At 72.1% G+C, this 57,671-nt stretch carries 47 protein-coding genes and 3 tRNA genes (2 of these 50 only partly in view); 28 read left to right on the forward strand and 22 right to left on the reverse strand.

Going from position 1 to position 57,671, the window contains the following annotated elements; genetic code table 11:
• From BKI49_RS32285 to BKI49_RS32300, 4 genes are all read right to left on the reverse strand, one after another.
• Positions 1-1,202 carry the 5' portion of an FAD-dependent oxidoreductase gene (locus BKI49_RS32285; RefSeq protein WP_095937835.1) on the reverse strand. Its footprint begins 196 nt before the window's first position, so 1,202 of the gene's 1,398 nt are visible here — the first part of the coding sequence; it begins with the start codon at positions 1,200-1,202; the stop codon falls past the left edge of the window.
• Positions 1,203-1,697: 495 nt separating this feature from the next.
• Positions 1,698-3,095 (reverse strand): FAD-dependent monooxygenase, encoded by a 1,398-nt coding sequence (locus BKI49_RS32290; RefSeq protein WP_257005044.1) that lies wholly within the window; start codon positions 3,093-3,095, stop codon positions 1,698-1,700.
• Between the two features lie 312 nt (positions 3,096-3,407).
• On the reverse strand, positions 3,408-4,610 hold the full coding sequence (locus tag BKI49_RS32295; protein ID WP_095937837.1) for an MAB_1171c family putative transporter: 1,203 nt from the start codon (positions 4,608-4,610) through the stop codon (positions 3,408-3,410).
• A gap of 3 nt (positions 4,611-4,613) precedes the next feature.
• On the reverse strand, positions 4,614-5,153 hold the full coding sequence (locus BKI49_RS32300; protein ID WP_095937936.1) for a toxin-antitoxin system, toxin component: 540 nt from the start codon (positions 5,151-5,153) through the stop codon (positions 4,614-4,616).
• Between the two features lie 509 nt (positions 5,154-5,662).
• Here BKI49_RS32300 and BKI49_RS32305 point away from each other — a divergent pair.
• The 3 genes from BKI49_RS32305 to BKI49_RS32315 all read left to right on the forward strand — a co-directional run bounded on the left by BKI49_RS32305 (position 5,663) and on the right by BKI49_RS32315 (position 7,259).
• A tRNA-Ala gene (locus BKI49_RS32305) sits at positions 5,663-5,734 on the forward strand.
• An 87-nt stretch (positions 5,735-5,821) separates the two neighbouring features.
• Positions 5,822-5,893: transfer RNA gene (locus BKI49_RS32310), tRNA-Gly, on the forward strand.
• A gap of 34 nt (positions 5,894-5,927) precedes the next feature.
• Positions 5,928-7,259 carry an SDR family NAD(P)-dependent oxidoreductase gene (locus BKI49_RS32315; RefSeq protein ID WP_095937838.1) on the forward strand — a complete coding sequence of 444 codons (1,332 nt, stop codon included), beginning with the start codon at positions 5,928-5,930 and terminating at the stop codon, positions 7,257-7,259.
• Between the two features lie 19 nt (positions 7,260-7,278).
• On the opposite strand, the gene BKI49_RS32320 is transcribed toward BKI49_RS32315, so the two are convergent.
• Positions 7,279-9,165: an AAA family ATPase gene (locus BKI49_RS32320; RefSeq protein ID WP_373557624.1), complete on the reverse strand. Its 1,887-nt coding sequence runs from the start codon at positions 9,163-9,165 to the stop codon at positions 7,279-7,281.
• Positions 9,166-9,189: 24 nt separating this feature from the next.
• Positions 9,190-10,587: a DUF2201 family putative metallopeptidase gene (locus BKI49_RS32325; RefSeq protein WP_095937839.1), complete on the reverse strand. Its 1,398-nt coding sequence runs from the start codon at positions 10,585-10,587 to the stop codon at positions 9,190-9,192.
• A gap of 88 nt (positions 10,588-10,675) precedes the next feature.
• On the opposite strand from BKI49_RS32325, the gene BKI49_RS32330 reads away from it, so the two are divergent.
• Positions 10,676-10,751 (forward strand) — tRNA-Trp (locus tag BKI49_RS32330).
• A gap of 98 nt (positions 10,752-10,849) precedes the next feature.
• Here BKI49_RS32330 and BKI49_RS32335 read toward each other — a convergent pair.
• From BKI49_RS32335 to BKI49_RS32350, 4 genes are all read right to left on the reverse strand, one after another.
• Entirely contained in the window at positions 10,850-11,713 is an 864-nt protein-coding gene (locus BKI49_RS32335; protein WP_095937840.1) for a hypothetical protein, read from the reverse strand.
• Positions 11,714-11,819: 106 nt separating this feature from the next.
• Positions 11,820-12,797: an acyl-ACP desaturase gene (locus BKI49_RS32340; protein WP_095937841.1), complete on the reverse strand. Its 978-nt coding sequence runs from the start codon at positions 12,795-12,797 to the stop codon at positions 11,820-11,822.
• Positions 12,798-13,006: 209 nt separating this feature from the next.
• Positions 13,007-13,783 carry a dimethylargininase gene (ddaH, locus tag BKI49_RS32345; protein ID WP_095937842.1) on the reverse strand — a complete coding sequence of 259 codons (777 nt, stop codon included), beginning with the start codon at positions 13,781-13,783 and terminating at the stop codon, positions 13,007-13,009.
• Positions 13,784-14,053: 270 nt separating this feature from the next.
• Entirely contained in the window at positions 14,054-15,721 is a 1,668-nt protein-coding gene (locus BKI49_RS32350; protein ID WP_095937843.1) for an ABC-F family ATP-binding cassette domain-containing protein, read from the reverse strand.
• Positions 15,722-16,036: 315 nt separating this feature from the next.
• Here BKI49_RS32350 and BKI49_RS32355 point away from each other — a divergent pair, with 315 nt between their 5' ends.
• Positions 16,037-16,696, forward strand: coding sequence for a GOLPH3/VPS74 family protein (locus BKI49_RS32355; protein ID WP_095937844.1), 660 nt, complete (start codon positions 16,037-16,039; stop codon positions 16,694-16,696).
• Positions 16,697-16,792: 96 nt separating this feature from the next.
• Positions 16,793-17,647, forward strand: a complete 855-nt coding sequence (locus BKI49_RS32360; RefSeq protein WP_095937845.1) for an isocitrate lyase/PEP mutase family protein — start codon at positions 16,793-16,795, stop codon at positions 17,645-17,647.
• 48 nt (positions 17,648-17,695) lie between these two features.
• Here BKI49_RS32360 and BKI49_RS32365 read toward each other — a convergent pair whose 3' ends face one another.
• A complete protein-coding gene (locus tag BKI49_RS32365) occupies positions 17,696-18,112 on the reverse strand; it encodes a spore wall synthesis regulator SsgD (protein WP_095937846.1) in 417 nt (138 codons plus the stop codon).
• A gap of 281 nt (positions 18,113-18,393) precedes the next feature.
• Here BKI49_RS32365 and BKI49_RS32370 point away from each other — a divergent pair, with 281 nt between their 5' ends.
• The 3 genes from BKI49_RS32370 (at position 18,394) to mmpA (ending at position 20,629) form a co-directional block, all read left to right on the forward strand.
• A complete protein-coding gene (locus BKI49_RS32370; RefSeq protein WP_095937847.1) occupies positions 18,394-19,485 on the forward strand; it encodes a WD40/YVTN/BNR-like repeat-containing protein in 1,092 nt (363 codons plus the stop codon).
• Positions 19,486-19,638: 153 nt separating this feature from the next.
• On the forward strand, positions 19,639-20,340 hold the full coding sequence (locus BKI49_RS32375; protein WP_095937938.1) for an endonuclease V: 702 nt from the start codon (positions 19,639-19,641) through the stop codon (positions 20,338-20,340).
• Between the two features lie 142 nt (positions 20,341-20,482).
• Positions 20,483-20,629, forward strand: a complete 147-nt coding sequence (gene mmpA, locus BKI49_RS35485) for a morphogenic membrane protein MmpA (protein ID WP_179332655.1) — start codon at positions 20,483-20,485, stop codon at positions 20,627-20,629.
• 292 nt (positions 20,630-20,921) lie between these two features.
• Here the strand turns inward: mmpA and BKI49_RS32385 are convergent, their stop codons facing one another.
• Positions 20,922-22,094 carry a saccharopine dehydrogenase family protein gene (locus BKI49_RS32385; protein WP_095937849.1) on the reverse strand — a complete coding sequence of 391 codons (1,173 nt, stop codon included), beginning with the start codon at positions 22,092-22,094 and terminating at the stop codon, positions 20,922-20,924.
• Between the two features lie 138 nt (positions 22,095-22,232).
• On the opposite strand from BKI49_RS32385, the gene BKI49_RS32390 reads away from it, so the two are divergent.
• The 7 genes from BKI49_RS32390 (at position 22,233) to BKI49_RS35570 (ending at position 30,563) form a co-directional block, all read left to right on the forward strand.
• Positions 22,233-22,613 (forward strand): MmcQ/YjbR family DNA-binding protein, encoded by a 381-nt coding sequence (locus BKI49_RS32390; protein WP_095937939.1) that lies wholly within the window; start codon positions 22,233-22,235, stop codon positions 22,611-22,613.
• Between the two features lie 228 nt (positions 22,614-22,841).
• Positions 22,842-23,978: a CaiB/BaiF CoA transferase family protein gene (locus tag BKI49_RS32395; RefSeq protein WP_095937850.1), complete on the forward strand. Its 1,137-nt coding sequence runs from the start codon at positions 22,842-22,844 to the stop codon at positions 23,976-23,978.
• Positions 23,978-24,991 carry an LLM class F420-dependent oxidoreductase gene (locus BKI49_RS32400; protein ID WP_095937851.1) on the forward strand — a complete coding sequence of 338 codons (1,014 nt, stop codon included), beginning with the start codon at positions 23,978-23,980 and terminating at the stop codon, positions 24,989-24,991. Before BKI49_RS32395 ends, BKI49_RS32400 begins: the two co-directional genes overlap by 1 nt.
• A gap of 15 nt (positions 24,992-25,006) precedes the next feature.
• Positions 25,007-26,149, forward strand: coding sequence for an acyl-CoA dehydrogenase family protein (locus BKI49_RS32405; protein WP_095937852.1), 1,143 nt, complete (start codon positions 25,007-25,009; stop codon positions 26,147-26,149).
• A gap of 21 nt (positions 26,150-26,170) precedes the next feature.
• Positions 26,171-27,385 carry an acetyl-CoA C-acetyltransferase gene (locus BKI49_RS32410; protein WP_095937853.1) on the forward strand — a complete coding sequence of 405 codons (1,215 nt, stop codon included), beginning with the start codon at positions 26,171-26,173 and terminating at the stop codon, positions 27,383-27,385.
• Positions 27,386-27,432: 47 nt separating this feature from the next.
• Complete coding sequence (locus BKI49_RS32415) at positions 27,433-29,607, forward strand: 3-hydroxyacyl-CoA dehydrogenase NAD-binding domain-containing protein (RefSeq protein WP_095937854.1); 2,175 nt, start codon at positions 27,433-27,435, stop codon at positions 29,605-29,607.
• Between the two features lie 125 nt (positions 29,608-29,732).
• Entirely contained in the window at positions 29,733-30,563 is an 831-nt protein-coding gene (locus BKI49_RS35570) for an SDR family oxidoreductase (RefSeq protein ID WP_095937855.1), read from the forward strand.
• A gap of 25 nt (positions 30,564-30,588) precedes the next feature.
• Here BKI49_RS35570 and BKI49_RS32425 read toward each other — a convergent pair whose 3' ends face one another.
• The gene (locus tag BKI49_RS32425; RefSeq protein WP_107469452.1) at positions 30,589-31,287 is read right to left on the reverse strand and encodes a MerR family transcriptional regulator; all 699 of its coding nucleotides are present in this window, start codon (positions 31,285-31,287) and stop codon (positions 30,589-30,591) included.
• A 308-nt stretch (positions 31,288-31,595) separates the two neighbouring features.
• Here BKI49_RS32425 and BKI49_RS32430 point away from each other — a divergent pair, with 308 nt between their 5' ends.
• Together BKI49_RS32430 and BKI49_RS32435 are read left to right on the forward strand one after the other, a co-directional pair.
• Positions 31,596-33,062 (forward strand): amino acid permease, encoded by a 1,467-nt coding sequence (locus tag BKI49_RS32430; RefSeq protein ID WP_095937856.1) that lies wholly within the window; start codon positions 31,596-31,598, stop codon positions 33,060-33,062.
• Between the two features lie 247 nt (positions 33,063-33,309).
• Positions 33,310-34,260: an adenosine kinase gene (locus BKI49_RS32435; protein WP_095937857.1), complete on the forward strand. Its 951-nt coding sequence runs from the start codon at positions 33,310-33,312 to the stop codon at positions 34,258-34,260.
• A gap of 549 nt (positions 34,261-34,809) precedes the next feature.
• Here the strand turns inward: BKI49_RS32435 and BKI49_RS32440 are convergent.
• The gene (locus BKI49_RS32440; RefSeq protein ID WP_095937858.1) at positions 34,810-36,300 is read right to left on the reverse strand and encodes a M1 family metallopeptidase; all 1,491 of its coding nucleotides are present in this window, start codon (positions 36,298-36,300) and stop codon (positions 34,810-34,812) included.
• Positions 36,301-36,481: 181 nt separating this feature from the next.
• On the opposite strand from BKI49_RS32440, the gene BKI49_RS32445 reads away from it, so the two are divergent.
• Both BKI49_RS32445 and BKI49_RS32450 read left to right on the forward strand, forming a co-directional pair.
• Positions 36,482-38,446, forward strand: coding sequence for a Xaa-Pro dipeptidyl-peptidase (locus BKI49_RS32445; RefSeq protein WP_095937859.1), 1,965 nt, complete (start codon positions 36,482-36,484; stop codon positions 38,444-38,446).
• Positions 38,443-39,717: a M14 family metallopeptidase gene (locus BKI49_RS32450; protein WP_179332656.1), complete on the forward strand. Its 1,275-nt coding sequence runs from the start codon at positions 38,443-38,445 to the stop codon at positions 39,715-39,717. Before BKI49_RS32445 ends, BKI49_RS32450 begins: the two co-directional genes overlap by 4 nt.
• Positions 39,718-39,894: 177 nt before the next feature.
• Here the strand turns inward: BKI49_RS32450 and BKI49_RS32455 are convergent, their stop codons facing one another.
• Complete coding sequence (locus BKI49_RS32455) at positions 39,895-40,860, reverse strand: FAD-dependent oxidoreductase (RefSeq protein ID WP_095937860.1); 966 nt, start codon at positions 40,858-40,860, stop codon at positions 39,895-39,897.
• Between the two features lie 66 nt (positions 40,861-40,926).
• Between BKI49_RS32455 and BKI49_RS32460 the strand changes: the two genes are divergently transcribed.
• Together BKI49_RS32460 and BKI49_RS32465 are read left to right on the forward strand one after the other, a co-directional pair.
• Positions 40,927-41,946 (forward strand): oxidoreductase, encoded by a 1,020-nt coding sequence (locus tag BKI49_RS32460; protein ID WP_095937861.1) that lies wholly within the window; start codon positions 40,927-40,929, stop codon positions 41,944-41,946.
• 48 nt (positions 41,947-41,994) lie between these two features.
• Positions 41,995-43,641, forward strand: coding sequence for an ABC-F family ATP-binding cassette domain-containing protein (locus BKI49_RS32465; RefSeq protein ID WP_095937862.1), 1,647 nt, complete (start codon positions 41,995-41,997; stop codon positions 43,639-43,641).
• 855 nt (positions 43,642-44,496) lie between these two features.
• Here BKI49_RS32465 and BKI49_RS32470 read toward each other — a convergent pair.
• Positions 44,497-46,875: a Tex family protein gene (locus BKI49_RS32470; protein ID WP_095937863.1), complete on the reverse strand. Its 2,379-nt coding sequence runs from the start codon at positions 46,873-46,875 to the stop codon at positions 44,497-44,499.
• 167 nt (positions 46,876-47,042) lie between these two features.
• Positions 47,043-47,909 (reverse strand): SCO6745 family protein, encoded by an 867-nt coding sequence (locus BKI49_RS32475; protein ID WP_095937864.1) that lies wholly within the window; start codon positions 47,907-47,909, stop codon positions 47,043-47,045.
• A gap of 112 nt (positions 47,910-48,021) precedes the next feature.
• On the opposite strand from BKI49_RS32475, the gene BKI49_RS32480 reads away from it, so the two are divergent.
• Positions 48,022-48,975: a GlxA family transcriptional regulator gene (locus BKI49_RS32480; RefSeq protein WP_095937865.1), complete on the forward strand. Its 954-nt coding sequence runs from the start codon at positions 48,022-48,024 to the stop codon at positions 48,973-48,975.
• A 28-nt stretch (positions 48,976-49,003) separates the two neighbouring features.
• Positions 49,004-49,639, forward strand: a complete 636-nt coding sequence (locus tag BKI49_RS32485; RefSeq protein WP_095937866.1) for a DJ-1/PfpI family protein — start codon at positions 49,004-49,006, stop codon at positions 49,637-49,639.
• Between the two features lie 32 nt (positions 49,640-49,671).
• Here BKI49_RS32485 and BKI49_RS32490 read toward each other — a convergent pair whose 3' ends face one another.
• Positions 49,672-50,421 (reverse strand): enoyl-CoA hydratase/isomerase family protein, encoded by a 750-nt coding sequence (locus BKI49_RS32490; RefSeq protein WP_095937867.1) that lies wholly within the window; start codon positions 50,419-50,421, stop codon positions 49,672-49,674.
• 303 nt (positions 50,422-50,724) lie between these two features.
• Here BKI49_RS32490 and BKI49_RS32495 point away from each other — a divergent pair, with 303 nt between their 5' ends.
• Positions 50,725-51,231, forward strand: a complete 507-nt coding sequence (locus tag BKI49_RS32495) for an ATP-binding protein (protein ID WP_095937941.1) — start codon at positions 50,725-50,727, stop codon at positions 51,229-51,231.
• Between the two features lie 54 nt (positions 51,232-51,285).
• Here the strand turns inward: BKI49_RS32495 and idi are convergent, their stop codons facing one another.
• From idi to galE, 4 genes are all read right to left on the reverse strand, one after another.
• Entirely contained in the window at positions 51,286-51,879 is a 594-nt protein-coding gene (gene idi / locus BKI49_RS32500; protein ID WP_095937868.1) for an isopentenyl-diphosphate Delta-isomerase, read from the reverse strand.
• Between the two features lie 123 nt (positions 51,880-52,002).
• On the reverse strand, positions 52,003-52,530 hold the full coding sequence (locus BKI49_RS32505; protein WP_257005045.1) for a GNAT family N-acetyltransferase: 528 nt from the start codon (positions 52,528-52,530) through the stop codon (positions 52,003-52,005).
• A complete protein-coding gene (locus BKI49_RS32510; RefSeq protein ID WP_095937870.1) occupies positions 52,527-53,465 on the reverse strand; it encodes a cation diffusion facilitator family transporter in 939 nt (312 codons plus the stop codon). The genes BKI49_RS32505 and BKI49_RS32510 overlap by 4 nt, the downstream gene beginning before the upstream one ends.
• A 133-nt stretch (positions 53,466-53,598) precedes the next feature.
• On the reverse strand, positions 53,599-54,579 hold the full coding sequence (gene galE / locus BKI49_RS32515; protein WP_095937871.1) for a UDP-glucose 4-epimerase GalE: 981 nt from the start codon (positions 54,577-54,579) through the stop codon (positions 53,599-53,601).
• Positions 54,580-54,920: 341 nt separating this feature from the next.
• Between galE and BKI49_RS32520 the strand changes: the two genes are divergently transcribed.
• The 3 genes in view from BKI49_RS32520 to BKI49_RS32530 are tightly spaced (each overlapping or abutting the next) and all read left to right on the forward strand, a layout consistent with a single transcriptional unit that may run on beyond the window.
• Positions 54,921-56,717 carry a DUF5941 domain-containing protein gene (locus BKI49_RS32520; RefSeq protein ID WP_095937942.1) on the forward strand — a complete coding sequence of 599 codons (1,797 nt, stop codon included), beginning with the start codon at positions 54,921-54,923 and terminating at the stop codon, positions 56,715-56,717.
• On the forward strand, positions 56,714-57,466 hold the full coding sequence (locus tag BKI49_RS32525; RefSeq protein WP_095937872.1) for a phosphocholine cytidylyltransferase family protein: 753 nt from the start codon (positions 56,714-56,716) through the stop codon (positions 57,464-57,466). The genes BKI49_RS32520 and BKI49_RS32525 overlap by 4 nt, the downstream gene beginning before the upstream one ends.
• On the forward strand, positions 57,454-57,671 hold the beginning of the coding sequence (locus BKI49_RS32530; RefSeq protein WP_095937873.1) for an iron-containing alcohol dehydrogenase family protein. The gene runs 844 nt beyond the window's last position; 218 of the gene's 1,062 nt are visible here — the first part of the coding sequence; its start codon is at positions 57,454-57,456; its stop codon lies beyond the right edge, outside the window. Before BKI49_RS32525 ends, BKI49_RS32530 begins: the two co-directional genes overlap by 13 nt.

A 57,671-nucleotide genomic window follows, 5' to 3' on the forward strand; every position in this document is an offset into this window, starting at 1 on the left:
AACGCGGCGGCCAAGCGCTCGGCCCTGCTGGGCGGCTCGTCGGTGGCACCCGGGTAGAAGGCGTCCTGGCCCACGGCCAGATCCCAGGCCTGACCCACGGGGCGCGCGGCACTGCGTTGAATCCGTCTCGCCGTCGCGGCGGAGGCCAGGTCGTGGTCCGCCAGCACCTGCCGGAGCGCGACGACGCTCTGCGCCGCGGCCGTCAGACCGTGACCGTAGACGGGGTTGTACCCGGCGACGGCGTCCCCGAGCACGGCGAACCCGGCCGGCCAGAGCGGCATCTTCTCGAAGTAGCGCCGCTTGTTGGCCGTGCTCCGTGTGGTGACCACATCGGAGAGGGGCTCGGCCTTCGCGAGGAGATCGCCGATGACGGGATGCGCCAGCAACTGGGCGAAGGCGACGAACTCCCCGGCGTCACGGCTGGGTTGGCCTCCCCTGGTGCCCGCCAGGGTGACGAGCCACTGGCCGTCCTCGATGGGCAGGATGATGCCGCCACGGCCCGGCGGCCGCGTGGGGTCGGCCTGGACGTTGACGATGGGGAAGTCGTCCCCGGCGGCGGCCGGAGCCCGGTAGATCCGGCTCGCGTAGCCGACTCCGGCGTCGACGACCTTCTCCCGTACGGGCGGGAGACCGAGTTCCGTGAGCCAGACCGGCGCGCGGCTTCCCCTGCCGCTCGCGTCGACGACCAGATCCGCCGTGAGGGTCTCCTCGTGTTCGGGACCCCGTACGCGTGCCCCGGTCACGCGGTCGGCGCTGCCTTCGAGGCCGACGAGTTCGGTCCGTTCGCGCACCGTGAGCCCGGGCCGTCTCAGCACGGCGGCGCGGATCGTGGCGTCGAGCAGGTCCCGGCTGCACACGATGTTGACGTGGTGGGAGTTGCTGAACCGCCGGAACCACTGGCCGGAGGGCGCCTTGCTGACCATGCCGGACATGATCGGTACGCGGCGGGCGCCGCGGGCGATCAGCTCCTCGGTGACGCCGGGCAGGAGATCCTCCAGGGCCCGCACGCCGCCGGACCACAGCACATGGGCGTGCCGGGCCTGCGGAAGTCCCTTGCGCGGAGCGGGCTGTTCGGGCAGGACGTCGGTCTCGACGACCGTGACGTGCGCGAGGTCGGAGAGCACGGCGGCCGCGAGCATGCCGGTCGTCCCTCCTCCGATCACGAGCGCGGACGGCCGTGGACCGGACGTTCTCTCAGGCATTGGCGGAAGCACCCTCTCTGTCGGCCGTTCGGCCGTGAAGGCCCCTGGAAGGCAGTAAACGCCAGCAGGGGCGCAGGAGTTCGGAATGGTGCGGATGATGTCCGTCACGGTGACGGCCGTCGGGGGCCGGAGGCGGGCGGACATCGCGCCGGCGGCAGGAGAACCCGGGAGTCGCGGGCGGGGGAGGGGGTGCCGTCTCCGTGCCGTGCCGTCTCTCGCACGGCCGGGCCCGGGCACGGGAGGGCGTCGGATGTGCCGCCTCCTGCTCGGGCCATCGTCACCAGTCCCTTCGGTCCGTACACGGCTCATGATCAGGCCGGAAAGGCCGTGTGCACATCGGGATGACCCACACCACGCGCACTTGTGGCTTTCCCGTGGGGCGCCATCGGGGTATTCGGTGAGGAACCGGTCAAGTCCCCCTGGAGTTACGTCGAGTCGGCCGCGGGACCTGGCGCTCCCGCCGGACGCACCAGGTATCCCGCCCGCCCCGCGCGGTCAGTCGGCGCGGGCGGGGCCGACCGGTTCGAGGAGCCGGCTCTCCGCCGCCGTCAGAGGCGGGCCCGCCAGGGGCCGTCGCAGCGGTCCGCAGGCGAGGGCGAGCAGCATGTCGGGCCACAGCAGACGCGTCGTGCCGGCCTCCATGGTCGTCACCTGCGTGAGCGCGTTCGCGACGTACGAGGAGGCCGCGGCCGTCCTGGCCAGGCGCCCGGAGAGCCGCCTGATCATCCGGTCCGTCGGTGTGGGGGCCTGCTCGGAGGCCCCCGGGTAGAAGACGTCGAGTGCCGTGGCGCTCGCCCAGGCCGCGTCGGCCGGGCGTGCGACGGCCCGCTGCACACGCCGTCCCAGCCTGGTGCCGAAGACCCCGGCCCGTCGCACGTCGTCGCGCAGCAGGCACGCCGCCAGTGCGGCGACGGACATCCCCTGCCCGTACACCGGGTTGTGGGTGGCGACGGCGTCGCCGAGGACGACCAGGCCCTCGGGCCACTGCCGAGCCTGTTCGAAGTAGCGGCGGCCGTTGGCGGTGCTGCGGCTCGTGGACACCTCCGTGAGCGCTGCGGCCCGCTCGATCAGCCGGCCGACCAGAGGGTGGCGCAGTCGCACCGTGAAGGGGACGAAGTCCTGGGCCCGGGAGGTGGGTTCACCGCCCCGTGTACCGCTGAGGCTGACGAGCCGGCGTCCGTCCTCGATGGGGATGAGCGCGGCAGCCTGTCCCGGGGCCGTGCCGTGGGCCGCCTGCACATTGACGACCGGGAAGCCGTCGGCGTGGTCGGGTGCCCGGAAGACGCGGCTGGCGTAGGCGAGTGCGGAGTCGACGCTCCGCTCGCGGATGCCCGTGATGCCGAGCGAGGCGAGCCAGTGCAGGGCTCGTGAGCCGCGTCCGCCGGCGTCGACCACGAGGTCGGCCCGCACGCCCTGCGAGGACCCCCCTGGGCTTCGGGTCCGCACCCCGGTGATCCTGCGGGCGGCGCCGGTGAGACCGACCGCCTCGGTGCCTTCGAGGAGCCGGATCCGGTGGTCCCGCAGGACCAGGTCGCGGACGTGCCAGTCCAGGAGGTCCCGGCCGCAGGCGATCAGATGGTGCGGGGTGGGCCCCTGCCGGCGCCGGAACCAACCGTGCGGCGTGTAGGCCACCATGCCCGAGGTGAGCGGGACCCTGACGGCGCCCGCCGCCGGCCAGCGCTCGGTGACGCCGGGGACGAGCCGCTCGATCGCCTTCGCCCCGCCGGACCACAGCACGTGCCCGTGCCGGGCCTGCGGCAGACCCTTGCGCGGGTGCGGGCCGTGCGGCAGGACGTCGCGTTCGACGAGGGTCACGCGGTCGCAGAACGGGGCCAGTGCGGCTGCCGCGAGCATGCCGGCCGGCCCTCCGCCGATCACAGTGGCACGACGCACATCGTTCACTTCCTTGGCCGGGTCGGTCATGGGCTGTGCCGGGCCGTGCGGCGCGACGGGCCGGCCACCTCTCCTTCACCGAGGGCACCTTGAGGGCCACGACCACGAAGAGCGGCATGCCGGGGACGTGGAACAGCACGCTGCTGTCCACCGCCTACCGGCCCTCCGGAGCGAAGGCCGGGCGGTCCGGGCCCAGGACGCCGGGCGTCGACGGGACGCCCGGCACCGATGAGTCGCCCGGCTCGGACGGGACGGAGCGGGGCGGGTCGGACAGGACACCGGCGTCGGATGGGGTCGTGCCGACTCGTGAGCTCAAGTGGGGGACTTCTCGCCATCCTTGACGGACAGGGGCGACGACTTCGCGGCGTCGGAACGCACCGCCGCGACGACGGGTGAGGTGCGCAGCGTGCGCGCGACGCCCACCAGGGACGCACGCACGGCCGCGACGGCGGAGTCGCCGGGGACGAGCGGGGTCTCCGCTCGGTCGAGGCGGGTGGCCTGGGCCGCCGCCGAGACCATGGCGGCGAGGCCCACGAGATCGGCTTCCGCCCGGCTGCTCCCCGCGGCCTCGGCGGCCGACCGCGCGCACGCGCGGACCGCGTCGTCGAGGTGGGGCCGTACGAGACTCAGCCCGTCTTGGATGCCCGCCTCACGCCGTGTCAGGTGCACGTGCGGAGAGGCGTACCAGGGGATGGGCGCGGCAAGCGAGGAGCGGGGTGACGCGCTGCTGAGTTCGCTCCACAGCGGCCCGAGCCGGCGGTACGCGGCGAGGGCACGTCCGGCCGCGGCCGTCCTGGGTCCGATCAGCGGCAGCAGGAACCCGATGGTGGCGCAGGGCGCGGCCAGGGCCGAGAAGAGCGGGGAGAGGGTGGTGCTGAGCATGTCCCAGTCCTGGCCGCTCCAGTGGGCGGCCACCGCCGCGAGCTTGAGGGAGCTGAACGAGAGATTCAGCAGCCAGCCGAGGCACAGGGTCCACAGGCCCGCGCGCAGCCACCCGTGGACCTGGAGGGCCCAGCGCCAGCACAGCACGGTGGTGACGAGCGCGGCGGTCATGTGCGCCAGCAGATACAGCAGGATCATCTCGCCGATGAACGGTGCCGACGCGTAGTACGTGTCGAAGTCGGTACGGCGTTCCACCGGGGCGTCGCCGAGCAGGAACAGGGCGACCAGGGCGGTGACGACCAGCATGTAGCCGATCCGCCAGCGCCGGGAGACGCGTTGGACGTACTCGGGCGGGCCACCGCGCCAGTGGACGATGAGCAGCAGGCAGGAGGCGCTGAACGCGCTGATGATGACGTACACCAGCAGGCTGGAGGCGTTCGGTACACCGCTGATGCGGTTCACGGCGGCGATGGTCGGGGGAGCCGCGAAGACGAAACCGGCACCTCCCAGGGCGATGACCAGGCAGACGGTCCGTACGAGCGGGTCGCGCCAGGCCTTCAGCAGCGCCGGGAGCTTGACGGCCAGGCACAGCCACAGAGCGGCGGCCGGTATGTAGTAGTCCGAGGAGTCCACGGCTCAGACCTTCCGGCGCCGGTTGCCCAGTGATGCGCTGATACGCCCGGCGATCTCGCCGCGGTCCGGAGGCGTGCCGTCGGGCTCCCCCTCCAGCCAGACGCGGAACCGGGTGACGGCCAGCAGCCCGAACTTCTCCGCGGCGGCTTCCTCGCGGTGGTCGAACTCGGTGCGCGCCGCCACCCTGCGCACCGTCTCGTCGAGACGGGGCAGGTCGGCGCGCGCCGAGAGGAGCCCGCCGGCCACGGTCCGGCCCGGGGCGTGATGGCCGCAGGCGCCGTCCAGCATGTGCCAGACCTCGTGGAAGAAGATGGCCAGCTTGTGCAGCGGGGTGGCCCGTTTGTCGACCACGATGACGTCCCGGTCGGGCAGGTCGAGCCACAGGCCGCTGGCCGTGCGGTACGGGAACTCCTCCTGGAGGAGCACGAGTTCCCGGCCCGTCCGCCTGCTCACCAGATCGACCAGGGCCACGAACAGATCATCCGGCTCCGCCGGCACCGGCAGACCGAGGTCGCCGACGAGCTCGTCGATGAGGCGACGCATGACCTTCGCTTTGCGCACTGTTCTCCCCAAGAACCTCACGTGCGGGGACTCCTCGGCGACGTGCCGGAGTTCCTCGCGCTGTGCCTGCCGACGTCCGCAGAACTGTGCACACCGATGACGGACCCACCCCTGCAACCCGTCGCGTCAGCTTATGGCCGACGCCCACGGCCGGCGGGCCTGAGGGCGGTCAGCCAGCAGGCTATGCCAAATCCGACCTCACTCTGCAGGGGAATTGGCCCGAAGGGAACATCCTGGGGGGCGCCGTGATGCTGATCAAAACTGACAAAAGCTGACTCATGCGACGAGGGAACGGGTGGCCCGCTGGCTGAATCCTGTCGTGCCGCCCCGGTTCACGGGACAGCGGCGGGAAGGCGGCCGGCGCCTGTGCGGCCGCACCACCCCGGACGCGTTCGGAGGGCCCGGCACGACGCCGGGGCCCGCCGGGCGGGCAAGCCCGCTCATCGGTGCGCTGTCCGGGCGCCGCTGTGGTTAGGATCCGGAGGGCGCGCCCGGACGTCGAGCAGAGGCAGACTCGCCGCCTTGGCAAGGCGGATACGCCGGTTCGAATCCGGTCGTCCGGGTGGCGTCCTCCGTCATGGGCCGCGGCGCCAGGCCTGCGGACACGACCGGGGACGGGGTGGTCCCCGGAAGGGGACGAGCGCACACGGGGTCCTGTAGAGCAGAGGCAGACTCGCCGCCTTGCCAAGGCGGATACGCCGGTTCGAATCCGGCCGGGACCACACGGAACACGCAGGACACGCGGGGCGGGAACACATGGACGGCGGCGGGATCACCGACGAGGAACTGGCGGCGTTCCACCGCACGGTCGGGCGGCTGCGCGCGCTGCCCGTCGACGATCCGGTGCGGCTGCGGGCCGAACAGGTCGCCGCCTCCTTCGCACGTGACGGCCGGACCCGGCGACGGAAGGCGCGCGGCGCCGAACTGTCCGCCGCCGACGCCGCCGCGATGGCCGCCACCGCGACGGGCGCGCTCGACCGCAGGGAGGACGCGCCGCTCACCTCCGACGGCTCGGCCGGTGTCTTCGTCCGGCCCCGTGCCTGCTACGTCTGCAAGGCGCCCTATCGACAGGTCGACTCCTTCTACCACCGGCTCTGCCCGGACTGCGCCCTCGACAACACCGCCCGGCGCGCGCTCGGCACCGACCTGAGCGGGCGCCGTGCCCTGCTCACCGGAGGCAGGGTGAAGATCGGCTTCCAGTTGGCCCTGATGATGCTGCGCGACGGCGCCGAACTCCTGGTCACCAGCCGCTTTCCGTATGACACGGTGCGCCGCTTCCGGGCCGAACCGGGCAGCGCCACATGGCTCGACCGGCTCACCGTGCTGGCCGTCGACCTGCGTGACCCACGACAGGTCCTCGGCCTGTGCGAACAGCTCAGGCAGGAGGGCGAGCCGCTCGACATCCTGGTGAACAACGCCGCGCAGACGGTACGCCGTCCCCCCGAGTCCTACGCGCTGCTGGCGGCCGGGGAGCACCCCGGGCTGCCCGAGGGCGTCCGCGCGGCACCGGGCTTCACACCGATGGCGGCCCTGGAGGGCGGCCCGTCGGCCCTGCCGGTGATCCTGCGCGAGGCCGACGAGGCCGGGCTCCTTCCCGATCCCTCGCCCGACAACTCCTGGTCCGCGCGGCTGGGCGAACTCGACCCGGCCGAGGTCCTGGAGACGCAACTGGTCAACGCGCTCGCCCCGGCACTGCTCTGCGACCGGCTGCTGCCCCTGCTGCTCGCCTCGCCGCACCCCCGCCGCTACGTCGTCAACGTGACCGCCGTCGAGGGCCGCTTCGCCGTCCGCAACAAGACGGCGGGCCATCCGCACACGAACATGGCGAAGGCGGCCCTGAACATGCTCACCCGCACCAGCGCCGTCGAACTGGCCGAGCAGGGCGTGCACATGTGCGCCGTCGACACCGGCTGGATCACCGACGAGAACCCCGCCCCCAAGAAGGAACGCATCGCGGGGGCCGGGTTCCGTACACCGCTGGACATCGTGGACGGCGCGGCCCGGGTGTACGACCCGATCGTGCGCGGTGAGGCCGGCGCGCCCGTGTCCGGGGTGTTCCTGAAGGACTACCGGGAGGCGGAGTGGTGAGCACCGGCCGGACCGGTGCTCAGCGGCTCATCGACATGAATATCTCCGTCCAGAAACGCTGTTGATCCGCCGTCGCCCCGACCAGATAGGTGGCGCGCAGCTTCGGCGGCAGGTGCGGCACCAGCCGGGTCACCACCGCGCGGTGCTTATTCAACTGCGACAGCTCGGCGTTGGCGAGGATCTGGTGGACGACGTCGCTGTCGTCGGCCCCCTCGTCCGAGCGGTCCGCCGCGCGGCGCAGCCGGGCCTCCCAGGCGTCCGCCTCGCGCGCGAGCTCCCGCAGACCGGTCACCGGACGGCCGCGCAGCCGGTCCACGAGTGCCGTCAGCGGCACGGGCGCGTACTCGCCGTCGCCGAGGTAGACCGTCGCCATCTCCAACGGCAGTCCGTGCCGGTGCAGTTTGACGAGCCGCTCCAGGGTCCGCTTGGTGATCCAGGCGCGGCCGTCGTCGTCGATGTCGTGCTTCCACCACTCCAGGACGGTCTCGGCGTCGGCGCCGTAGCGGGCGAGCAGCCACTCGTTGGCCGGGATGTCCTCGGGCTCCACCGTCAGCGAGACCGTGAACCGGCTCGCCTGCGCGATGTTGTTGCGGGAGACCAGGAGTTTGCGGCCCAGGTGGTACGGCGGATTCTGGACCGCGATCTGGGCCCGAAGATTCTCGATCCGGCGCCCCGCGAGCGACCACTCCTGGGTGATCTCCATCAGCTTGGCGAACGCGGCCTTGTCCTTGGGGCGGTTGTACTCGTCCCAGACGATGGCCTTCGGCTCGGGACCGGTGAAGTTCGCGGCGAGGAGGTTGTCCAGGGTGCCGTCCGCGGACGGCACCGGCGCGCACAGGTCCTCGACATTGGTCACGGGCAGCGAGAAGTACAGCGGCTCCCGGCCGAGCCCCTCGCGCACCGTCTCCCGGACGAGCTCCGTCTTGCCGCAGCCGGGCGGGCCCTGGAGCAGGACGGTCCAGCGGTTGCGCAGCGCCGCCCGCACCACTTGACGCACGGGGTCGGGGAGTGTGGCCGGGTTGGACACACCGACGTACTCGGCGATCCGGTTCAGGATCTCCGCCGTGCGGTTCTGGCCGGGAGTGCCGTCGGCGCGCGGCTCGACGAGGCGCAGCCGCTCGCCGCCCACCAGCGGCAGGGCCCAGCGGAGCGGGAACCCCTCCTCGGCACAGGCCAGGACGTGGTCCAGGGTGCGCGGCGACAGCGATTCACGCAGTGCGGGGGACAGGGACGCCCAGAGGGAGAAGACCGGAGCCAGGTCCCATGCCCGGTACTTGGCCGCGAGATGGCGCCGCCACGACGTGTCGTTCGCGGTGATCCGCATGGTGACCATGCGGTCCAGCAGCGCGAGGTCGCTGCGCCGCGCCGAGGTCTCCGCCAGCGATTCGTTGTCCGTGAGGAAGACGCCCACGCAGCCCAGGGCGCGCAGATCGTGCTCGCCGAGCGTCCAGTTGCAGGCGATCTGCATCAGCTGCGACTGGATCGTCTCACCGGCCTGGAGCGAGTCGTCGATGAGCAGCACGAAGGGTGTGCCGGGCTTGAGCTGGCTCATCACCAGCTGCCGCAGCACCAGTTCGCCGGTGTGCGGGTCCCGCACCGGCGCGTTGACGAGGAGGTCGTCCGGGGTGAGGTTCGCCGCGGGCACGTAGACCAGCGTCGCGTCCGGGTGGGCGCGCGCGACGTGCGAGAAGAACGTCGCCGTCTTCCCGATGCCGTGCTCGCCGAAGATCTGGCCCGTCTGCCCCATGTCGATCATCGCGTCGATGAACGACTCCAGGCGCGAGGGCGAGGGCGAGGGTGAAGGTGAAGGCGCGGGCACGCCGGAGTCCGCGGGAGTCGGCGCGGCCGAGCGCGCGGGCACGGTGCGGTCGGCGGAGCCGGGGTCGGGATTGGTGGCGGTCGTCATCAGTCCTGGTCCTGTGCTGGTGGGTTACCACGATCCGGTCGTGACGCGATGGCAGGCCATCGCGGGGGTGTGGCTGTCCGGCCACTCGCTGCCGCCCTCGGTGATCAGCCAGATCCACTTGTCGGGCTCGGCGGGCGTGATCGGCGGCGCGTACCCGTCGGTGAGCATCACCACGGCGTCCGGGCGGACCTCGAACCGCCGGCCGCCGACCTCGGTGCGGCCCTCCACGTAGTCCATGACGGCCCGGAAGCTGGTACCGCCTCCGCCGAGCACGCGGCCGCCCGGCTCGAAGGGCATGACCACCGCGTCGAAGGACAGCCAGTGCGCCTCGACCCCGTCGATCCTGCCGACGAGGTCGGTGAGCCACTCGACCACGCGGTCGGGCATGGAACCCGACGTGTCGTAGGCGATGACGAGGACCTTGTCGCGGACCGGGCCGCGCCGCGACAGCATCGGGTCCTGACCGAGCGCTGCGAGCAGCGCACCGCGCTTCTTCGGGTACACCAGCCGCTCGCCGTCGCGGAGTCTGGAGCCGAGCACGTCGACCAGCCAGCGCTGCCACCAGTCGATCTTTCGCGTCGCGACGCTCTCGCCGCGCAGCATACCGGCGCCGAGTTGCCCCCAGATCTTCGCGGTCCGCGCCGAGCCGTCCTCGGTGCGGCCCATCAGGTCCAGCAGTTCCTGCTCGGCGCCCGCATGACCGCGGCGCGCCGCGAGCAGCGCGTTGAGCAGCGCCGACGAGGCCACTTCGTCGACGGTCTCCTGGTCGGCGGGCACCGCGCACTCCAGGTGGATGCACAACGACGGTGCCAGGACGGGCGGTTGCCGCATGCGTTTCAGCTCGCCGTACACCGTCATGTCGGTCCGGGTGAAGTCCTCGTACGGGACGGGCTCCAGCTCCTGCGCGAGCAGGTCCGCACGGTACGACTCGTGCACCGCGCGCGGGTCGACGCCGGTCGGCCGGCCGTCCAGGAGGGGCAGACCGGGGCTGCCGAGCCGCATCAACGCCACATGGTTGACCGACACCTCGGTGGCCACCTCGAACACGGGGTCGGCCCGCAGCTCGGGATCGGCGAAGAGATGGCGCTGCATCAGATGGCGGGCCTCGTGGAAGAGGACGAACTTCACGCCGTCCAGGCCGAGCCGGACGAAGAAGTCAGGGTTGTACAGCAGCAGGCACGAGCCGTCCCCGGAGGCCACCACGGCCGCGGTGTCCACCGCCGTCGTCGCCAGCTGGTGGTGGCATTTCGCGTACAGCCACGAGGCGACCGCCGACTCCGTCAGTCCGAAGTCCAGCAGGGCGGCCTCCTTGAGCCGCCGTGCCTCCGCGACGGTCTCGGCGTCGGCCGGCCGGAACCGCTCCAGTGCCCTGCGGTCGGCCAGGTCGACGACCGGCCGCCGCCCGCGCTCTCCGTACGCCATGCCCGCCCCCGTGTCCGATCTTCCCCCGTGCCTCCTTGGTACCAGGCCCCACTGACACAGGGCCAAGGCATTAAGCTCGGCGCCAAGGGCGGGGCCGTAGCGCAGAGGCAGGCGCACTGGTCTCCAGAACCGGAACACGCCGGTTCGAATCCGGCCGCCCCGCCCCCCTTTTTTTTGGCCGGCAGCCACTCGCGGCCCACCGCCTCGCCATGCCGGTCCGCCTGCGTGTCAGGTCCGCCAGACCCGCCCGGCCGGGCCCGGTTCAGGCGATGGCGCCGGCCGTGACGACCAGCTCGGGAACGGTCCCGTGGTAGTTCCCCGCCAGCTGCGCCACGACCGCCCAGGCGTCCTCGCGGCCGCCCAAATGGTCCCGCACGAGCGGCCGGAGGGCGTCCTCGGCCTCACGAAGGCGCGTCGGGAACAGCGTCCGGCCCAGGGAGAGCACCCGCAGGACCCGTTCCGCCGGGCGCCACTCGGTCGCGTACCGCGCCGGTCCGTCGATGACACCGGACTGCCTGAGCCGGTGGGTGAACTTGGCGTGCGAACCGAACCGGGCACGCAGCTCCGGCGGGCAGTCGGGACGTACGGAGAGGGCCCAGCGCGTGTAGCCCGGCAGCGGGCGCTCCGCGTCCGCCCCGGCGACCGCCTGCCAGCCGGGGGTACCGAGGACCATGGAGGCGGCCTGCCTGGCCGGCTTCATCGAGGTGGCCGCGCGCAGCGCGCCGACGAGACCGAACAGGCTGAAGGATTGTGGCACCGGAGGTTCGTCGTTCCGGCTCAACGGCTCGGCCACGCCTACGGCGCGGGTGCGACCGGGGCCGTGCGGTATCCCGTGCACGATCGCCCGGCGCATCGCGTCGTCCGCCGATACGTGCCGCCACACGAGGGCGTTGAGCTCCGGGTCGTCCTCCTGGAGGACCCACAGCAGCACGGAGGAGGGGACGGGTGTCTGCGTCCACCAGGAGTTGTGGGCGCGCAGCGCGCTGCGGGACCCCCAGCCCGGCGTGGCCTGGGGGCCGGCCGGCTGCGGGCGGCCGATCCGTCGCCGCACCCGTGCGGCGTCCTCGACCCCGATCAGCCCCAGCAGGAACCCGACCGGCCCGTCCGGCGCGCTGTCGTCATGCATGGCCGCATGATGCCCGAGGCACGCGCGCGTCCGCACCGGAAAAAGTACGGCTCACGGCCGTGCCGGGGCACGACCGTGAGCCGGGAGTCCGCGGGCGCGGAAGGCGTCAGCCCGCCGCCCGGGCCGCCATGCGGGCCTTGCGGGCGGCGAGCTTCTCGTCGAACTTCGCGGCCTCGGCGTCCAGACCGCCCATGAAGAAGCCGAGTTCCTCCTGCGCCTGCAGGCCCTCGGGGCCGAGGCCGTCGATCTCCAGGACCTTCAGGTGGCGCAGCACGGGCTGGAGCACGTCGTCGTGGTGGATGCGCAGGTTGTAGACCTCGCCGATCGCCATCTGGGCGGCGGCGCGCTCGAAGCCGGGCATGCCGTGACCGGGCATCCGGAAGTCGACGACGACGTCGCGCACGGCCTGCATGGTCAGGTCGGGGGCCAGCTGGAACGCGGCCTTCAGCAGGTTGCGATAGAAGACCATGTGCAGGTTCTCGTCCGTCGCGATGCGCGCGAGCATGCGGTCGCAGACGGGGTCGCCCGACTGGTGACCGGTGTTGCGGTGCGAGATGCGGGTCGCCAGCTCCTGGAAGGCGACGTAGGCGACGGAGTGCAGCATCGAGTGGCGGTTGTCCGACTCGAAGCCCTCGCTCATGTGCGCCATGCGGAACGCCTCGAGCTTGTCGGGGTCGACGGCGCGCGAGGCGAGCAGGTAGTCGCGCATCACGATGCCGTGCCGGCCCTCCTCGGCCGTCCAGCGGTGCACCCAGGTGCCCCAGGCGCCGTCGCGGCCGAAGAGCGATGCGATCTCGTGGTGGTAGCTCGGCAGGTTGTCCTCGGTGAGGAGGTTGACGACGAGGGCGATCCGGCCGATCTCGGTGACCTTGGACTGCTCCTTGTCCCAGGCCTCGCCGTCCTCGAAGATGCCGGGGAAGTTGCGGGCGTCGCTGAAGGGCACGTACTCGTGCGGCATCCAGTCCTTGGCCACCTTGAGGTGGCGGTTGAGCTCGGTTTCGACCACTTCTTCCAGCGCGTACAGCAGGCGGGCGTCGGTCCAGGCGGCCGACGGGCTTGCGAGGTGGGGAGAAGTGATCGTCACGGGTGCTCCAGGGGGACGTGTACAGCGAGCGGGGACGGAACCTACGGCATCGTAGGCTACGACTCCGTAGGTTACGAAGCCGTAGGTTAAGTTCGTCGTAAAGACCGCTGATCAGCGGGGGTACCCCGAGGGGAGCGCGCTCCCCGGCGTATGCCCTAACCGTTCCGGATGCCCAGGTCTTGGCGGCGTCAGGGTGTTCTGTTCACCCGTCAGGCGTACAGCCCCCGAAGCCGCACCGAGAGACATGTCACACAGCCTTCGAGCTTCTCGAACTCGCTGATGTCGACGAGGACCGGTTCGTGGCCGAGGTCGGCGAACAGCTCCGCCGTCTTCGGGGCGCTCGCCGCCATGAGCAGTTTGCCGCCGCCCAGGAGTACGACGTGCGCGCCGGACTCCTCCGGCACCGGCATGAAGCGGGGGAAAAGTGACGGTGTGTCCACCAGGGGCTCGTACCCGATCACCGTCCCGTCCGGCAGTGCGGTGACCGCCGACTTCAGGTGCAGCACCTTGCTCACGGGTACGGCGACCACGCGCGCGCCGAGCGGTTCGAAGGCCGCCCGCAGCTGCTGGAGTCCGGCCGCGTTGGTGCGCCCGCCGCGGCCCACGTACACCGTGTCGCCGACTTTGAGGACGTCACCGCCGTCGAGGGTGCCCGGCTCCCAGATCCAGTTCACCGAGCAGCCCAGGCGGGCCACGGCCTCCTCGACCCCGCCGGTCTCGCCGCGCCGGGACTCGGCGCCCGGACGGGAGATCAGGGCGACGTTGCGACAGGCGACCACGGTGTCCTCGACGAACACGGAGTCCGGGCAGTCGTCGGCCGGGTCCACCTCGACGGTCTCCCAGCCGTGCGTGCGCAGGGCCTCCGCGTACGCCTCCCACTGCTCGACCGCGAGATCGACGTCCACCTCCGTGCGCTCGACGTGCGTCACCAGGCCCTCGGCAAGGCGAGGGCTGGGTCGGCGGATCAGAGCTTTCTGGCTCGGCACGTGGGGTCTCCGAATCGGCAGGGGGTGTCGGCGCACATCATGCAGCGCCGGTCCGGCGGCACGAAACCCCTTGACATCGGGCCGGTCCGCCCCCATGCCCGGCCCGGTGGGCTCCGTCGCCGGTCCGGGGACACCGTGAGCCCGGCTCCGGTCCGTCCCGCTGCCCGCCACGGCGACCGGACGGCGCAGGGTCGCGGTGACCGTGCCGGGCCAGGTCGCGCCCGCCGGGTAGGCGGTGCCGCTCCACCTGCCCGGCCCCCGCGGGCGCCGTCAGTGGGTGTCGCTCCGCTCGTCCGGTTCCGCCCCGACGGAGTACCCGACGGAATCCGGTGCGATCTCCTTCAGTTCGCCTCCCTCCAGCAGCAGCCGGCGGGTGATCCCGACCGACTCCAGGAACGGCATGTCGTGGCTCGCCACGATCAGGGCGCCCTCGTAGGACTCCAGGGCTGTCGTGAGCTGCCGGACGCTCGCCATGTCGAGGTTGTTCGTCGGTTCGTCGAGCATCAGGAGCTGCGGGGCCGGCTCGGCCAGCATCAGGGCCGCGAGCGCGGCCCGGAAACGCTCGCCGCCGGAGAGCGTCGACGCGAGCTGGTCGGCCTTCGCCCCGCGGAACAGGAACCGGGCCAGCCGCGCCCGGATCCGGTTGTTGGTCGCGGCCGGTGCGTAGCGGGCCACGTTCTCGGCGACCGTCCGCTCGTCGTCGAGCACGTCCAGGCGCTGGGGCAGGAACCGCAGCGGCACATGGGCCCGTGCCTCCCCGGACACCGCCTCCAGCTCCCCGGCGATCGTGCGCAGCAGCGTCGTCTTGCCCGAGCCGTTCCGTCCGATCAGCGCGATCCGCTCCGGCCCGCGCAGGTCGAGCCCGCCGACGACCCGTGCGCCGTACCGCATCTCCAGGTCCTGGAGGGTCAGTACGTCGCGGCCCGGTGGCACGGCCGTGTACGGCAGGTCGACGCGGATCTCGTCGTCGTCCCGTACGGCCTCCACCGCCTCGTCGAGACGCTCCTTCGCCTCGGTGAGCCGCTCCTCGTGCATGATGCGGTGCTTGCCCGCGGACTCCTGCGCCGCCCGCCTGCGCGCACCCATCACGATCTTCGGCTCGCGCTTCTCCTCGAACATCTTCTGGCCGTACCGCTTACGGCGGGCCAACTTGACCTGCGCGTCGACGAGTTCACGCTTCTGCTTCTTCACATCGGCCTCGGCGACGCGCACCATGCGCTCCGCCGCCTCCTGTTCGCCGGCGAGCACCGCCTCGTAGGCGGAGTAGTTCCCGCCGTACCAGGTGACCTCTCCGGACCGCAGATCGGCGATCTGGTCGACCAGTTCGAGGAGTTCGCGGTCGTGGCTGACCACCACCATCACCCCCGACCAGGCCTCGACGGCCGCGTAGAGCCGCCGTCGCGCGTACAGGTCGAGATTGTTGGTGGGCTCGTCGAGCAGCAGGACGTCGGGGCGGCGCAGCAGCAGCGCGGCCAGTCGCAGCAGCACCGACTCGCCGCCCGAGACCTCGCCGATCGTGCGGTCCAACCCGATGTGGCCGAGCCCGAGTTCACCGAGGGTCGCGCGGGCGCGCTCCTCGACGTCCCAGTCGTCGCCCACGGTCTCGAAGTGCTCCTCGGCCACGTCGCCCGCCTCGATGGCGTGCAGCGCGGCGCGGATCTCGGCGATACCGAGCGCCTCGTCCACCCGCAGGCCGGTGTCGAGGGTGACGTTCTGCGGCAGATGGCCCACCTCGCCCGCGATCCGGACGGTGCCGTCCGTGGGGGAGAGCTGCTGGGCGATCAGCTTCAACAGGGTCGACTTCCCTGACCCGTTGACACCGACGAGTCCCGTCCTGCCCGGGCCGAAGGCGACCTGGAGGCCGTCGAAGACGGTGGTGCCGTCGGGCCAGACGAAGGAGAGGGAGGTACAGGTGATGGAAGCGGGGAAGGTAGACATGAGGGCCTCGCGGTTGCTGGATGCGGTCGTGGGTACGCGTGGGGACACCGCGAGGTGACGACGATCCGGTTCGGAGGGAGCCCCGCTCAGAAGAGATCAGGGAAGGTCCCGTACCGGGGGACGGCTCGTACGCCGAGGTCGCACGCTGCGCACACGGATGCCGGCAGAAAGCGGCTGTGTGTGACGCGGTGTCTCAGACCTCAGACGAGCAACGTCCTTCTCCAATCGACGGCAACAGAACCGCTGTACACCGTAGGGGCGGCCGCGGACGCTGTCAAAGGATTAACGTCGCCCCGACGACCCCAGGGAGATTCCGTGCGAAACGGCCCCCTCTCGCTGCCCGCCCGGCTCTACCTGCTCGCCCAGGACCCGGGGGAACCGGGCCTCGGCGACGCGCCCGGCCTCGACCGCCTGGTGCGCGCCGGCGCCCTCGCCGACCTCGCGGGGCGGGGACTGCTGGTCGACGACGACGGCATCGTCACCCCCGCCGACGCCGACTCCCGCACCGGGGACACCGTCCTCGACGAGCTCCTCGAACTCGTCGCGGAGTCCCGCCCGCGGACATGGCCCGAGTGGGTGTCGTCGCGGGCACGCCTCACCCTGGACGCCGTACGCGCGCAGCTCGCGTCCGAGGGATATCTGCGGGCCGAGCGAAGACGGGTCCTCGGCCTCTTCTCCTCGGTGGACTACGGGCTGGAGCGGGTGCCCGCCGTGGAGGCGCTGCACGCCCGGGCCCGGCAGGTGCTGGCGGGCCCGCTGCCCGCGGCCGAGGTGCCCGGCCGCGACGCGGCGCTCGTCGTCCTCGCCGCAGCGGCCGGGTTGCGCACGCCGGCACCGCCGGACGGCCGGCAGGTCCCCTCGGGCCGCTTGGACGAACTGGCCGGCCGCGCCGGCGCCGAGACACCGGCCCTGATGAAGGCCGTCCGGGAGACCCGTGACGCGCTGGCCGTCGCGGCGCCGGCGCCGGGACGCTGAGGCGGCCTTATGCTTCCGCCGCCCGTCCTCCGGCCCTCACGTACATGTCGAATTTCTGCCAGCTCCCTTGTCGCGCCCCGTGTTTGAGTTGCCGTCATGACGAACACGAACCTCACCGGTGCGCAGCTCGGTTCCCTGCGCGAGACCGCCGCGGCCTTCCGCGCCCTGCACGTGCCCGGCCGCCCGCTCGTCCTGCCGAACGCCTGGGACGCGGCGAGTGCCCGGATCGTCGAGGAGGCGGGCGCACCGGCGGTCGCGACGACCAGCGCGGGGCTCGCCTGGGGGCTGGGCAGGCCGGACGGGGACCGGCTGGACAGGGACGCCGCGCTCGGCGCCGTCGCACGGGTCTCCGCCGCGGTCCGGGTACCGGTCAGCGCCGATGTCGAGAGCGGCTACGCGCGGGACGCGCACGGCGTCGGGGACACGGTCCGCGCCGTGCTCGCGGCGGGTGCCGTGGGCGTGAACATCGAGGACGCGCTGTACGAGGGCGGCGCCCCGCTCCGCCCGGTCGGCGACCAGACGGAACGCATCGCGGCGGCCCGCGCGGCCGCCGACGCGGCGGACGTCCCCTTGTACGTCAACGCCCGCATCGACACGTATCTGAGGGGCGCGGGCGGCATCGACGAGACCCTGGAGCGGGCCGCGGCCTACCTCGCCGCCGGGGCCGACGGTGTCTTCGTACCGGGAGCCGTCGACCCGGTGACCGTCAAGGCGCTCGTCGACGGCGTCGACGGCCCGCTGAACATCCTGGTGGGGCCCGGGGCACCCACGGTCCCCGAGCTGGCCGCGCTCGGCGTGGCGCGGGTCAGCGCGGGTTCGAGCATCGCGCAGGCGGCACATGCCGTGGTCCTCCGGGCCGCGCGGGAGCTGCTGGGCGCGGGGACCTACGACTCGCTGACCGGCGGTTTCGACTACGCGGAGCTCAATGCCCTGATGAGCGGGGGCCGCTGAGGGCGGCACATCGTCCTGCGGGCGGCACCCCGATGCGGGGTGCCGGTCTCAGCAGGTGCCCCGCATCAGCTCCGCCAGATCGTGGTCCAGGTTCACCTGGAGGTGTTCGAGACCGAGCGGCACCAGCTCCATGGTGCTCTGCAGGAAGCGCCGCACCTCGCCGGAGCGCACGTGCACCACGGCGGTGCCCTCGGGGGCGTGGAACTCCAGGACGGTGCGGTCGTAGCCGTACGGCCGCACCCGCACGTCGCCGTGGCCCACCGAGTCCTCGAGCCCGGAGACGAGCAGCTCGCGCGCGAACATCCAGCACACGTCCACGCCCTCCAGCGTGGCGGGGGCGGGGAAGGACATGCGCACGGCGAAGGGGTCGCTCCGGTCGTAGTGGAGCGTGGCGGGAATGCTCGGCATCCGCGGCGCGGCGGCGACGAGGCGGGCCTCTACGGGCTGCTCGATGAGGGTGGACAACGCCTTGCTCCCTTGTGACGACTGGACGGACTGCGGGCGAATGAGGCCGGTCATTGAAAGAGACGAAGAAATGAGCCACTGCGTGCACCTGGGACCCGAGTGACCTCTGTCACCGAATCCATGTGCTGTGGCGGCCCACCCCGTGATCCCCCCGTCGCCCCGGCCCCCCGGGCTCCGGCACGCGCTCACCGGACAATCGAGAGGACACTCGGTCCGGGCCCCGAGGTTCCCGCGGAAGGCCATCTGGACGGCACCGGGGGAGTGGGCTAGCTTCGCCCGCCATGAGGGGCTTGGGGAAGTCGAGGCGTACGAGTCGGACGGTCACCGTGGGACTGTGCGCGGCGGCACTCGCCGCCGCGCTCGCGGGGGCGGTGCCCGCTCAGGCACAGGGCGACGCGAAGATGCCGCACTGGGAACTCAAGGACAGCGGCACCGACGTGCGGCTGCGCGGGCTCTCGGCCGTCAGCCGGGACACGGCCTGGGTGGCCGGTTCCAAGGGCACCGTGCTGCGCACCACCGACGGCGGCACCCACTGGCGGAACGTGTCGCCGCCCGGCGCGGCGGACCTGGAGTTCCGGGACATCGAGGCGTTCGACTCGCGCCGTGCGGTGGTGCTCGCCATCGGCGAGGGCGAGGCCTCCCGGGTGCTGCGCACCGACGACGGCGGCGCGACCTGGACGGAGTCCTTCCGCAACACCGACGCGAAGGCCTTCTACGACTGCGTCACCTTCCTCGACCGGCGCCACGGCCTGGCGATGAGTGACCCGGTGGACGGCCGCTTCCGCATTCTGTCGACGAGCGACGGCGGCCGTTCCTGGAAGGTGCTGCCCGCCGACGGCATGCCCGCCGCGCAGGACGGCGAGGCCGGTTTCGCGGCGAGCGGGCAGTGCCTGGTCGGCTCGGGGCCGCGGGACGTGTGGCTGGCCACCGGCGGTGGCGCACGCGCGCGCGTGCTGCACTCCCGTGACCGCGGACTGACCTGGACCGCGGCCGACACGCCGATCCCGGCCGGAGACCCGGCGCGTGGGGTGTTCGCCGTCGCGTTCCGCGACCGCACCCACGGCCTCGCCGTCGGCGGCGACTACCGCGCCGACCAGGCCTCACCGCAGGCGGCGGCCACCACCCCGGACGGCGGCCGGACCTGGACGCCCGCCGCGCACCCTCCGCCCGCCTACCGCTCCGGCGTCACCTGGCTCCCGCACAGCCGCACGGCCGCACTCGCGGTCGGCCCCACCGGCACCGACCTGACGACGGACGGCGGCCGCACTTGGCGCACCGTGGACACGGGCTCGTACGACACCGTGGACTGCACCCCCGACCTGGGCTGCTGGGCCTCCGGCGAGAAGGGACGGGTGGCCCGGCTGGAGCACTGAGCCGTGCCACGAGGCCGGCCGCGCACCGGAGTCGGTCCGGTCACGGACGGGAGCGGCTCGGGGCGTGGCCGGCACGACTGACGGAGGGGCCGGCCGCCGGGCGCACCCCTGAGCGCCCGGGCCGCCCGGTGGCCGCCTAGGCTCGTGACCACCATGACGAGTGTGAGGATTCCCGCGGGCTGGCCCGCCACCGAGGAGCAAGCCCGTGCGGTGCAGGACGAGTTGCGGGAGCGGGTGGTGCTCGACGAGATGGGGCCGCCGTCGGGCGCCGGCAGGGTGACGGGCGTCGACGTCGCCTACGACGACGAGCGCGACCTCGTCGTCGCGGCGGCCGTCGTGCTCGACGCGGCGAGCCTCGACGTCGTCGCCCAGGCCACCGCCGTCGGGCAGGTCTCCTTCCCGTACGTGCCCGGGCTGCTGGCCTTCCGCGAGATCCCGACGGTGCTCGCCGCGCTCGACGCCCTGCCCTGCGCGCCCGGCCTCGTCGTCTGCGACGGATACGGCCGCGCCCACCCGCGCCGCTTCGGCCTGGCCAGCCACCTCGGCGTCCTCACCGGGCTGCCCACGATCGGCGTCGCCAAGAACCCCTTCACCTTCTCCTACGACGAACCGGGTGCCCACCGCGGCAGTTCGTCCCCGCTGCTCGCGCACGGACCCACGGGCGAGGAGGAGGTCGGCCGCGCCCTGCGCACGCGCGACGGCGTCAAGCCGGTGTTCGTGTCCGTGGGCCATCGGGTCGGCCTCGACAACGCGTGCGCGCACACGCTCGCGCTCACCCCCGAGTACCGCCTGCCGGAGTCCACGCGGCTTGCGGACTCCCTCTGCCGGCGGGCCCTGAAGGAGGCAACTCCCTGACGGGGCACGGCCTTCCGGCCGGCCGCGTCGGCACGGCGGCCTTCGCGGGCCTTCGCGGCGACCGTACCTAGTACCCACCCGAGGTCCGTCTGAGTACCTGTACGGATGTCTCGGCCCTGCGGTGACCGGCAGGCTCGGGCGCATGACGACGCATCGTGCACCGAAGCCCACCGCCGCTCCCGCCCAGCCCGTCGAGCGGGCGGTGACGGCCGCACTGGTCCTCGCCGCGGTCGCCGGACTCGCCTGGATCTGCGGGATGATCTACACGGTCACCGGGTGGACCTTCTGACCGCCCCCCGGCCGGTCGGCCGGCGACCGACCGCGCAGAGCGAGCCGGCTCCGGCCGTCGGCCCGACCGGTCCGGGCCCGGCGACCGTTCGGACCGATCCGGGTCCGGACGGGGCGGGGCGATTTAGGTCCGGACGGGGCGTGGCGATCCAGGTCCGGACGGCGGGCGGATCGGTCCAGGTCCGGCTCGACCCAGCCCGGCCGGGCGGTCGTTCGGATCGATCCGGTCCCGGACGGGGCGGGGCGATCCGGTCCCGGACGGGGAACGGATCGGTCCACGTCCGGGCCGTCGGTCAGCGGGTGGCCGCGACGCGGAAGACGATCCCGGCGCGGCGGAGCCGTTCCGTCAGCGCGTCGCCCATCGCCACCGCCGTGGTGACCTGCCCGGACGTCTTCGGCAGTTCGTCGAAGGCGAGGGACAGCGCGGACTCGGCGAGCATCTTCGCGGTCTCGTCGTAGCCCGGATCGCCGCCGGAGACCTCGGTGAAGACGCGCCGGCCGCCGCCCTCGCCCACGAACCGCACCGTGAACCAGCTCCTCGCGCGGCGCTCGGCACTCGGCCCCTCACCCGGCTTGATCCGGTCGGACAGCCAGCGGCGGGCCGGCGGCACCTGGGCCGCCGCGAACACCGCGCCCACGGCGGCGACGCCGCCCACGACGAACGGCAGCCGCTCGACCGCCGCGTAGTGGCGGTAGCGGAAGTCGGGCCCGTAGCGCTCCAGGGCGCGCGCGGACCGTTTCACCACCTGCGCGTCGATCGTCGGGAGCGGCAGCGCCCAGGCTCCGACCTCCTTGGCGAACCGCGGTGTGCCGAGGGGGGCTTGTGCCCGCCGGCCCATCAGCCGCGGCTCGTGATGCCGGCGGTCGCGCGCCGCCGCGGCCATGTGCCGCCCGCGGGCGAACTGGTTGAGGGCGGAGGCGAAGGTGCCGCCCGAGAACATCGCCTCGGAGCGCACGAATCCGTCGACCCGCAGCGGTACGCCCTCGGGAAGCTGCCGCACGGTGAAGTAGGCGCCGAGGTCGTGCGGGATCGAGTCGAAGCCGCAGGCGTGCACGAGCCGTGCGCCGGTCTCCCGCGCGCGTGCGTCGTGCCGGACGTACATCAGGTCCACGAACTCGGGTTCACCGGTCAGGTCCACGTAGTCGGTCCCGGTGTCCGCGCAGGCAGCCACCAGCTCCTGGCCGTGCTGGAGATACGGCCCCACCGTCGTGGCGACCACGCGCGCGCGGCGGGCGAGTTCCTTCAGCGCCTGCGGATCGTCCGCGTCGGCCCGCACCACGTCGGGGCCGCCGCCGAGCCGTTCCCTGAGCCGCTCCAGCTTCTCGGTGCTGCGCCCGGCGATCGCCCAGCGCAGCCCTTTTGGCGCGTGGGCGGCCAGGTACTCCGCGGTCAGCGTCCCGACGAACCCGGTCGCTCCGTAGAGCACGACGTCGTAGGTCCGCTCCGTTCCGTTCAGCCTGCTCATGACATTCCCCACTCTCGGCCGCACCGGAGCGGGCGGTGCCCCCGCTGCCGTACGCGAAGCGCCGTTGTCGGTGGCTGAGGCTAGCGTGAGGAACGAGCAGCCGGACGACGAGGTCGGGCGAAGAGGCCGGAGGTGACCGTGGCCGTTCCGAAAAGCGCCCTGAAAAAGTGGGAGAAGGTGCGCGAGTTCGCCCTCGGGCTGCCGGGCGCCGTGGAGGAGTTCCCCTGGGGCGAGGCCGTGGCGAAGGCCGGCAGGAAGGTGTTCGTCTTCCTCGGCACGGACGACGGCAGTCACCCACTGGGCCTCACGCTCAAGCTCACGGACGACACCGCGCACGCGCATGCCCTCACCTCCCCGGGCGCCGAGCCGGCGGCGTACGGCCTCGGCGGATCTGGGTGGGTGCGCATACCCCTGGAGGCGTCCGGTGCCCCCGCGGCGGGGCTGCTGTGCGACTGGGTCGAGGAGAGCTACCGGGTCGTCGCGCCGAAGAAGCTGGTCGCGGAGCTGGACCGGCGCTGACGGCGCCGCACGCCGCCGGCACTCCGCCCGCGGACCTGTCCGTACGGCTCTCCGGGCGGTCCCCCGCCGCCACAAAGCCGCCCGGCGTGTGCGTTTTCATCCCGTTATGTCACGATCGGGCGCGGGGAAACTAGACTAAGCGCTTGCTCGTCAGGGGCTTGCCCGACGTGGAACACGTTCATAACATCACTGATGTCACATCAGTGGTGTCACAGTGCTGGGGGCTCGATGGCAGAGGCAGGAAGGCCGGGACACGGCCCGCTCGCCGGGGTGCGCGTGGTCGAGCTGGCGGGCATCGGTCCCGGACCGTTCGCCGCCATGCTCCTCGCCGACCTCGGCGCGGACGTCGTCCGCGTCGACCGGCCGGGCGGCCCCGGACTGGCGATCAACCCGGAGTACGACATCACCAACCGCAACAAGCGGTCGGTGATCGTCGACCTGAAGGCCGAGGACGGCCCGTCCCACGTCCTCGATCTCGTCGAGCGGGCCGACGTCCTCGTCGAGGGATACCGCCCCGGCGTCGCCGAACGCCTCGGCGTCGGCCCCGAGGCCTGCCACGCCCGCAACCCCGCACTGGTCTACGGCCGTATGACCGGCTGGGGACAGGAGGGCCCGCTCGCCCGCCGCGCCGGCCACGACATCGCGTACATCGCCCTGACCGGCACCCTCGGAATGATCGGCGCCCCGGGCGAGCCGCCCGCGGTCCCGGCCAACCTCGTCGGGGACTACGCGGGCGGCTCGCTCTACCTCGTCGTGGGCGTCCTCGCCGCGCTCCACCACGCGCGCGCGACCGGCACCGGACAGGTCGTGGACGCGGCCATCGTCGACGGCACCGCGCACCTCTCCGCGATGATCCACGGCATGCTCGCCGCCGGCGGCTGGCAGGACCGCCGCGGCGCCAACCTCCTCGACGGCGGCTGCCCCTACTACGGGACCTACGAGACGGCCGACGGCCAGTACATGGCGGTGGGCGCCCTGGAGCAGCAGTTCTACGACGAGTTCGTCACCCTGCTCGGCATCGGGGAACTCACCGGCGCCCACAAGGACCTGGCCCGCTGGGAGGAACTGCGGCAAGAGGTCGCGGCCCGCTTCCGGACCCGTACGCGCGACGAGTGGACCGCCGTCTTCGAGGACTCCGACGCCTGCGTGGCACCGGTCCTCTCACTGCGCGAGGCACCCACGCACCCCCACCTCGCCGCGCGGGGCACCTTCGTCGACCACGGCGGCATCACCCAGCCGGCGCCCGCGCCGCGCTTCTCCCTCACCCACACCGCCGTCCGCAAAGGTCCCGCCCAGCCGGGCGCCGACACCGCGGACGTGGCCCGCGACTGGCGCCTGCCCCACCTCATGAAGGACGGCGACTGATGGAGCTCTCCCTCCCGCTCGACTATGCGGGCGACCCCCGGCAGGCCGTGGACGAGGTGGCCGCGCTGGAGTCCGCGGGCCTGGACGCCGTCTGGGTCGCCGAGGCCTACGGCTTCGACTCGCCCACGATCATGGGCTACCTGGCCGCCCGCACCGAGCGCATGACCATCGGCGCCGCGATCCTCAACGTCTACTCGCGCACCCCCGCGCTGATCGCGCAGACCGCCGCCGGGCTCGACGCGATCTCCGGCGGGCGCGCCGCCATCGGACTGGGCGCCTCCGGCCCGCAGGTCGTCGAGGGCTGGCACGGAAAGGCGTACGACAAGCCGATCGGCCGGACCCGTGAGGCCGTCGAACTCACCCGCCGCATCCTGCGCCGCGAGGTGATCGACCACCACGGCATCACCGACATGCCGCGCCCCGGCGGCCTCGGCAAGCCGCTCAAGATCCTCACCAAGCCCGTGCGGCCCGACGTTCCCCTGTACGTCGCCTCGCTCGGCCCCGCCAACGTACGGATGACCGCGGAGATCGCCGACGGCTGGCTGCCGACGCTCTTCATCCCCGAGAAGGCCCACCAGGTGTGGGGCACCGCGCTGGCCGAGGGCGCCGCACGCCGCGACCCCGCTCTCGGCCCGCTGCGGACCGTCGCGGGCGGACTGCTCGCCATCGGCGAGGACGCGGCGGCCGCCCGCGACCTCGCACGCCCCCGGATCGCCCTCTACGTAGGGGGCATGGGCGCACCCGGGAAGAACTTCTACAACGACCTCGCGGTGGCCTACGGCTACGAGAAGGAAGCCCGCCTCATCCAGGAGCTGTACCTGTCCGGGCGGAAGAAGGAGGCCGAGGCCGCGGTCCCCGACGAGTTCTGCGAACTCATTTCGCTGTGCGGGCCCGAGAGCTACGTCCGCGAGCGTGTCGAGGCCTTCCGGGAGGCCGGGGTGACCATGCTCAACGTCATCCCCGTCGGCCCGGAACCGGCCCGCCTCATCGAAACCGTCAAGAGCTGGCTCTAGGAGGGCGTTTCCCGCATGAAGCGGCAGATCTTCACCGCCGAGCACGACGCGTTCCGCGACACCGTGCGCACCTTCCTCACCAAGGAGGTGCTGCCCCACTACGAACAGTGGGAGAAGGACGGCATCGTCGCGCGCGACGCCTGGCGCGCGGCGGGGCGGCAGGGCCTGCTCGGACTCGCGGTCCCCGAGGAGTACGGAGGCGGCGGCGACACCGACTTCCGCTACAGCGCCGTGCTCGCCGAGGAGTTCACGCGCGCGGGCGCCTCCGGTCTCGCGCTCGGGCTGCACAACGACATCATCGGACCGTATCTGACGGGCCTGGCCACCGAGGAACAGAAGCGGCGCTGGCTGCCCGGCTTCTGCGACGGTTCGCTGATCACCGCGATCGCCATGACCGAACCGGGCGCCGGCTCCGACCTCCAGGGCATCAAGACGCACGCCGAGGACCGCGGCGACCACTGGCTGCTCAACGGCTCCAAGACGTTCATCTCCAACGGCATCCTCGCCGACCTCGTGGTCGTCGTCGCGAGGACGACCCCCGAGGGCGGCGCCCACGGACTCTCCCTGCTCGTCGTGGAGCGCGGCACGGAGGGCTTCGAGCGCGGCCGGAACCTCGACAAGATCGGCCAGAAGGCGCAGGACACGGCCGAACTGTTCTTCAACGACGTACGCGTGCCCAAGGAGAACCTCCTCGGCGAGCTGAACGGCGCCTTCGTCCATCTGATGACGAACCTGGCGCAGGAGCGCATGGCCATAGCCGTCGCCGGGATCGCCGCCGCCGAGCACCTCCTGGAGATCACCACGGAGTACGTCAAGGAACGCGAGGCCTTCGGCAGGCCGCTGTCCAAGCTCCAGCACATCCGCTTCGAGATAGCCGAGATGGCCACCGAGTGCGCCGTCACCCGCACCTTCCTCGACCGCTGCATCGTCGACCACTCGAACGGCGAACTCGACGCAGTGCACGCCTCGATGGCCAAATGGTGGGCCACCGAGCTGCAGAAGCGGGTAGCTGACCGTTGTCTCCAACTGCACGGCGGTTACGGCTACATGACGGAGTACCGCGTCGCGAAGGCCTTCACCGACGGACGTATCCAGACCATCTACGGCGGGACCACCGAGATCATGAAGGAGATCATCGGTCGTTCCCTGCTCGGCTAACCCTCCTCGAAAGGCTTACCAGTGAGCACCGAAGCGTACGTGTACGACGCGATCCGCACCCCGCGCGGCCGCGGCAAGGCGAACGGCGCCCTGCACGGCACCAAGCCCATCGACCTGGTCGTCGGGCTCATCCACGAGGTCCAGCGACGCTTCCCGGGCCTGGACCCGGCCGCCGTCGACGACATCGTGCTCGGTGTCGTCGGACCCGTCGGCGACCAGGGCTCCGACATCGCCCGCATCGCCGCGATCGCCGCCGGACTGCCCGACACGGTGGCGGGCGTCCAGGAGAACCGCTTCTGCGCCTCGGGCCTGGAAGCCGTGAACATGGCCGCGATGAAGGTTCGTTCCGGCTGGGAGGACCTGGTGCTCGCGGGCGGCGTCGAGTCGATGTCGCGCGTGCCGATGGCATCGGACGGCGGCGCCTGGTTCGCCGACCCGATGACCAACATGGCCACCAACTTCGTGCCGCAGGGCATCGGCGCCGACCTGATCGCCACCATCGAGGGGTTCTCCCGCCGTGACGTGGACGAGTACGCGGCCCTCTCCCAGGAGCGCGCCGCCGCTGCCTGGAAGGACGGCCGCTTCGAGAAGTCCGTCGTCCCCGTGAAGGACCGCAGCGGGCTCGTCGTCCTCGACCACGACGAGCACCTGCGCCCCGGCACCACCGCCGACTCGCTGGCCAAGCTGAAGCCGTCGTTCGCGGACATCGGCGAACTGGGCGGCTTCGACGCGGTCGCCCTGCAGAAGTACCACTGGGTCGAGGAGATCGACCACGTCCACCACGCGGGCAACTCGTCCGGCATCGTCGACGGAGCCTCCCTGGTGGCCATCGGCTCGAAGGAGGTCGGCGAGCGCTACGGACTCACCCCGCGCGCGCGGATCGTCTCCGCGGCGGTCTCCGGCTCCGAGCCCACCATCATGCTGACCGGCCCCGCGCCCGCCACCCGCAAGGCGCTCGCCAAGGCCGGACTCACCATCGACGACATCGACCTCGTCGAGATCAACGAAGCCTTCGCGGCCGTCGTGCTGCGCTTCGTGAAGGACATGGGCCTGTCCCTGGACAAGGTCAACGTCAACGGCGGCGCGATCGCCCTCGGCCACCCGCTCGGCGCGACCGGCGCGATGATCCTCGGCACCCTCGTCGACGAACTGGAGCGCCAGGACAAGCGCTACGGCCTCGCCACGCTGTGCGTCGGCGGCGGCATGGGCATCGCCACCATCATCGAGCGCCTGTAACTCCCCAGCGGACCACCAGACTTCAACGGAGACCGGAGACCCTCCCCATGACCGAGAGCACCACCATCCGCTGGGAACAGGACGAGACCGGCGTCGTCACCCTCGTCCTCGACGACCCCAACCAGTCCGCCAACACGATGAACCAGGCCTTCAAGGACTCGATCGCGGCCGTCGCCGACCGCGTCGAGGCCGAGAAGGACTCCATCCGCGGCATCATCTACACCTCCGCCAAGAAGACCTTCTTCGCGGGCGGCGACCTCAAGGACATGATCCAGGCCGGTCCGGAGGACGCCCAGCAGGCATTCGACCTGGGCACGGACATCAAGGGCTGCCTCCGCCGCATCGAGACCCTCGGCAAGCCGGTCGTCGCCGCCATCAACGGCGCCGCGCTCGGCGGCGGTTACGAGATCGCCCTCGCCTCCCACCACCGCGTCGCCCTCGACGCGCCCGGCTCCAAGATCGGCCTGCCCGAGGTCACCCTCGGCCTGCTGCCCGCGGGCGGCGGCGTCACCCGCACCGTCCGCCTCATGGGCATCACCGACGCCCTCCTCAAGGTGCTGCTCCAGGGCACCCAGTACTCCCCGCAGCGCGCCCTGGAGAACGGCCTGGTCCACGAGGTCGCGGCCACCCCCGAGGAGATGCTCGCCAAGGCGCGCGCCTTCATCGACGCCAACCCCGAGTCGCAGCAGCCCTGGGACAAGCCCGGCTACAAGATCCCGGGCGGCACGCCGTCGAACCCGAAGTTCGCCGCCAACCTGCCCGCCTTCCCGGCCAACCTGCGCAAGCAACTGGGCGGCGCCCCCTACCCGGCCCCGCGCAACATCCTCGCCGCCGCCGTGGAGGGCTCCCAGGTCGACTTCGAGACCGCGCTCGTCATCGAGGCCCGCTACTTCACCGAGCTGGTGACGGGGCAGACCTCGAAGAACATGATCCAGGCGTTCTTCTTCGACCTCCAGGCGGTCAACTCCGGCGCCAACCGGCCCCAGGGCATCGAGCCGCGCCAGGTCCGCAAGGTCGCCGTCCTCGGCGCCGGGATGATGGGCGCGGGCATCGCCTACTCCTGCGCCCGCGCCGGCATCGACGTCGTCCTCAAGGACGTCTCGGCGGACGCGGCGGCCAAGGGCAAGGCCTACTCCGAGAAGCTCTGCGCCAAGGCCGTCTCCCGGGGACGCACGACCCAGCAGAAGGCCGACGAACTGCTCGCCCGCATCACCCCCACCGCCGACCCGAACGACCTGGCCGGCTGCGACGCCGTGATCGAGGCCGTCTTCGAGGACACCTCGCTCAAGCACAAGGTCTTCCAGGAGATCGAGAACATCGTCGAGCCGGACGCACTGCTGTGCTCCAACACCTCGACCCTCCCGATCACCGTCCTCGCCGAAGGCGTCGAGCGGCAGGACGACTTCATCGGCCTGCACTTCTTCTCGCCCGTCGACAAGATGCCGCTCGTCGAGATCATCAAGGGCGAGCGGACCGGCGACGAGGCACTGGCACGCGCCTTCGACCTGGTGCGCCAGATCAAGAAGACCCCGATCGTCGTCAACGACTCCCGCGGATTCTTCACCTCCCGCGTCATCGGCCACTTCATCAACGAGGGTGTCGCGATGGTCGGCGAGGGCATCGAGCCCGCGTCGGTCGAGCAGGCCGCCGCACAGGCCGGCTACCCCGCCAAGGTCCTCTCCCTGATGGACGAGCTCACGCTCACCCTGCCGCGCAAGATCCGCAAGGAGTCGAGGCAGGCGGTCGAGGAGGCCGGCGGCACCTGGGAGACGCACCCGGCCGAGGCCGTCATCGACCGCATGGTCGACGAGTTCGGCCGCACCGGGCGCAGCGGCGGAGCGGGCTTCTACGAGTACGGCGAGGACGGCAGGCGCGGCAGGCTGTGGCCCGGCCTGCGCGAGCACTTCACCAAGACGGGACACGAGATTCCCTTCCAGGACATGCAGGAGCGCATGCTCTTCTCCGAGGCGCTGGACACCGTCCGGCTCCTGGAGGAAGGCGTCCTCACGTCCGTCGCCGACGCCAACATCGGATCCATCTTCGGCATCGGCTTCCCCGGCTGGACCGGTGGCGTCCTCCAGTACATCAACGGCTACGACGGAGGCCTGCCCGGCTTCGTGGCCCGCGCGCGTGAGCTCGCCGACCGCTACGGAACGCGGTTCACGCCGCCCGCGCTGCTCGTCGAGAAGGCGGAGAAGGGCGAGCGGTTCAGCGACAAGTAACCGCACACACCCGCCGCCCCGGCCGTACCCGACGTACCGCTGAGTGGTATGCGGGGCTTGCTCCCCCGGGGGCGGGGACCGGACGCTGACCGCGAACCGGTCCCCGCCCCCACCGAGGAGCTCCCGTGGGTCGCCGCCCCGCCCACGCCCTGCTGGACATCCTGCGCGGCGAGGGCGTGGACCGTGTCTTCGGCAACCCCGGCACCACCGAACTGCCCTTCCTCGCCGCCCTCATGGCCGAACAGGACGCGCCCGAGTACGTGCTCGGCGTCCACGAGGGCGCCGTCGTCTCCATGGCCGACGGATACGCCCGCGCCACCGGGCGGCCCGCGTTCGTCAGCCTGCACATCGCGGCCGGGCTCGCCAACGGGCTCATCGGCCTGCTCAACGCCCGCCGCTCACGCACCCCGCTGGTGGTGACGGCCGGCCAGCAGGACCGCCGCCACCTCCAGCAGGACCCCATGCTCTCGGGCGACCTCGTCGGACTCGCCCGGCCCGCCGTCAAGGCGGCCCTCGACGTCCAGCACGCCCGTGACCTGCCGCTCGCCGTGCGCCGCGCCTTCGCCCTCGCCGTACGGCCGCCCGCGGGACCGGTCTTCCTCTCGGTACCGATGGACCTGCTCACCGAGGACACCGAGGTCGACGTCCCGGCCCGGACCCCCGCGTACGTCTCCTCGAAGGCCGGTCTCATCGGCTTCACGCGCGCGCTGGCGTCGGCGCTCGGCCCGTACGGCATCACGGTCAACGCGATCGCGCCGAGCATGGTGCGCACGGCCACCGCAGCACGGACCCCCGGAGCGGGCGGCGGTTTCGAGCACGTCCGCGCCCAGCAGGCCGTGCCGAGGACCCAGGAGCCGTCCGACCTGCTGTCCACGCTGCTGTACGTGGTCGACCAGGGCAGCGGCTTCCTGACCGGCCAGACCCTCGACGTGGCCGGCGGATCCGCCTACCTGTGACCGGGCCGTCGGGCGTGGGAGCAGGTCAGGACTGCTTGAGCCACTCCCGCAGCTCCTCCTTCAGCGAGCGCTGGAACGTGGTGAGCAGGGCCTGCACGACCAGCGGCTCCATGTGCGCGGACAGCGACTTCACCGCCGCGACGGACTCCTGCTCGCCCACCGCGTCGCGCAGCAGCGCGGACAGCTCGCGGGCCGCCGCGCGGGAGTGCTCCAGCAGGACCGTCCGCGCCGCGAGGACCGCCTCGTGGGCGATGGGCACGTCCAGCAGCTCCACGCCGAGCCGCAGCAGCGCCGGATCCACGCGGAAGGAGTCCGAGGTCCGCTCGACGACCTGCATGGCAGTCAGCCGGTCCAGGTCTTCGTCCGCCAGAGGCCGTCCGGCCCGTCGCGCCAGCTCCTCGCGCGTCACCACCTCCACCGCGTCGGGTGCCCAGGAGGCCACCACGGCGCGGTGAATGGCCAGGTCGTGGGCGCTCAGGCCGGGCGGCAGCTGTGCAAGATGGCGCTCGATCGCCGCCAGCGTCATGCCCTGGTGCTGCAGTTCCTCGATGAGAGCCAGCCGGGCCAGGTGCTGACGGCTGTAGTGCCCCACGCGTCGCGGGCCGATCACGGGCGGCGGGAGCAGGCCCTTCGCGCTGTAGAAGCGGATCGTCCGGACCGTGACGCCTGCCAGCGCGGCCAGCTCGTCGACGGTGAGCGTCGACTCCTCGGTGTCCGTGGTCATGGCAGGTCCTCACCTTCCGGGTGGTGCGGCGCCCGCCCTCCGGGACGGACGAGGACACGGTGCAACAGTATTACTGTCTCACCAACCTTGTGAAAGTACTCGTGAGGCCCGATATCGCCTTGATCGCCGCTTTTGCAGCCATTGATCAGCATGTGAGATGTTCCGCTGTGTGGCATGCGTCATCGCATGGCCGTGATCCCTCGGGGAAGGTGGCGCCTTGGTCCGTACCACGCCAGGAGGTACGGACCGTGGCACATCCGGACACCCGAGCCCCGGTGCGTCGGGCGCACCAGAGAGTAGATCCACCCGTGACCAAGGAAGCCGTAGACACGGCCAAGGCCGCATCCCTCACCGGTGCGACCCGCGCGCCCGCGGACGCGGGCGACGCCGGCTACAGCAAGGACCTCAAGGCCCGCCACGTCAACATGATCGCCATCGGCGGCGCGATCGGCACCGGACTCTTCCTCGGAGCCGGCGGGCGCCTCCACAACGCGGGCCCCGCACTCGCGATCGCCTACCTCGTCTGCGGCGTCTTCGCCTTCTTCGTCGTGCGCGCCCTCGGCGAGCTGGTCCTCTACCGGCCCTCCTCCGGGTCCTTCGTGTCGTACGCGCGCGAGTTCCTCGGCGAGAAGGGCGCCTACGTCGCCGGGTGGATGTACTTCCTGAACTGGTCGACGACCGGTATCGCGGACATCACCGCGATCGCGCTCTACACGCACTACTGGAGCTTCTTCACCGACATCCCGCAGTGGGTGCTGGCGCTCATCGCCCTCGCCGTGGTCCTCGCCGTGAACCTGATCTCGGTGAAGATCTTCGGCGAGATGGAGTTCTGGTTCGCGATCATCAAGGTCGCCACGCTCGTCGCGTTCATGCTGATCGGCATCTTCCTGCTCGCCACGCAGCACCAGGTCGGCGGCCAGACGCCCGGGGTCGGCGTCATCACGGACCACGGCGGGCTCCTTCCGCACGGTGTGATGCCGGTCGTCCTGGTCATGCAGGGCGTGATCTTCGCCTACGCCGCGCTGGAACTGGTCGGTGTCGCCGCGGGCGAGACCGCCGAGCCGGAGAAGGTCGTCCCGCGCGCGGTGAACTCGATCATGTGGCGCGTCGGCCTCTTCTACGTCGGCTCGGTCGTGCTCCTCGCGCTGCTGCTGCCCGGTTCCGTCTACTCCGCCGACGAGAGTCCCTTCGTCACGGTCCTCTCCAAGGTCGGCATCCCGGCCGCCGGCGACGTGATGAACCTGGTCGTCCTCACGGCCGCCATGTCCTCGCTGAACTCCGGCCTGTACTCCACCGGCCGCATCCTGCGCTCGATGGCCTCGGCGGGCTCGGCCCCCAGGTTCACCGCGAGGATGAACCGCAGCCAGGTGCCGTACGGCGGCATCCTGCTCACCTGCGCGGTGTGCGTGCTCGGTGTCGGCCTGAACTACCTCATGCCGAGCCAGGCCTTCGAGATCGTCCTGAACGTGGCGTCGCTCGGCGTCATCAGCACCTGGGTGATCATCATGATCTGCCACCTGATGTTCGTCCGCCGGGCCAAGGAGGGGCTGGTGACGCGTCCCTCGTTCCGCCTGCCGGGCAGCCCGTTCACCGAGATCGTCACCGTGGTCTTCCTGGTGGCCGTGCTCGGCCTGATGTGGAACGACCCCGAGGTCGGCCGGAAGACGCTCCTGCTCGTCCCGGTGATCGGAGCCCTGCTCGTCGGCGGCTGGTTCGCGGTCCGGCGCCGCGTCTCGCAGGCCGAGGACCGGGAGCTCGGCGAACTCATGAAGTAGCGGCCCGGCGGCCACCGACGGTGGCCGCGCCCGCGATGGCGTCGTCCCGCACATCTCGTAGGTGCGGGACGGCGCCATTTCTCGTACGGCCGACCGGCCGCGACCGCCCCGTCGGCCCAACTCCCGCTCCGGGCAGGCACGTTCTCACCGCAATGACTTGCAGAAAGATGCTGCAAGTCATTGCCAGGGTCGTCGCGGCGCTGCTTGACTCACGTGCCGACCGAGCGTGCAGCCGAGAGGAACACCCATGAGCAGCCCCGAGATCGACGTCCTCGTCCTGGGAGGCGCGGGCGTGGACACGATCGTCCACGTCCCCGAACTGCCGCTCCCGTTCGCCGACAGTTACATGATCCGGCCCGGCATCGAGACCCGGGCCGGACAGAGCGGGGACTTCGTCGCGCTCGGCGTGCACGCCCTGGGCCTGCGCACGCACCACCTCGACATGATCGGCGACGACCACGAGGGCGAGCTCGTCCGGGCCCTCCACCGCGACCGGGGGATCCCGCTCACGGACGTCCTCCAGCCCGGCGGCACCAAGCGGGCGGTCAACCTCGTCGACCCGCAGGGACGCAGGCTCTCGCTGTACGACGACAGCCGCTCCCGGGAAGCGGACCGGCTGCCCGAGGAGACGGTGCGCGCGCTGGCCGGAGCGAGCCGTCACGCCCACGTCGTCATCACCCACCCGTGCTCCGCCACCCTGCCGGTACTGCGCGAAGCGGGCCTGACGCTCTCGACCGACCTGCACAACTGGGACGGGGACAACCCGTACCACGAGCCGTTCGCCCATGCCGCGGACGTCGTCTTCCTGTCCACCACCGCGCTGGCCGACCCCGAGCGGACCATGCGCCGGATCGGCGAACGGGGCCGGGCCCAGGTCGTGGCGGCCACCGCCGGGGCGGACGGCGCGTATCTGCTCGTGGACGGCGAGGTGACCCACATCCCTGCGGTCACCCCTCCCGCACCGGTCGTGGACTCCAACGGCGCGGGCGACGCCTTCGCCTCCGGCTTCCTCTTCGGCCGGCTCGCCGGGGAACCACCCCTGCGGTGCGCGCTGTACGGCGTGGTGGCCGGAGCGTACGCCTGCACGGTGCCCTCGACCCGGGCCGACGCCATCGGCCGCGACGAACTCCTGGCCCGCGTCGCGGAATTGGAGGAGCGAGGCGTCACCACGACCGAGGCAGCCGTCCCCGGCGCGTGAGTCCCCGTATACCTCTCCGCGCCGGCGCGCGCCGTCCGTCCCGCTCCTTGGTGGTGCCTGTAGGGCTGGCGGTTCGGGACCCCGTCCGGGGCGCGGGGAACGGCGTGCTCGGCCCCCGCGAAGCCGCACGCGCGCGTCCGGGTGGTGTGCCCCGTCAGGGGCGCGGGGAACGGCGCGCTCGGCCCCCGCGAAGCCGCACGCGCGCGTCCGGGTGGTGTGCCCCGTCAGGGGCGCGGGGAACGGCGCGCTCAGCCTCCGCGAAGCCGCACGCGCGCGTCCGGGTGGTGTGCCCCGTCAGGGGCGCGGGGAACGGCGCGCTCGGCCCCCGCGAAGCCGCACGCGCGCGTCCGGGTGGTGTGCCCCGTCAGGGGCGCGGGGAACGGCGCGCTCAGCCTCCGCGAAGCCGCACGCGCGCGTCCGGCGGTGCGTCCCAGCCGGGTGCGAACGGCACCGGGCAGCCACGGCGCGGCGCGCACACCCGTCCGCCCGCAGAGGGACGGACGGGCAGCGGAGCGCCGACGCCGGGCCGACCGACCGGCCCGGCGTCACTCAGCGGCCGTGGACGGAGTCCGTCGCAGCGATCCGCTTCCACGACTTGGGCCGAGCCGGAACCCCCTCGCCCCGGGCGAGGGACACACCCCGCGCCGCGGACACGGCCGGCTTCGAGGGCTGGAACAGCCACGTGTCGAACAACGCGGCGAGCGGCTTGCCCGACACCTGCTCGGCGTACTTCCGGAAGTCGTCGACCGACGCGTTGCCGTACGCGTGCTTCTTCGGCCAGCCCTTGAGGACGGCGAAGAACGCGTCGTCCCCGATCTCGTTGCGCAGCGCCTGCACGGCGAGGGCGCCCCGGTCGTAGACCGCGATGTCGAACTGGTCGTCCGGGCCCGGGTCACCGGGCTCGACCGTCCAGAAGGCGTCGTCTGCCGGGTGCGAGGTGTACACGTAGTCCGCGAGCTCCTGGGCCGTGCCCTCGCCCTCGTGCTCCGACCACAGCCACTGCGCGTAACGGGCGAAGCCCTCGTTGATCCAGATGTCCTTCCAGCCCTTCAGCGACACGTCGTCGCCGTACCACTGGTGCGCCAACTCGTGCACGACGACGGACGTGTTCGAGCCGTTCGCGAACTGCTTGGGGCTGTAGTACACGCGGGTCTGCGTCTCCAGCGCGTACCCGGTCGTCGTGTTGGGCACGTAGCCGCCCGCCGAACTGAAGGGATACGGCCCGAAGTAGCCGCTCAGCCAGTCGACGAGCTCCCCGGTCCGCTCCACACTGGCCCGCGCCGCGCCGTCGTTGTCGCCGAGGTCCTTGCTGTACGCGTTGACGACCGGCACGCCGCCCTCGGACGTGCTGGTGGTGATGTCGAACTTCCCGACGGCGAGCGTGGTGAGGTAGGTCGCCTGCGGTTTGTTCGAGCGCCAGTTGTAGCGGGTCCAGCCCAGGCGCGAACTCGTCGACTGGAGCGTGCCGTTGGAGATGGCCTGAGTGCCGTCGGGCACCGCCACCGACACGTCGTACGTCGCCTTGTCCAGCGGATGGTCGTTACTCGGGTACCACCACCAGGCCGCCTCGGGCTCGTCCGCCGCGACCGCGCCGTCGGGGGTGCGGTGCCAGGTCGAGAAGCCGTACGCGCTCTTCGTGGACGGCACCCCGCTGTACCGGACGACGACCGTGACCGGCGTCCCCTTGGGCAGCGGCTTCGCCGGAGTGATCTCCAGCTCGTGCTGCCCGGACGTCGCGAACGACGCCTTCGCGCCGTTGACCCGCACCTCGCTCACGTCGAGCAGGAAGTCCAGGTCGAACCGCGACAGGTCCTGCGTGGTCGTGGCCAGGAGGGTCGCCGTTCCCTCCAGTTCGTCCGTCCGCGGCTGGTACGTGAGTCGCAGGTCGTAGTGCGAGACGTCGTATCCGCCGTTGCCGTAGGCCGGGTAGTAGGGGTCGCCGATGCCCGGCGCCCCCGGGGAACTGCTGGCCGCCGAAGCCGGGATCGCCAGCAGCAGGGAGGCCGCGAGCGCGCCCGGGGCGATGAGTCTGCGGTGCACGTCAAGCTCCAAGTGGTAGGGGCATGAAGTCTGTCCGGAGCCTATTCAGTCCCTGTGCCCAAGGCGTGTCCACAGCCACCCCTGTCACACGATCGCCATTCGGCCGACATGACTGACGGTGCCTCATGGACCTTTCACCGACCCTCTTTTGCGCCGGAGTCGACCGGGGTACCTTCCGCGCATGCCGATACCAGTGCGCCGCATGCGCTTCACGACCTGGAGATCGCTCGCGACGGCCGCCACGGCCGCCCTGATGGCTTCGTTCCTTGCCCCCGCCGCTGCACACAGCGCCCCGCGCGAGAGCACCCCCGTCTATTCGTACGAGAACGCGATCCGCGAATCGGTCTGGGTCGACACCGGACTCGACGGCGACGGCGACGGGAAGACGGACCGTGTCGCCGTCGACGTCGTCCGGCCGCGCGAACTCGCCCGCCAGGGCCGCAAGATACCCGTGATCATGGACGCCAGCCCGTACTACTCCTGCTGCGGACGCGGCAACGAGAGCCAGAAGAAGACGTACGACGCGAACGGCAACGTTGTCCAGATGCCGCTCTTCTACGACAACTATTTCGTCCCGCGCGGCTACGCCTTCGTCGGCGTCGACCTCGCCGGCACCAACCGCTCCGACGGCTGCGTGGACGTCGGCGGACGCTCCGACATCCAGTCCGCCAAGGCGGTCGTCGACTGGCTGAACGGCCGGGCCAGGGCCTACACCACGCGCACCGGCACCACCTCGGCCGAGGCCACCTGGACCAACGGCAGAACCGGCATGATCGGCAAGAGCTGGGACGGCACCATCGCCAACGGCGTCGCCGCCACCGGCGTCAAGGGCCTGAAGACCATCGTGCCGATCAGCGCCATCTCCTCCTGGTACGACTACTACTTCGCCAAGGGCGCCCCGCTCTACGACTCGGGCCCGGACTGGCTCTCCGACTACGTCGACAGCCCCGACGCCCGCGCCAAGTGCGCCGCCGTGCAGCAGAAGCTCGTCGACCAGGCACCGCGCACCGGCGACTGGACGCCGCTGTGGACCGAGCGCGACTACGTGAAGGACGCGAGCAAGGTCAGGGCCAGTGTCTTCCTGATCCACGGCATGCAGGACCTCAACGTCCGTACCAAGCACTTCGGCCAGTGGTGGGACGCCCTCGCCAGGAACGGCGTCGAGCGCAAGATCTGGCTCTCCCAGACCGGCCACGTCGACCCCTTCGACTTCCGCCCCGCCACCTGGACCGACACCCTGCACCGCTGGTTCGACCACGAACTCCTCGGCTACGACAACGGCATCGACGACGAACCCATGGCCGACATCGAACGGCACCCCGACCAGTGGGTCACGTCGAGCGTCTGGCCGCCGCGCGCCACGAGCACGACGACCCTGCGGCCGGACACCGGCACCCAGGCCGGCGTCGGCACCCTCGGCCTGCGGACGGGCTCCGGCACCGAGACCTTCACCGACAACCCGGCGCTGAGCGAGACCGACTGGGCCGCGCACATCGACGGGCCGACCACCGAGAAGGCCGGCTTCGTCACCGAGCCGCTCACCCGCGACCTGCGGCTGTCCGGCTCCTCCAAGGTGACCGTCACCGCCACCCCCACCACGTCCACGGCCCACCTCTCCGCCGTCCTCGTCGACCTCGGACCGGACACCATCCGCGACTACGCCGCCGGCGGCGAGGGCATCACCACCCTCACCGACCGCACCTGCTGGGGCGCGAGCACGGCCGGCGACAGCGCCTGCTTCAAGGGAACCGAGGCGAAGAAGACCGACGTCGACTACACGGTGTTCAGCCGCGGCTGGGCCGACCTCGGCAATTACGCCTCCGACGCGAAGGGCGTCCCCCTGACCCCCGGCCGTGCCTACACCATCACGCTCGACCTGGCGGCCACCGACCACGTCGTGCCCGAGGGCCATCGGCTCGCACTGATCATCGCGGGCACCGACAAGGACCTCATCGACCCCCCGTCCAGCACACCGACCCTGACCCTCGACCTGTCCCGCACCTCGGCCAGGGTCCCGCTGGTCGGCGGCTCCAAGGCCTTCGCACGGGCGACGGCGGGCGAGACGGCAGCGGCACCCCGCCCGTCCGTCCTCGACGGCGTGGGCGCGCCCCGCACGGCACTCCCGGTGCCCGGGGAGGCCCGTTGAGCGCCTTACGCGCACGAGCCCTGGCCGTGGCGGTCACCGCCACGGCCCTGGCGGCACCCCTGCTGACCGCGCCGGCACACGCGGCCGACACCCCGCCGCGCACCGGATTCGAACGCAGCGGGGGAGCACGCTGGACCGGCGAGCGTGAGGAGCGGGACTTCCTCGCCGCCGTGGACCGGGCGAGCGACAGGGTCTCCGTCACCCGGATCGGGACGACCGGACAGGGCCGCCCACTCCGGCTCGTCCGTGTCGGCACGCACCGCACCCCTACGACCGTGCTGCTGGTGTGCAGCCAGCACGGCGACGAACCCGCGGGCCGCGAGGCGTGCCTCAGCACGGTCCGCGACCTGGCGTTCGCCGAGGACGGGCCGACCCGGCGCCTGCTCGATCGCACCACCGTGCTGGTCCTGCCCACCGCCAACCCCGACGGCCGCGCCGCCGACACCCGGGGGAACGCCGACGGCGTCGACATCAACCGGGACCACCTCGCCCTCACGACCGCCGAGGCCCGCGCGACGGCCACGGTCCTGCGCGACCGCAGACCCGATGTCGTCTACGACCTCCACGAGTACGGCGCCACCCCGAAGTACTACGACAAGGACCTCTTCGACCTCTGGCCGCGCAACCTCAACACGGACGCGGCCGTGCACGACGAGGCGCAGACGCTGTCAGGGGAGTACGTACGGCCCGCCGCCCGGGCCGGCGGGTACTCGACCGGCACGTACGGCATCTGGACCGACCCCGTGACCGGCGATCCCGTCAAGCAGACCGCGGGCGACGGACAGGAACGCATCCTGCGGAACATGTCCGGCGTCAAACACTCCGTGGGCCTGCTCATCGAGAGCCGGGTGGAAGCGCTCGACGACAGCGCGGAACCCGCGAACAACCGTCGCCGGGTCCAGTCCCAGCTCGCCGCGCTGGGCGGACTGTTCGGATTCACCCGGGAGCGGGGCGGGCAGGTCGCGGAGGCCACCGCCGCCGCCCGCGCCGCGGGCCACCGCGACACCGGCCCGGTCTACCTCGGCGGCGCCGACAACGACCCGGCCGAACCGTCCGAGGTGATCCAGGACCCGCCCTGCGGGTACCGGCTCACGGCGGACCAGTACGCGGACGTCGGCGACGAACTCGCCCTGCACGGCGTACGCGTACGGCGCGGGGCCGACGGCGTGCTCGTCCCGCTGCGCCAGTCCCTGCGCGCCCTCGTCCCCCTGCTCCTCGACGAGCGCGCGCCGTACCACCTCACCGCCGCGGAACCCGCGCCGGACTGCTGAGAGCGGGCGCTTCCACGGGGGCGGCCGCTGCCACGGGGGCGGCCGCTTCCACGGAACCGCCGTTCCCCTACGAGGCGGCGGTTCTCCTACGAGGCGGCGGTTCTCCTACGAGGCGGCGGTTCTCCTACGAGGCGGCCGTTCCCCTATGGAGGCGGCCGCTTCCACCGACGTGGCCGCTCACGCGGAGGCGGCCGGGTGCGCGAGCCCGGCCGCCTGCCGCGCACACCCCCACGCCACCGTCACTCCCGCGCCACCGTGCCCGTAGTTGTGCACCAGGACCCTGCCGTCCGGCAGCACCTCGCGCTCCAGCCGTACCTCGTCGCGCACCGGCCGCAGCCCCACCCGGTGGTCGAGCACACGCGCCCCGGCGACCTCGGGACGCAGCGCCGCACACCGCGCGACGATCGACGCCGCCACCTCCGGGTCCGGCGTCAGGGACCAGTCGTCCTCGTCCGTGGTGCCGCCCAGGACGAGCCGGTCCGGCTGCGGGAAGACATACGTCGTCGTCCCGGCGGACGCGTCCGTCGACACCACCCACTCGCGGATTCCCGGGTTCTCCACGATCACCAGCTGCCCCCGCACCGGGCGCACCGCGGGATCGGGCACGAGCTCCCGAGCGCCGAGCCCCGTGCAGTTCACGACGACCGGAGCCGCCGCCTCCGCCAGGTCCGTCACCGTGCGTTCCTCGATCACCCCGCCCGCCCGCAGGAACCGCTCGCGCAGCCACCCCAGGTGCACCGGCATGTCGATCAGCGGCAGCCGGGCCCACAGCCCCTGCCCCGCGTACTCCGCGGACGTCGCCGCCCGCAGCCCCGCGAGCCGCCCGGCAGCCCACGGCGCCTGCTCGTCCAGCCGTGTCTCACCGAGTACACCCTCGACCACCCGTACGCCCGTCTCCTCCGGACGCCCGGCCAACTCCTCGTACACGGACAGCGATCGCAGGGCCCACGCGCGGGCGAGCTCCTTCGGTTCGATGCGGTACGGCCACCACAGGGCGCCCGCAACGGCCGAGGTGGTCCGCTGCGCGGACTCGCGCGCCCACACCCGTACCCGTGCGCCGTCCTCGGCCAGCACGACCGCCGTCGTCAGGCCGACGACCCCGCTGCCGACCACGATCACATCACCACTGCGAGCGCTCTCCACGCGGGGACGTTAGCGGAATACGTCATGCCGTGCTCACATCACCCTCAGTGCGGGAATACTCACAGCATGTCTGCCGAGTACGCGACCTTCGGCCTGGCACCGGCGATGCGTGCCGGTGGAGTCCTCGCCAACGGTGACTACCAAGTGCACCGGGACTTCGTGGACTTCATCGTCGACGGCTGCCCGCTGCTGTTCCGCCTCTCCGACCTCGACGCGGTGTCCCCGCTCGCCTCCGACGTACCACCCGCGATCTTCACCGCCCAGGTGCGCAGCCTCCTCCTGGAGGCCGAGGCCCCGCTCGACGGGGACCGCTATGTCATCTACGGCTGCCCCGAATGCGCGAGCCTCGAATGCGGTGCCGTCACCGCCGTGATCGAGCGGGACGGCGACGACTACGTGTGGCGCGACTTCGCCTGGCAGACCGGTGAACCCGCCGATCTCGAACTCAACGGCTACCACGGCATAGGGCCGTTCCGCTTCCGCGGCGCCGAATACCGCAGCGCACTGAACTCCCTCCTCGACGGCGACTCGGAACCGCGCCGCCGCGTCCTGCTCATCGGCGCCCGGGTCGCCCTGCTCGCCCGGCTCGCCGCCGCCCTGCGCACCATCGGCATCGGCGCCGACATCACCCGCGACGCCGCCGACGTCCCCGCCGACGAACTGCGCGCCTACGGCGCCGTGGTCTTCGGCCGGACCGTCGGCGAACCCGAACGGGCCGCCGTACGCGCGTCGTTCCGCGACGCGTCCGTCGACGTCGCCTACGTCGACGGACTCGCCCCGATCGTCCCCCTCCTCGTCGCCCAGATCGAGCACGCGCTCGACCGCAGCCCGCGGGAACAGCGCCGGCTCACCCGGCTCGTCGCGGCCGACGGCGAGGCCGGCATCGAGGTCACCTCCACCTGCCGTGTCCAGCTCACCGCGTACCGGCTCGACCGGCTCTCCCGCACCCACGCGCACGACGTCTTCGACGGCATCCTGGAGGCGGGCCGCCACCGGGTCGCACTGGACGCCAAGGCGGTGAAGGGGGAGTCGTTCATCGTGGCCAGGACCTCGGGAAGCGTGCTGGTGGAGGCGATGGCCCACTGAGATCTCCGGCGCGGCAGGGCAGGAGGGCCCGTTAGGATCGGCGTCCTGATGACTGCCACCCTCGTCGCCAAGAACCTCGCCGCCGGCCACGGTGACCGCTCCCTCTTCGCCGGGCTCGACCTCGTCGTCGCGCCCGGCGACGTGATCGGGCTCGTCGGTGCCAACGGCGCCGGCAAGTCCACCCTGCTGCGGCTGCTCGCCGGACTCCTCACCCCGGAACAGGGCGAGCTGCGCCTGTCGCCTCCCTCCGCGACCGTCGGGCACCTCCCGCAGGAGCCCGACCGGCGCGCGGGCGAGACCGTCCGCGCGTTCCTCGGCCGCCGCACCGGGGTCACCGAGGCCCAGCGGGTGATGGACGAGGCGACGCAGGCCCTCGTCGACGGAACGCCCGGCGCGGACGACGCCTACGCGGCGAGCCTGGAGCGCTGGCTCGCACTCGGCGGCGCGGACCTCGACGAGCGCGCCGAGGAGGTGGCGGACTCCCTCGGGCTCGCCGTCGACCTGGACCAGCCGATGACCTCCCTGTCCGGCGGCCAGGCCGCCCGCGCCGGACTCGCTTCGCTGCTGCTCTCCCGCTACGACGTGTTCCTGCTCGACGAGCCCACGAACGATCTCGACCTGGACGGCCTGGAGCGTCTCGAACGCTTCGTCGGCGGGCTGCGCGCCGGGACCGTCGTCGTCAGCCACGACCGTGAGTTCCTGACCCGCACGGTCACCAAGGTCCTCGAACTCGACCTGGCACAGCAGCAGATCACCCTCTACGGCGGCGGATACGAGGCCTACCTGGAGGAGCGCGAGACCGCGCGCCGGCACGCCCGCGAGGACTTCGAGGAGTACGCCGACAAGCGGGCCGCGCTGGAGGGCCGCGCCCAGATGCAGCGTTCCTGGATGGACAAGGGCGTCAAGAACGCACGGCGCAAGGCCGGCAACGACAATGACAAGATCGGCCGCAAGTTCCGCAGCGAGGCCAGCGAGAAGCAGGCCGCCAAGGCCCGGCAGACCCAGCGCATGATCGAACGGCTCGACACCGTCGACGAGCCGCGCAAGGAATGGGAGCTGCGCATGGAGATCGCGGCGGCGCCGCGGTCCGGCGCGGTCGTCGCCACCCTGCGCGACGCGGAGGTGCGGCGCGGCGACTACCTCTTCGGCCCCGCGACACTGCAGATCGACTGGGCCGACCGGGTCGCCGTCACCGGAGCGAACGGCGCGGGCAAATCGACGCTGCTCGGGGCGCTGCTCGGCCGTGTCCCGCTGGACGCCGGGCATGCCGCGCTCGGATCGGGCGTGGTCGTCGGCGAGGTCGACCAGGCCCGCAAGCTCTTCCACGGTTCCGAGTCACTGCTCGACGCGTTCTGCGCCGCCGTGCCCGACACCGAGCCGGTCGAAGTCCGCACCCTGCTCGCCAAGTTCGGCCTCAAGGCGGATCACGTCCTGCGGTCCGCCGCGACGCTGTCCCCGGGCGAGCGCACCCGCTCGGCGCTGGCCCTCCTCCAGGGGCGGGGCGTCAACCTCCTCGTCCTGGACGAGCCGACCAACCACCTCGACCTCCCGGCGATCGAGCAGCTCGAATCCGCGCTCGACGCGTACGAGGGCACGTTGCTTCTTGTCACTCATGATCGGCGGATGCTGGACGCGGTGCGTACGAACCGGCGGCTGGAGGTCGCCGCCGGCAAGGTCACGGAACTCCCCGCGTAACCGCTCCGCGGCGTTCGTGGCAGGGGTCCACTGCCGCGGAGCTCCGCTCGCCCACCAGCCCCGCCGCCCGCAGCCGCGGGTCCGCTGCCGCGGGGTCTGTTCGCCCTGGCTGTGGGCCGCGGTCCGGTGCGTGCCTGTGCACCGGCGCTTGCAGCCGTAGGCCCGCTGCCGCGGGGCTTTGTTCGTCCACCGACCGGCGCTCCCGGCTGCAGGTCCGCTGCCGCCGGGCTCTGTTTGCCCACCCGCCCGCCCTGGCTGTTGGCTGCGGTCCGGTCCAGCGCGTGCCCGTGCGCCGGCGCTTGCTGGCGCAGGTCTGCTGCCGCGGGGCTCTGTTCGTCCACCGACCGGCGCTCCCAGCCGCAGGCCCGCTGCCGTCGGCCCCTGTTTGCCCAGCCGCCCGCCCTGGACCTTGCATCGGCGGGAGTACCGCCACCGCCCGCAGCCCGCGCATCCGCCCCGGCTGCGGGCAGCAGCGCCGTCAACTGCGGGCAATCGTGCCGCCAGGGCGGCACGGGTGGGCGCAGCGGCACCTCGTCAGCGCCGAGCCGCGCAACCACCCCGAGCCGAGCACCACCGCGGGGTGCGCCAGCAGGCACGCCCCGGCATGAACCTGGCCAGTGCTGGGCGCCTTAGGCAGCAGGCCCCAGCGCGGCTGGCAGCAGCGCGGGGCGCCTCAGCAGGCAGGCCCCGGCACGAACCACAGCCGCGCGGGGCACCTCATGGCGCACACCCCGGCACGGCCCACACCGCCCCGGGGTGCCTCAGCAGTCAGACCCCGGCATGAACCTCGGCAATGCCGGACCCGCCCGAGACGCCCCCGGTACCGGCGACGGTCAGCCCCGGTACCGGCAACCGTCAGCCCCGCCCCCGCTTGGGGTCCACGAGCCCGGCGCGGCGCAACGCGTCCGCCATCGCGCTGTTGGCCGGTGGCGGCGCCTGGCGGGAGCCGCCACCGCCACCGCCGCCGCGGCCCTGACGCTGCTGCCCCCGCTGCTGCGGCGGCCGCCCGCCCCGCTGGGGCCGGCCACCGGCCTGCTGCTCGCCCTGGGGCGCGGCCTCGTCGTCGAGCCGCAGGGTCAGCGAGATCCGCTTGCGCGGGATGTCGACGTCCAGCACCTTGACCTTGACGATGTCGCCGGGCTTCACGACGTCCCGCGGGTCCTTGACGAAGGTCTTGGACATGGCGGACACATGCACGAGCCCGTCCTGGTGGACACCGACGTCCACGAACGCACCGAACGCGGCCACGTTCGTCACGACGCCCTCCAGGACCATCCCCGACACCAGGTCGGAGATCTTCTCGACGCCCTCCTTGAAGGTGGCCGTCTTGAAGGCCGGACGCGGGTCGCGCCCGGGCTTCTCCAACTCCTTCAGGATGTCCGTGACGGTCGGCAGACCGAACGTCTCGTCCACGAAGTCCCCGGGCTTCAGCGAGCGCAGCACCCCGGAGTTGCCGATCAGCCCCGCGACCTCGCTGCCCGCCGTCTTCACCATGCGCCGCACCACCGGATAGGCCTCGGGGTGCACGCTGGACGCGTCGAGCGGGTCGTCCCCGCCCCGGATCCGCAGGAAGCCCGCGCACTGCTCGTACGCCTTCGGGCCGAGCCGCGCCACGTCCTTGAGCGCCGTGCGCGCGCGGAAGGGGCCGTGGGCGTCGCGGTGCGCCACGATGTTCTCCGCGAGCCCGGAGGTGATGCCGGAGACGCGAGCGAGCAGCGGTGCGGAGGCGGTGTTCACGTCCACCCCGACGCCGTTCACACAGTCCTCGACCACCGCGTCCAGCGAACGGGAGAGCTTCATCTCGGACAGGTCGTGCTGGTACTGCCCGACGCCGATGGACTTCGGGTCGATCTTCACCAGTTCGGCCAGCGGGTCCTGGAGGCGGCGGGCGATCGAGACGGCGCCGCGCAGCGAGACGTCCATGTCGGGAAGCTCCTGCGAGGCGAACGCGGACGCCGAGTACACGGACGCGCCCGCCTCGGACACCATCACCTTGGTGAGCTTCAGCTCCGGGTGCCTGGTGATGAGGTCACCTGCGAGCTTGTCGGTCTCGCGGGACGCCGTGCCGTTGCCGATGGCGATGAGTTCGACCGAGTGCTCCGCGGCGAGCCGCGCGAGCTTGGCGATGGCCTCGTCCCACCGGTTCGCCGGGACGTGCGGGTGGATGACGTCGGTCGCCACGACCTTGCCGGTGGCGTCGACGACGGCCACCTTGACGCCCGTACGGAATCCGGGGTCGAGGCCCAGCGTCGCGCGGGTGCCGGCGGGGGCGGCGAGCAGCAGGTCGCGCAGGTTCGCCGCGAAGACGTTCACCGCCTCGTCCTCGGCGGCCGTGCGCAGCCGCAGCCGCAGGTCGATGCCGAGGTGGACGAGGATGCGGGTGCGCCAGGCCCAGCGGACGGTGTCCGTGAGCCACTTGTCGGCGGGACGGCCCCGGTCGGCGATGTCGAACCGCCCGGCGACGATCCCCTCGTACGACGACGGTCCGTCGGTGGGCTCCTCCGGCTCCAGGACGAGGTCGAGGACCTCTTCCTTCTCGCCGCGCAGCATGGCCAGGATGCGGTGCGAGGGAAGTTCCTTGAACGGTTCGGCGAAGTCGAAGTAGTCGGCGAACTTGGCGCCGGCCTCCTCCTTGCCGTCGCGCACCTTCGCGGCGAGCCGTCCCCGCACCCACATGCGCTCGCGGAGCTCGCCGATGAGGTCGGCGTCCTCCGAGAACCGCTCGGTGAGGATGGCCCGCGCGCCGTCCAGGGCGGCCTGCGGGTCGGCGACGCCCTTGTCGGCGTCGACGAAGGCCGCGGCGGCGGCGACCGGCTGGACCGCCGGGTCGCCGAGCAGGCCATCGGCCAGCGGCTCCAGGCCGGCCTCGCGCGCGATCTGCGCCTTCGTGCGCCGCTTCGGCTTGAACGGCAGGTAGATGTCCTCCAGGCGCGCCTTCGTCTCGGCGCCCCTGATCTGCGCCTCGACCTCGTCGGTGAGCTTGCCCTGCTCGCGCACCGAATCGAGGATGGCGCTGCGCCGGTCCTCCAGCTCCCGCAGATAGCGCAGCCGCTCCTCGAGGGTGCGCAGCTGCGCATCGTCGAGCATCTCGGTCGCTTCCTTGCGGTAGCGGGCGATGAAGGGCACCGTCGATCCGCCGTCGAGCAAGTCGACGGCGGCCTTGACCTGCCGCTCCCGTACGCCGAGTTCCTCGGCGATCCTGCCTTCGATGGACCCTACGAGGGGTGTCGTCACGATCCCGTACCGCCTTCTCCACTGAGGTTGCGCGGCAATTGTGGCAGGTGGCGCCGACAACGGGGGATCAGGGCACCGTCGTGCCGCGCAGCGCGTCGCGAAAGAAAGCGATCGCACGTGGTGCGTCCGGGCGGCCGGCGCCGTGCGGGGTCGACGCCGACCGGCGCTCAGGCCTTCCCGACCATGTCCCCCGGGAAGGCGCCGGCGGCCAGGGCCGTCATGAGGACCCCCTTGGCCAGCTCGGTGAGCCGCTCCACGCCCGCGGCGCCCAGATGCTCGTACGGCGCCCGGTCGAGCCGGTCGGTCCGCTCCTCGATGTCCTGGCGCAGTGCCACGCCGGACTCCGTCAACTCGCCCCCCGTGTCCAGGAGTCCCCGGTCGCGCAGGCGCGCGGAGGCCGCCTCCCAGTCGTCGCGGGACCAGCCGCGCGTGGACAGGGCCCACTTCGGGGCCATGCCCTTGCCGGTGGCGGTGTGGCTCACCAGGGCTTCGACAGGGTCGAGTTCCGCGTCGAGGAGGATCGCGAGATGGCCGTCGCCGCGGTGCTCGCGCAGCAGTGTGGCCGCGTGCCAGAGCGCGAGGTGCGGGGCGTCGGGCACCGGGAGATCGGCGTGGCCGGCGTACAGCGGGCGGGCGGTCCTGACGCAGGCCTCGGTGGCGCGCAGGGCGAGCTCGGCGGCCTCGGCCATCTCCTTGGAGGCGACGAGTTCCTCGCCGAGCAGTCGCCGCAGCGTGGCGTCGACGGCACGCGCGCGTGCCGCGAGCACCGTCTCCGGGGAGACCGTGCGCCACACCTGCGGCAGATGCCGTGCGACCAGTTCGTGGCTGAAGTTGTAGAACGTCGCCGTCACCGTCCCGGGACCGACCGCTCCCAGCGCGGCGGCGCGCACCGCGAAGTACGCGGCCCTGCTGTCCTCGACACCGACGGCGGACATCTCCCGGCCCAGGTCGGGCGAGAAGTAGTGGGTCGAGTGCAGAGGGTTGAGGACGTTGTGGCAGCGGCGCCCGGCGCGCTCCGGCAGTGGAGTGGTCATGCCCGCAGGTTACCGACTGGTCGGTACGTGGGGAACCGCTGCGGACACGATGGCAGGAATGGTGGGGTGCTCGTCATTGCGGCCATGTCGTGACGGGCCAAGAATCGAAGACATGCGAACCGTTCTGATCGTCCTCTTCGACGACGTGCAGAGCCTCGACGTCACGGGCCCCCTGGAGGTCTTCGCGGGCGCCGAGGCCTGGCACGGCGGCTCGTACCGCGTCCTCACCGCGTCCCCGGACGGCGCGCCGGTGCGCACCTCCAGCGGACTCACCCTCGTGCCGGACCACGCGCTCGACGACGCGCCCGCCCCGCACACGCTCCTCGTGCCCGGCGGCCGGGGCACCCGGCACCCGGACCGTCGGCTGACCGACTGGCTGCGCGGTCACGGCCCGCGGGCCGAGCGTCTCGTCTCCGTCTGCACCGGTGCCATCCTGCTCGCCGAGGCGGGCCTCCTGGACGGGCACCGGGCCACGACCCATTGGGCCTACTGCGACAAGCTGGCCCGCGACCATCCCGCCGTGGAGGTCGACCCGGATCCCATCTTCGTGCGCGACGGCCGGGTCTCCACCTCGGCGGGCGTCACCTCCGGTATCGACCTGGCCCTCGCCCTGGTGGAGGAGGACCTCGGCCGCGAGACCGCTCTCGCGATCGCCCGGCATCTGGTCGTCTTCCTGCGGCGGCCGGGCAACCAGGCCCAGTTCAGCGCACAGCTCGCCGCCCAGACCGCGCGCCGCGAACCCCTGCGCGAGGTCCAGCAGTGGATCACCGAGCATCCCGACGGCGACCTGAGCGTCGAGTCGCTCGCCGCCCGCGCCAGGCTCTCGCCCCGGCACTTCGCCCGCGCCTTCCAGTCCGAGACCGGCACGACACCCGGCCGGTACGTCGAGCGCGTCCGCCTGGAACAGGCCCGGCGCCTCCTGGAGGACACCGGCGACGGTGTCGAGGAGATCTCGCGTGCCTGCGGCTACGGCACGCCGGAGGCGATGCGCCGCGCCTTCGTGAAGGCGCTCGGCTCGGCACCCGCGGAGTACCGGCGCCGCTTCCGCCCCGCCTCCACCCCTTGATCCGGCCGGCCCATCGAAAGGAATCCCGATGCAGATCGCCATCGTCCTCTACGACCGTTTCACGGCTCTCGACGCCGTGGGCCCCTACGAGACCCTCGGCCGGCTGCCCGACGCCGAGGTCGTGTTCGTCGCCGAGCGCACCGGACCCGTGCGCAGTGACACCGGTGCGCTGGCGCTGACCGCGGACCGGACCCTGGCCGAGGTGCCGGGACCGGACATCGTCGTGGTGCCGGGCGGGCCGGGCCAGTTCTCGCAGATGGAGAACGAGGTCCTGCTGGACTGGCTGCGCGCGGCCGACGTCACCAGCACCTGGACGACCTCGGTGTGCACCGGTTCCCTGCTGCTCGCCGCGGCCGGGCTCCTCGACGGCCGCCGGGCCACCTCCCACTGGCTGGCCCTGGACTTCCTCAAGGAGTACGGCGCCGAGCCCACCGGGGAGCGGGTCGTGTTCGACGGCAAGTACGTGACCGCCGCCGGCGTCTCGTCCGGCATCGACATGGGGCTCACCCTGCTCGGCCGGATCGCGGGCGACGAACACGCCCAGGCCGTGCAGTTGCTGACCGAGTACGACCCGCAGCCGCCCTACGACGCCGGCGCCCCGCACAAGGCGCCCGCGCACCTGGTCGAGGAGTTCCGCACGAACAGCCGTTTCAGCCTGATGTAGTCAAAGACCGAACCGATGCGTGCAGAACCGCGTCATCCCGGCGTGGTCCAGGTGAAGTGCGGCCGGCGCCGCTCCAGGAAGGCGGCGACCCCCTCCGCGGTGTCGCCGCCGCGGCGCGCCTGCTCCGCCCAGTGGGAGTCCCGGTCCGTGCGCCCGTTCACGAATTCCTTGGCCGCGGCTTGCGTGAGCAGCGAGCGCCCGGCCAGGACGCGCGTGAGCTCGGCGACCCGCTTGTCGAGTTCCCCCTCGGGCAGCACCTCGTCCACCAGGCCGGTGCGCAGTGCCCGCTCCGTGTCGATCAACTCGCCCGAGAACAGGAGGTACTTGGCGGCCGCCGGGCCGACCAGCGAGGCCAGCCGCCGGGTCGAGGAGGCGGGGTAGACGATCCCCAGCTTCGCCGGGGTCACTCCGAAGAGCGCCCCCTCCTCCGCGAACCGCAGATCACAGGCCGCCGCGAGCTGGGACCCGCCGCCCACGCAGTAGCCGCGGATCGCGGCCAGCGTCGGCTTCGGGAAGGCGGCGAGCGCCTCCTCGGCGCGCACGGCCAGCGTCTGCGCCTCGTCCGGGGAGCCGCGCAGCGTCGAGATGTCGGCCCCGGCGCAGAACGTCCCGCCTTCACCGGTGAGCACCAGGACGCGCACGTCGTCGTCGGCGCTCAAGGCGTCGAGCAGCGGCGGCAGCGCCCGCCACATGCCGGTCGTCATGGCGTTCCGCTTCGCCGGATGGTGGACGACGACGGTGGCGACGCCGTCGCCGACGCGGTGCAACAGCTGCGGCTCCATACGCCGCATGCTAACCGCACTCGCCGGGCGCGCGATCAAGAAGGGGGGCGGCCCCGGGGCGCCTGTGAACGGCGTGAACACCCGGAACGGGCCCGTCGAGCCGGTGCCGAACCCGTACAACCCGAATAGTTCGCGAAGTCGGCACAACGGGGACAGGAGCAGTCTCACAACTGACCGTGTCATACGCCGACGATCAGAAACCGTCGATACTTGCTGACTTCTGTTCAGTCATCAGGTATGGACCGGTGCGCTCTCAACACTCGATGCGTGGTGACAATCGAGCGCAAGGGTGGCGACCGGACGATGGACAACCTCGGGCGGGGGTCCGACCCGAGCCCCGAAGCCGGCGGAAACGTGTCTCCGGACCGGAGAGCGACCGTCCCGCTGCCGTACGAGGGGGTGTGGCGGTTCACCGCTCCCGCTGTCGACGCCTCGGTGCCGCAGGCACGGCACGCCGTCCGTGATCTGCTGTTCCGTCAGGGAGTACCCGTCTCGGACGACCTCGTCCAGGGACTCCTGCTGATCGTCTCCGAGCTGGTCACCAACGCGGTCCGGCACGCGGCGCTGCTGTCGCCGATGCTCGCCGTGGAGGTCGCCGTCGGTGCCGAGTGGGTGCGCGTCTCCGTCGAGGACAACCACCCGTACCGCCCGACCGCCCTGGAGGCCGACCACGGGCAGACCGGTGGCCGTGGTCTCCTGCTGGTGCGGGAGGTGACCCGGGAATCGGGCGGGGTGTGCGACGTCGAGCACACGGCGAGCGGCGGCAAGGTGATCTGGGCCGCCCTGCCGCTCACTCCCAGCGTCGTCTAGGGATGTCGTCCGGATCAGGGCGGACCCGGTCCGATCCGAACGGCGCCCTCCTGGTCACCAGCCCGCGGACGGGCCCGTCAGCTCCCTGATCGCGGGACGGGCGGCGTCCAGCACGGTCATGAACCAGGCGGAGAACGTGTCCTTCGCGTGCCGCTCCGCCAGCTCGGCCGCCGTCACGAAGGCCGTCGAGCCCACCTCCTCCGGGTCGGGCCGCAGCGTCGACTGCACCATGCCGACGAAGAGGTGGTTGTACTCCTGCTCCACCAGCCCCGACGCCGGGTCCGGGTGGTTGTAACGGACCGTGCCCGCCTCGGCGAGCAGCGACGGGGACACTCCGAGCTCCTCGAACGTCCGCCGGGCCGCCGCCGCGAACGGCGCCTCCCCGGGGTAGGGGTGGCCGCAGCAGGTGTTCGACCAGACACCGGGGGAGTGGTACTTGCCGAGGGCGCGCTGCTGGAGCAGCAGCCGGCCGCGCTCGTCGAAGAGGAACACCGAGAACGCCCTGTGCAGCTGTCCGGGCGCCTGGTGGGCGGCGAGCTTCTCCGCCGTACCGATCGTGTTGCCGTCCTCGTCGACCAGCTCCAGCAAGATCGCTTCAACGGTGCCGTTCGACGAACTGTGCGTCGCGGTGGCAGGTGTGATCGGCATACCCATCCTTCGCATCGGTCTTCGAGCCCCAAGTCTGCCGTACGAAACCGGCACTCCCGGCACTTCGCGACTCCCGCATGTCCCGCTCCGCGGCGGCGGAGCCGGACCCGCGGCCGACACGCGTCAGACGCCGAAAGCGGCCGGATACCTGATCGTGCCCGGTGCCACCGCCGAGGAACCGTCCAGGACGAGGGCCATCAGATGTTCGGACGGCACGTCGAATCCGGGCCGGATGCCGTACTCCGAAGCGGGCACGAAGCCGAACCTCGGGTAGTACGCGGGATGCCCCAGTACGAGGACCAGTCGCTCTCCCCGCGCGCGTGCCGCCTCCAGCACCGCGCGTACGACGGCCGATCCGGCGCCGCTGCGCTGGTGCTCCGGCCGTACGGCCACCGGTGCCAGCGCCGCCGCCTCGCCGGCGTCGACATGACAGCGGGTGATCAGGGCGTACGCCGCGACCGTGCCGTCCGGCGCCTCGGCCACGTACGACAGGTCAGGCAGCCACGCCTCCGGGTCGGCGCGCAGGGCGTCCACCAGGTCGGCCTCGTCCGCCCGCTCGAACGCCGTCGCGTTCACGGCGTGCACCGCGGCGCGGTCGGCGGCGGTCTCCCGGCGTGCGCGCCAGACGGAGGTGGGTCCAGTGCTGGTCAATGACAAAGCCTCGCCTCGTGCTCAGCGTGTCCGCTGGGCTCCAGTTGGAAAGTGCAGTGCTCGACGTCGAAGTGGCCACCCAGGCAGCCCTGGAGCTCGTGGAGCATCTTCTCGTGGCCGATCGCGTTCAGGACGTCGGAGCTGACGACCACGTGGACGGACAGGACCGGCATGCCGGAGGTGATGGTCCAGGCGTGCAGGTCGTGGATGTCCTCGACGCCGGGCAGCGCCAGGATATGGGCACGCACCTGCGCCATGTCGACATTTTTCGGGGCCGCCTCCAGCAGCACGTCGAGCGTCTCGTGGAGCAGCTTCCAGGTGCGCGGGACGATCATCAGGCCGATGAGGATCGAGGCGATCGGGTCGGCGGCCTGCCAGCCCGTGGTCATGATCACCACGGCGGACAGGATGACGGCCAGCGAGCCCAGCGCGTCCGCGGCCACCTCCAGGAAGGCCCCGCGCACGTTCAGGCTCTCCTTCTGCCCGCGTACCAGCAGCGTCAGCGAGATCATGTTCGCGACCAGGCCGATCGTGCCGAACACGATGGTCAGGCCGCCCGCGGTGTCGGCGGGCGTCAGGAACCGCTGGATCGCCTCGTACAGCACATAGCCGCCGACGCAGAGCAGCAGCAGACAGTTGGCGAGCGCGGCGAGGATCTCGGCGCGCGCATAGCCGAAGGTGCGGGTCTCGCTCGGCGGCCGGGCGGCGAAGTGGATCGCCAGCAGCGCCATGCCCAGACCCAGTGCGTCCGTCGCCATGTGCGCGGCGTCCGCGATCAGCGCGAGCGAGTCGGCGACGACGCCGCCGACGATCTCGACCACCATGACGGTGAGCGTGATCGACAGCGCGACGCGCAGTCGCCCGCGGTACGCCGCCGTCGCCGTCCCCGTCGGGGGAGCGCCGTGCGTGTGCCCGTGATCGTGTCCGGCCCCCATGGGTCTGCCTCCTGTGCTCTGCCCGGGATCACAGTGAACTACGGGCGAGGAGCATCGGGCAACGCGGCACTGAACACCGTTGTCATGTGCTCTGACCTGCGGAAACGATGCGCAGGTCAGAGCACTGACGTGATCATTCGGACGGCGTCGGCGCGTGGTGGAGCACCCAGCCCCGCCACGCCGACTCGACCATCTCGCGCACCCCGCGCCGGGCGGTCCAGCCGAGCTCCCGCGTGGCCAGTTCGGCCGAGGCGACCGCGCGCGGGGCGTCACCCGGGCGGCGCGGCTCGACGACCGGCACCCGGTCGTCCCCGCTGATCTCGCCGATGAGAGTGACCAGCTCCCGGACCGAGACGCCCTCACCGCGCCCGATGTTCACGGTCAGGTCGCCGGACACGTCGCCCGTCAGCCGCCGGGCCGCCGCCAGGTGCGCCTCGGCGAGATCGGCGACGTGAATGTAGTCACGGACGCAGGTGCCGTCCGGGGTCGGATAGTCGTCGCCGAAGATCCGCGGGGCCTCGTCGCGGGTGAGACGGTCGAAGACCATCGGGATCACGTTGAAGACGCCCGTGTCGGCCAGCTCCGGTGCGGCGGCGCCCGCCACGTTGAAGTAGCGCAGGCACACCGTGGCGATCCCGTGCGCCTGCCCCGCGGCCCGGACCAGCCACTCCCCGGCGAGCTTCGTCTCGCCGTACGGGCTCATCGGGGCACAGGGCGTGTCCTCCGTGATGAGGTCCACATCGGGGTTGCCGTAGACGGCCGCCGACGAGGAGAACAGGAACCTCCGCACGCCCGCCCCGGCGACGGCGTCGAGCAGCGTGGCGAGACCGCCCACGTTCTCCTGGTAGTAACGCGTCGGCTGGGCCACGGACTCGCCGACCTGCTTGCGCGCCGCGAGGTGCACCACACCGGTCACCGCGTGCTCCGCGAGCACCCGCTTCAGCAGATCCCCGTCCAGCGACGAGCCCTGCACCAGGGGTATGCCCTCCGGAAGCCGGCTCGGCACCCCGGCCGAGAGGTCGTCGAGGGCGACGACGCGCTCCCCGGCCTCCGTCATCGCCCGCGCAACGTGGGCCCCGATGTATCCGGCTCCGCCTGTGATCAGCCATGTCATGGACGCCCACCCTATGCGGACCCCTCCGGCACCGCTCCTGCCCCGTCCTGCGGCGGCGCCCGGCTCGTCCCGCTCCGCAGCGGTGCGCCGCATGCCGCCCGCGCTATCCGGAATGCACCGGTCCGCCGGCACGGTTTGTGGCGCGACCCCCGCATCACCCATGATGATCGCGGCGGAGGCGGCCAGGCAGAACCGGTTGATCGGGCCGTGAACGGGTGATGAACGCCTGCTTCCATTCATCCGATAGCCTCTGCCGACATGCCGCCCGGCCGCCGCAGGCAGGGGCATCCCATCACGCACTTGCCCGGTGCCCCCGCGCCGGCACCCAGGGAGTGAGTTCGCTGTCGACCGCCATCCTCACCGGCCAGCCGGTCCCCGGATCGTCGCTCGAGGGCGATCTGCGGTCGCTCGGCTTCGACGTGCGGCTCGCCTCCGACGCGGGCGAAGCCGAGACACTGCTCGCCGCCGTACCGGCTGATCAACGGGTGGCCGTCGTGGACGCCCGCTTCGTCGGGCACCTGCACGCCCTGCGGCTCGGCCTCACCGACCCGCGCTTCGCGGCCGCCGCGCTGCGCGGGGCCATATCCGTGCAGCCCGAGGCCCGCCGTGCGCTGACCCGGGCCGTGGCCCGCGAGAGCTCCGCCAACGGCGGCCTCGCCGTCACCACCGACGATCTCGCCGAGCGCCTGACCGCCGCGCTGGACGCCGACGGCGTCGCGGTGCACCGCCCCGAACTGGGCACGCTCGTCGCCGTCGTCCCCGCGGACCCGCAGGAACGCAACGAAGCCCGCCAGGCCGTCTCCGCCGTGGACGACGAGGCCGTACGGCTGCGCAGCGCCGTGAAGGCCCGCGACGGCTTCTTCACCACCTACTGCATCAGCCCGTACTCGCGCTACATCGCACGCTGGTGCGCCCGCCGCGGCCTCACCCCGAACCAGGTGACGACCGCCTCACTGATCACCGCCCTGATCGCCGCGGGGTGCGCCGCCACCGGCACCCGCGCCGGCTTCGTGGCCGCCGGCCTGCTGCTCCTGTTCTCCTTCGTCCTCGACTGCACGGACGGACAGCTCGCCCGCTACTCCCTGCAGTACTCCACCCTCGGCGCCTGGCTCGACGCGACCTTCGACCGCGCCAAGGAGTACGCCTACTACGCGGGCCTCGCCCTCGGGGCGGCCCGCGGCGGCGACGACGTCTGGGCCCTCGCCCTCGGCGCGATGATCCTGCAGACCTGCCGCCACGTCGTCGACTTCTCCTTCAACGAGGCGAACCACGACGCCACCGCCAACACCAGCCCCACCGCGGCCCTGTCGGACCGCCTCGACAGCGTCGGCTGGACGGTCTGGGTGCGCCGGATGATAGTGCTGCCCATCGGTGAACGCTGGGCGATGATCGCCGTGCTCACCGCCCTGACGACCCCGCGGATCACCTTCTACGCCCTGCTCGTCGGCTGCGCCTTCGCCGCCAGCTACACCACGGCGGGCCGCGTGCTGCGCTCGCTCACCCGCAAGGCGCGGCGCACGGACCGCGCGGCCCGGGCGCTCGCCGACCTGACCGACTCCGGCCCGCTCGCCGAGGCGCTGAACCGCCTCGCCCGCGGGGCGGTGCGCCGCGGCCCCGCCGCCGTCGCCTTCGTCGCCGGCGCCCTCGTCGTCCTCGGCGCCGCGCTCGCGCCGTACGGCAGCTGGTGGCCGGTCCTGGGCGCCGTGGTCTACGTGCTCCTGTCGCCCGTGGCGCTCGCCCGTCCCCTCAAGGGCGCCCTCGACTGGCTGGTCCCGCCCTTCTACCGCGCCGCGGAATACCTGACCGTTCTGGTACTGGCCGCCAAAGCCGACGTGAACGGAGCACTTCCGGCGGCTTTCGGCCTGGTGGCCGCCGTCGCCTACCATCACTACGACACGGTGTACCGCATTCGCGGAAACGCCGGCGCGCCCCCGCACTGGCTGGTCCGGGCGATCGGCGGGCACGAAGGCAGGACTCTGCTGGTCACCGTACTGGCCGCGCTCCTCGCCGCCACACAGTTCAAGATCGCGCTCACGGCGCTCGCCGTGGCCGTCGCCCTGCTTGTGCTCGTCGAGAGCATCCGCTTCTGGGTGTCCTCCGGGGCCCCCGCCGTACACGATGAAGGAGAACCCGCATGATCGGCCTCGTGCTGGCTGCCGGCGCCGGACGGCGTCTGCGTCCCTACACCGACAGCCTCCCGAAGGCGCTCGTGCCGGTGGGCCCCGCGGGCATAGAGGACAGCATCACCGTCCTCGACCTGACCCTCGGAAACTTCGCCGAGATCGGTCTGACCGAGGTCGGCATCATCGTCGGCTACCGCAAGGAAGCGGTGTACGACCGCAAGGCGGCCCTGGAGGAGAAGTACGGCCTGCGGATCACGCTGATCGACAACGACAAGGCCGAGGAGTGGAACAACGCCTACTCCCTGTGGTGCGGCCGTGACGCCCTCAAGGACGGTGTGATCCTCGCCAACGGCGACACCGTGCACCCGGTCTCGGTCGAGAAGACGCTGCTCGCCGCCCGCGGCGACGGCAAGAGGATCATCCTCGCCCTCGACACGGTGAAGAAGCTCGCCGACGAGGAGATGAAGGTCGTCGTGCACCCCGACAAGGGCGTGCAGAAGATCACCAAGCTGATGGAGCCGTCCGAGGCCACCGGTGAGTACATCGGCGTCACCCTCATCGAGGGCGAGGCCGCCGCCGAGCTGGCCGACGCGCTGAAGACCGTGTGGGAGACCGACCCGCAGCAGTTCTACGAGCACGGCTACCAGGAGCTCGTGAACCGCGGTTTCAAGATCGACGTGGCACCGATCGGTGAGGTCCAGTGGGTCGAGATCGACAACCACGACGACCTCGCCAAGGGGCGTGAGATCGCGTGCCAGTACTGACGAGGCTCATCCCCTCTCCGGTCGTCGTGGACATCCGCCCGGGTGCCCTGGACGACCTCGCCGGTGTGCTCAGCGACGAGCGCATCTCGCACTCCGGCAAGCTGGCCGTCGCGGTCAGCAACGGCTCCGGTGCGCGCCTGCGCGAGCGGATCGCCCCGGCGCTGCCGGGAGCCACCTGGTACGAGGTCGGCGGCGGCACCCTGGA

It is taken from the genome of Streptomyces sp. Tue6028 (assembly GCF_002300165.1).
GTDB classification, from domain to species: Bacteria; Actinomycetota; Actinomycetes; order Streptomycetales; family Streptomycetaceae; genus Streptomyces; species Streptomyces siamensis.

Coding starts and splice junctions, on each gene's coding strand:
- BKI49_RS32300 (WP_095937936.1), bottom strand. CDS start 5,153: ATGCGTCGCCTCATCGACGAGCTCGTCGGCGACCTCGGTCTGCCGGTG.
- BKI49_RS32315 (WP_095937838.1), top strand. CDS start 5,928: ATGGACGGCGGCGGGATCACCGACGAGGAACTGGCGGCGTTCCACCGC.
- BKI49_RS32320 (WP_373557624.1), bottom strand. CDS start 9,165: ATGACGACCGCCACCAATCCCGACCCCGGCTCCGCCGACCGCACCGTG.
- BKI49_RS32325 (WP_095937839.1), bottom strand. CDS start 10,587: ATGGCGTACGGAGAGCGCGGGCGGCGGCCGGTCGTCGACCTGGCCGAC.
- BKI49_RS32335 (WP_095937840.1), bottom strand. CDS start 11,713: ATGCATGACGACAGCGCGCCGGACGGGCCGGTCGGGTTCCTGCTGGGG.
- BKI49_RS32350 (WP_095937843.1), bottom strand. CDS start 15,721: ATGTCTACCTTCCCCGCTTCCATCACCTGTACCTCCCTCTCCTTCGTC.
- BKI49_RS32360 (WP_095937845.1), top strand. CDS start 16,793: ATGACGAACACGAACCTCACCGGTGCGCAGCTCGGTTCCCTGCGCGAG.
- BKI49_RS32370 (WP_095937847.1), top strand. CDS start 18,394: ATGAGGGGCTTGGGGAAGTCGAGGCGTACGAGTCGGACGGTCACCGTG.
- BKI49_RS32375 (WP_095937938.1), top strand. CDS start 19,639: ATGACGAGTGTGAGGATTCCCGCGGGCTGGCCCGCCACCGAGGAGCAA.
- mmpA (WP_179332655.1), top strand. CDS start 20,483: ATGACGACGCATCGTGCACCGAAGCCCACCGCCGCTCCCGCCCAGCCC.
- BKI49_RS32385 (WP_095937849.1), bottom strand. CDS start 22,094: ATGAGCAGGCTGAACGGAACGGAGCGGACCTACGACGTCGTGCTCTAC.
- BKI49_RS32395 (WP_095937850.1), top strand. CDS start 22,842: ATGGCAGAGGCAGGAAGGCCGGGACACGGCCCGCTCGCCGGGGTGCGC.
- BKI49_RS32400 (WP_095937851.1), top strand. CDS start 23,978: ATGGAGCTCTCCCTCCCGCTCGACTATGCGGGCGACCCCCGGCAGGCC.
- BKI49_RS32405 (WP_095937852.1), top strand. CDS start 25,007: ATGAAGCGGCAGATCTTCACCGCCGAGCACGACGCGTTCCGCGACACC.
- BKI49_RS32415 (WP_095937854.1), top strand. CDS start 27,433: ATGACCGAGAGCACCACCATCCGCTGGGAACAGGACGAGACCGGCGTC.
- BKI49_RS32425 (WP_107469452.1), bottom strand. CDS start 31,287: ATGACCACGGACACCGAGGAGTCGACGCTCACCGTCGACGAGCTGGCC.
- BKI49_RS32435 (WP_095937857.1), top strand. CDS start 33,310: ATGAGCAGCCCCGAGATCGACGTCCTCGTCCTGGGAGGCGCGGGCGTG.
- BKI49_RS32445 (WP_095937859.1), top strand. CDS start 36,482: ATGCCGATACCAGTGCGCCGCATGCGCTTCACGACCTGGAGATCGCTC.
- BKI49_RS32460 (WP_095937861.1), top strand. CDS start 40,927: ATGTCTGCCGAGTACGCGACCTTCGGCCTGGCACCGGCGATGCGTGCC.
- BKI49_RS32465 (WP_095937862.1), top strand. CDS start 41,995: ATGACTGCCACCCTCGTCGCCAAGAACCTCGCCGCCGGCCACGGTGAC.
- BKI49_RS32475 (WP_095937864.1), bottom strand. CDS start 47,909: ATGACCACTCCACTGCCGGAGCGCGCCGGGCGCCGCTGCCACAACGTC.
- BKI49_RS32480 (WP_095937865.1), top strand. CDS start 48,022: ATGCGAACCGTTCTGATCGTCCTCTTCGACGACGTGCAGAGCCTCGAC.
- BKI49_RS32485 (WP_095937866.1), top strand. CDS start 49,004: ATGCAGATCGCCATCGTCCTCTACGACCGTTTCACGGCTCTCGACGCC.
- BKI49_RS32490 (WP_095937867.1), bottom strand. CDS start 50,421: ATGGAGCCGCAGCTGTTGCACCGCGTCGGCGACGGCGTCGCCACCGTC.
- BKI49_RS32495 (WP_095937941.1), top strand. CDS start 50,725: ATGGACAACCTCGGGCGGGGGTCCGACCCGAGCCCCGAAGCCGGCGGA.
- idi (WP_095937868.1), bottom strand. CDS start 51,879: ATGCCGATCACACCTGCCACCGCGACGCACAGTTCGTCGAACGGCACC.
- BKI49_RS32510 (WP_095937870.1), bottom strand. CDS start 53,465: ATGGGGGCCGGACACGATCACGGGCACACGCACGGCGCTCCCCCGACG.
- galE (WP_095937871.1), bottom strand. CDS start 54,579: ATGACATGGCTGATCACAGGCGGAGCCGGATACATCGGGGCCCACGTT.
- BKI49_RS32525 (WP_095937872.1), top strand. CDS start 56,714: ATGATCGGCCTCGTGCTGGCTGCCGGCGCCGGACGGCGTCTGCGTCCC.